General features: G+C 37.7%; 39 protein-coding genes and 9 pseudogenes. 27 read left to right on the top strand and 21 right to left on the bottom strand.

Annotation, left to right across the window (positions count from 1 at the left end; all coding sequences use genetic code 11):
• Positions 1–135: pseudogene (locus NQ782_RS17910) on the top strand (integrase); the annotation flags it as partial.
• 13 nt (positions 136–148) lie between these two features.
• Here the strand turns inward: NQ782_RS17910 and NQ782_RS17905 are convergent.
• Positions 149–861: pseudogene (locus NQ782_RS17905) on the bottom strand (IS5 family transposase).
• A gap of 137 nt (positions 862–998) precedes the next feature.
• Here NQ782_RS17905 and NQ782_RS17900 point away from each other — a divergent pair.
• Together NQ782_RS17900 and NQ782_RS17895 are read left to right on the top strand one after the other, a co-directional pair.
• Positions 999–2054, top strand: coding sequence for a site-specific integrase (locus NQ782_RS17900; protein ID WP_267581285.1), 1056 nt, complete (start codon positions 999–1001; stop codon positions 2052–2054).
• Positions 2044–2424, top strand: a complete 381-nt coding sequence (locus NQ782_RS17895) for a DUF6262 family protein (protein WP_242756974.1) — start codon at positions 2044–2046, stop codon at positions 2422–2424. The genes NQ782_RS17900 and NQ782_RS17895 overlap by 11 nt, the downstream gene beginning before the upstream one ends.
• Positions 2425–2573: 149 nt before the next feature.
• Here NQ782_RS17895 and NQ782_RS17890 read toward each other — a convergent pair whose 3' ends face one another.
• On the bottom strand, positions 2574–2825 hold the full coding sequence (locus NQ782_RS17890) for a hypothetical protein (RefSeq protein WP_005155685.1): 252 nt from the start codon (positions 2823–2825) through the stop codon (positions 2574–2576).
• Positions 2826–3020: 195 nt separating this feature from the next.
• Here NQ782_RS17890 and NQ782_RS17885 point away from each other — a divergent pair, with 195 nt between their 5' ends.
• The 3 genes and pseudogenes from NQ782_RS17885 (at position 3021) to NQ782_RS17875 (ending at position 5782) form a co-directional block, all read left to right on the top strand.
• Positions 3021–3242, top strand: a complete 222-nt coding sequence (locus NQ782_RS17885; protein ID WP_034602463.1) for a helix-turn-helix transcriptional regulator — start codon at positions 3021–3023, stop codon at positions 3240–3242.
• Positions 3243–3372: 130 nt separating this feature from the next.
• A pseudogene (locus NQ782_RS17880) lies at positions 3373–4461 on the top strand (IS4 family transposase).
• A gap of 166 nt (positions 4462–4627) precedes the next feature.
• Entirely contained in the window at positions 4628–5782 is a 1155-nt protein-coding gene (locus NQ782_RS17875) for an IS4 family transposase (RefSeq protein WP_004917043.1), read from the top strand.
• A gap of 38 nt (positions 5783–5820) precedes the next feature.
• On the opposite strand, the gene NQ782_RS17870 is transcribed toward NQ782_RS17875, so the two are convergent.
• Both NQ782_RS17870 and NQ782_RS17865 read right to left on the bottom strand, forming a co-directional pair.
• Positions 5821–6132: a BrnA antitoxin family protein gene (locus NQ782_RS17870; RefSeq protein ID WP_267581284.1), complete on the bottom strand. Its 312-nt coding sequence runs from the start codon at positions 6130–6132 to the stop codon at positions 5821–5823.
• Positions 6119–6406: a BrnT family toxin gene (locus NQ782_RS17865; protein WP_019383542.1), complete on the bottom strand. Its 288-nt coding sequence runs from the start codon at positions 6404–6406 to the stop codon at positions 6119–6121. Before NQ782_RS17865 ends, NQ782_RS17870 begins: the two co-directional genes overlap by 14 nt.
• A 314-nt stretch (positions 6407–6720) precedes the next feature.
• Here NQ782_RS17865 and NQ782_RS17860 point away from each other — a divergent pair.
• A pseudogene (locus NQ782_RS17860) lies at positions 6721–7749 on the top strand (ISNCY family transposase); the annotation flags it as partial.
• Here the strand turns inward: NQ782_RS17860 and NQ782_RS17855 are convergent.
• The 3 genes and pseudogenes from NQ782_RS17855 to NQ782_RS17845 form a co-directional block, all read right to left on the bottom strand.
• Positions 7746–8171, bottom strand: a pseudogene (locus tag NQ782_RS17855) (IS4 family transposase); the annotation flags it as partial. The pseudogenes NQ782_RS17860 and NQ782_RS17855 sit on opposite strands and share 4 nt — an antisense overlap.
• Positions 8172–8299: 128 nt before the next feature.
• Complete coding sequence (locus NQ782_RS17850; RefSeq protein WP_019383546.1) at positions 8300–9199, bottom strand: ParB/RepB/Spo0J family partition protein; 900 nt, start codon at positions 9197–9199, stop codon at positions 8300–8302.
• Between the two features lie 18 nt (positions 9200–9217).
• Positions 9218–9994 carry a ParA family protein gene (locus NQ782_RS17845; protein WP_019383547.1) on the bottom strand — a complete coding sequence of 259 codons (777 nt, stop codon included), beginning with the start codon at positions 9992–9994 and terminating at the stop codon, positions 9218–9220.
• Positions 9995–10907: 913 nt separating this feature from the next.
• Here NQ782_RS17845 and NQ782_RS17840 point away from each other — a divergent pair.
• The 5 genes and pseudogenes from NQ782_RS17840 (at position 10908) to NQ782_RS17820 (ending at position 15825) form a co-directional block, all read left to right on the top strand.
• Positions 10908–12080: a replication initiation protein gene (locus NQ782_RS17840; protein WP_005155758.1), complete on the top strand. Its 1173-nt coding sequence runs from the start codon at positions 10908–10910 to the stop codon at positions 12078–12080.
• A 40-nt stretch (positions 12081–12120) separates the two neighbouring features.
• Positions 12121–12249 (top strand): annotated as a pseudogene (locus NQ782_RS17835) (type II toxin-antitoxin system RelE/ParE family toxin); the annotation flags it as partial.
• Between the two features lie 263 nt (positions 12250–12512).
• Positions 12513–14060 carry a class I SAM-dependent DNA methyltransferase gene (locus tag NQ782_RS17830; protein WP_267581283.1) on the top strand — a complete coding sequence of 516 codons (1548 nt, stop codon included), beginning with the start codon at positions 12513–12515 and terminating at the stop codon, positions 14058–14060.
• Positions 14057–15232, top strand: a complete 1176-nt coding sequence (locus tag NQ782_RS17825; protein ID WP_267581282.1) for a restriction endonuclease subunit S — start codon at positions 14057–14059, stop codon at positions 15230–15232. Before NQ782_RS17830 ends, NQ782_RS17825 begins: the two co-directional genes overlap by 4 nt.
• 53 nt (positions 15233–15285) lie before the next feature.
• On the top strand, positions 15286–15825 hold the full coding sequence (locus tag NQ782_RS17820; protein WP_267581281.1) for a DUF2939 domain-containing protein: 540 nt from the start codon (positions 15286–15288) through the stop codon (positions 15823–15825).
• Positions 15826–15886: 61 nt separating this feature from the next.
• Here NQ782_RS17820 and NQ782_RS17815 read toward each other — a convergent pair whose 3' ends face one another.
• Positions 15887–17167 (bottom strand): hypothetical protein, encoded by a 1281-nt coding sequence (locus NQ782_RS17815; protein WP_267581280.1) that lies wholly within the window; start codon positions 17165–17167, stop codon positions 15887–15889.
• A 146-nt stretch (positions 17168–17313) separates the two neighbouring features.
• Between NQ782_RS17815 and NQ782_RS17810 the strand changes: the two genes are divergently transcribed.
• From NQ782_RS17810 to NQ782_RS17795, 4 genes and pseudogenes are all read left to right on the top strand, one after another.
• The gene (locus NQ782_RS17810; RefSeq protein WP_267581279.1) at positions 17314–20550 is read left to right on the top strand and encodes a type I restriction endonuclease subunit R; all 3237 of its coding nucleotides are present in this window, start codon (positions 17314–17316) and stop codon (positions 20548–20550) included.
• Positions 20551–20600: 50 nt separating this feature from the next.
• Positions 20601–20788 (top strand): annotated as a pseudogene (locus NQ782_RS17805) (hypothetical protein); the annotation flags it as partial.
• A 137-nt stretch (positions 20789–20925) separates the two neighbouring features.
• On the top strand, positions 20926–21597 hold the full coding sequence (locus NQ782_RS17800; protein ID WP_267581278.1) for a hypothetical protein: 672 nt from the start codon (positions 20926–20928) through the stop codon (positions 21595–21597).
• Complete coding sequence (locus tag NQ782_RS17795; RefSeq protein WP_267581277.1) at positions 21594–26645, top strand: site-specific integrase; 5052 nt, start codon at positions 21594–21596, stop codon at positions 26643–26645. Before NQ782_RS17800 ends, NQ782_RS17795 begins: the two co-directional genes overlap by 4 nt.
• Before the next feature lie 359 nt (positions 26646–27004).
• Here NQ782_RS17795 and NQ782_RS17790 read toward each other — a convergent pair.
• Both NQ782_RS17790 and NQ782_RS17785 read right to left on the bottom strand, forming a co-directional pair.
• Positions 27005–27250, bottom strand: a pseudogene (locus NQ782_RS17790) (IS30 family transposase); the annotation flags it as partial.
• Positions 27251–27290: 40 nt separating this feature from the next.
• Positions 27291–28281: pseudogene (locus tag NQ782_RS17785) on the bottom strand (IS5-like element ISAba10 family transposase).
• 103 nt (positions 28282–28384) lie between these two features.
• Between NQ782_RS17785 and NQ782_RS17780 the strand changes: the two are divergent.
• The 7 genes from NQ782_RS17780 (at position 28385) to NQ782_RS17750 (ending at position 37199) form a co-directional block, all read left to right on the top strand.
• Positions 28385–29623 (top strand): efflux RND transporter periplasmic adaptor subunit, encoded by a 1239-nt coding sequence (locus tag NQ782_RS17780; RefSeq protein ID WP_004907155.1) that lies wholly within the window; start codon positions 28385–28387, stop codon positions 29621–29623.
• Positions 29624–29633: 10 nt separating this feature from the next.
• On the top strand, positions 29634–32717 hold the full coding sequence (locus NQ782_RS17775) for an efflux RND transporter permease subunit (protein ID WP_267581276.1): 3084 nt from the start codon (positions 29634–29636) through the stop codon (positions 32715–32717).
• Positions 32710–33036, top strand: coding sequence for a DUF3240 family protein (locus NQ782_RS17770; protein WP_004827107.1), 327 nt, complete (start codon positions 32710–32712; stop codon positions 33034–33036). Before NQ782_RS17775 ends, NQ782_RS17770 begins: the two co-directional genes overlap by 8 nt.
• Positions 33033–34340 (top strand): TolC family protein, encoded by a 1308-nt coding sequence (locus tag NQ782_RS17765; RefSeq protein WP_129264334.1) that lies wholly within the window; start codon positions 33033–33035, stop codon positions 34338–34340. The genes NQ782_RS17770 and NQ782_RS17765 overlap by 4 nt, the downstream gene beginning before the upstream one ends.
• A 144-nt stretch (positions 34341–34484) precedes the next feature.
• Positions 34485–35147, top strand: a complete 663-nt coding sequence (locus NQ782_RS17760; RefSeq protein ID WP_026094014.1) for a response regulator — start codon at positions 34485–34487, stop codon at positions 35145–35147.
• Positions 35147–36493 carry an ATP-binding protein gene (locus tag NQ782_RS17755; RefSeq protein ID WP_019383611.1) on the top strand — a complete coding sequence of 449 codons (1347 nt, stop codon included), beginning with the start codon at positions 35147–35149 and terminating at the stop codon, positions 36491–36493. The genes NQ782_RS17760 and NQ782_RS17755 overlap by 1 nt, the downstream gene beginning before the upstream one ends.
• A 196-nt stretch (positions 36494–36689) precedes the next feature.
• Positions 36690–37199, top strand: a complete 510-nt coding sequence (locus NQ782_RS17750; protein WP_004827098.1) for a cytochrome b — start codon at positions 36690–36692, stop codon at positions 37197–37199.
• A 601-nt stretch (positions 37200–37800) separates the two neighbouring features.
• Here the strand turns inward: NQ782_RS17750 and NQ782_RS17745 are convergent.
• The 5 genes from NQ782_RS17745 to NQ782_RS17725 all read right to left on the bottom strand — a co-directional run bounded on the left by NQ782_RS17745 (position 37801) and on the right by NQ782_RS17725 (position 41674).
• Positions 37801–39066 (bottom strand): type II toxin-antitoxin system HipA family toxin, encoded by a 1266-nt coding sequence (locus tag NQ782_RS17745; protein ID WP_267581275.1) that lies wholly within the window; start codon positions 39064–39066, stop codon positions 37801–37803.
• Positions 39066–39371, bottom strand: coding sequence for a helix-turn-helix domain-containing protein (locus tag NQ782_RS17740; RefSeq protein ID WP_046267491.1), 306 nt, complete (start codon positions 39369–39371; stop codon positions 39066–39068). Before NQ782_RS17740 ends, NQ782_RS17745 begins: the two co-directional genes overlap by 1 nt.
• A 919-nt stretch (positions 39372–40290) precedes the next feature.
• Entirely contained in the window at positions 40291–40548 is a 258-nt protein-coding gene (locus NQ782_RS17735; protein ID WP_000896237.1) for a hypothetical protein, read from the bottom strand.
• A 349-nt stretch (positions 40549–40897) separates the two neighbouring features.
• A complete protein-coding gene (locus tag NQ782_RS17730) occupies positions 40898–41494 on the bottom strand; it encodes a putative adenosine monophosphate-protein transferase Fic (protein WP_004658347.1) in 597 nt (198 codons plus the stop codon).
• Between the two features lie 12 nt (positions 41495–41506).
• Positions 41507–41674: a YhfG family protein gene (locus NQ782_RS17725; RefSeq protein ID WP_002125865.1), complete on the bottom strand. Its 168-nt coding sequence runs from the start codon at positions 41672–41674 to the stop codon at positions 41507–41509.
• A 274-nt stretch (positions 41675–41948) separates the two neighbouring features.
• Between NQ782_RS17725 and NQ782_RS17720 the strand changes: the two genes are divergently transcribed.
• The 3 genes from NQ782_RS17720 to NQ782_RS17710 are packed head-to-tail and all read left to right on the top strand — an operon-like array spanning position 41949 to position 47970.
• A complete protein-coding gene (locus NQ782_RS17720; protein WP_000911011.1) occupies positions 41949–42413 on the top strand; it encodes a hypothetical protein in 465 nt (154 codons plus the stop codon).
• Positions 42414–42425: 12 nt separating this feature from the next.
• A complete protein-coding gene (locus NQ782_RS17715) occupies positions 42426–44765 on the top strand; it encodes a hypothetical protein (RefSeq protein ID WP_005144670.1) in 2340 nt (779 codons plus the stop codon).
• Between the two features lie 4 nt (positions 44766–44769).
• The gene (locus NQ782_RS17710; protein ID WP_267581274.1) at positions 44770–47970 is read left to right on the top strand and encodes a site-specific integrase; all 3201 of its coding nucleotides are present in this window, start codon (positions 44770–44772) and stop codon (positions 47968–47970) included.
• A gap of 327 nt (positions 47971–48297) precedes the next feature.
• Here NQ782_RS17710 and NQ782_RS17705 read toward each other — a convergent pair whose 3' ends face one another.
• From NQ782_RS17705 to NQ782_RS17680, 6 genes are all read right to left on the bottom strand, one after another.
• The gene (locus tag NQ782_RS17705) at positions 48298–48516 is read right to left on the bottom strand and encodes a hypothetical protein (protein WP_000550047.1); all 219 of its coding nucleotides are present in this window, start codon (positions 48514–48516) and stop codon (positions 48298–48300) included.
• A 4-nt stretch (positions 48517–48520) separates the two neighbouring features.
• Entirely contained in the window at positions 48521–49816 is a 1296-nt protein-coding gene (locus NQ782_RS17700; protein WP_267581273.1) for a Y-family DNA polymerase, read from the bottom strand.
• A gap of 14 nt (positions 49817–49830) precedes the next feature.
• The gene (locus NQ782_RS17695) at positions 49831–50457 is read right to left on the bottom strand and encodes a LexA family transcriptional regulator (protein WP_000038641.1); all 627 of its coding nucleotides are present in this window, start codon (positions 50455–50457) and stop codon (positions 49831–49833) included.
• Between the two features lie 111 nt (positions 50458–50568).
• Positions 50569–51210 (bottom strand): SOS response-associated peptidase, encoded by a 642-nt coding sequence (locus NQ782_RS17690; RefSeq protein WP_002046584.1) that lies wholly within the window; start codon positions 51208–51210, stop codon positions 50569–50571.
• A gap of 246 nt (positions 51211–51456) precedes the next feature.
• Positions 51457–52563 carry an ImmA/IrrE family metallo-endopeptidase gene (locus NQ782_RS17685; protein WP_000482094.1) on the bottom strand — a complete coding sequence of 369 codons (1107 nt, stop codon included), beginning with the start codon at positions 52561–52563 and terminating at the stop codon, positions 51457–51459.
• A 12-nt stretch (positions 52564–52575) separates the two neighbouring features.
• Complete coding sequence (locus NQ782_RS17680; protein WP_001052588.1) at positions 52576–53286, bottom strand: hypothetical protein; 711 nt, start codon at positions 53284–53286, stop codon at positions 52576–52578.
• Positions 53287–54143: 857 nt separating this feature from the next.
• Between NQ782_RS17680 and NQ782_RS17675 the strand changes: the two genes are divergently transcribed.
• Positions 54144–54857 (top strand): phosphoribosyltransferase, encoded by a 714-nt coding sequence (locus NQ782_RS17675; protein ID WP_001986287.1) that lies wholly within the window; start codon positions 54144–54146, stop codon positions 54855–54857.
• Positions 54858–55301: the final 444 nt, after the last annotated feature.

The following is a 55301-nucleotide window of genomic DNA, read 5'->3' as shown; positions in this document are numbered from 1 at the left end:
CAAGATAATTGGATTGAGGCACAACTTTCACATATTGATAAGAACCGTACCCGTGCCAGCTATAATCACGCTGACTATTTAGCCCAGCGGACTGAAATGATGCAGTGGTGGGGTGATTATTTAAGTAATGGCTAGGGTCTGTTGAGAATTACCGAGAGTTAATTAAACTCGCGCACAATTGAATCATGGCTTCAAAACTCGTATCTGTTTTACAACTACGCATCGCTATACGTTTAAATTCTTTTAACTTACAGAAATAGTTTTCAATGAGATGACGCCATTTATACATAATCGTATCAAATGCTCTCATTACTTTTCGATTAGATTTAGGTGGGATCACCACTTTCACTTTACGTTCATTGAGTTCTTGGATGAGCCAATCTGCATCAAATGCTTTATCCGCTAGTAATGCCTGAAAATCAACATCTTCGATTAAATGTTTGGTTTCTACTAAATCGTGATATTGACCAGGCATTAATCGAAACTTAATGAGGTTGCCTAGACTATCCACTAAGGCAAGAATTTTACAGGTCATTCCACCTCGAGATTTACCTATAGACTGTTTGAAAGTCCCCCTTTTGCACCTTGCCCATGTCGATGAACTTTAACAATCGTTCCATCAATCATGGCGTATTCCAAATCAACATCTTCATTTACAGATGCAAAAATAGTTTCAAATACACCAGCTTTCACCCAGTCACGGTATCTTTTAAAGACGGTATTCCATTTACCAAAATGAGCAGGTAGATCACGCCATGGACTGCCTGTACGGGCAATCCATAGGACTGCTTCTAAAAATAATCGATTATCTTTTCCACTACGACCTCGATCGGTCACTTTACCTAGGCAAAAAGGTTCCATTTTTGCCCATTGGGCATCAGTAAGTATGTATCTATCCATAGTACTATTATAAATTCATCAGTACCCTTTGTTAATTCTCAACAAACCCTAATGCAACTATAAAAAAACATGTTCTAAATATTAAGCTATTTATCGAGTTGGCAACCCGTGAGTCATGGATAAATATTGAAAATTCCAACATTATTTACTCAGAAGATATACCAAGAGTGCCAAAGTCATTACCAAGATTTATTCCTGAATCAGTAATGACTCAACTAAATCAACATATTAACTTGTTTGAGCCATCTGTAATGCGTCTGCTTCTTGTTCTGCAAGAGTGTGGTATGCGTATTTCAGAATTATTAACTCTCAAATGGAACTGTCTTATAGCTGATAATAATGGTGATTATTTTTTGTATACAAATCAGGAAAAAATGAATAAGGAACATACTATTCCAATTACAGTTGAGACATACAATGTTTTTAAAGAACAAATGGAATATGTAATTTCTATTTATGGAAATTCCTGCGAATGGCTGTTTCCAATGGAGTTAAAGTCTAGCTCAAATAAAAAGAACCTTAGAGCTGGAATGCCATATAAAACACGCACAATCATTGAGCAAATAAACCGTGTAGCGGATAAAGCAAAGATCATAGGTGATAATGGAAAAATATTTCATTTTACCACTCACATGTTCCGCCACACGGTTGGAACGAGAATGATAAATAATGGTGTACCTCAGCATATAATTCAGCGTTATCTAGGACATGAAACCCCTACTATGACGAGTACATACGCTCATATTATGGATTCAACCATGAAGCGAGAGTTCGCAAAGTTTAAAGGGGTTATGGTTGATGTGGCAGGTAATATTGTTGATAGTGAGTCCATAGCTAGGGACATTTCTTTGGGAGCTGATAACGTAGATGCTCAGTGGCTAAAGCGTCATATATCTGCTCAAGCTCTGCCTAATGGTCTTTGTGCTATGCCAGTAGTACAAACATGCGATAAAGCAAACGCTTGCCTTACATGTGGGAATTTTAGGACAGATTCTAGGTATCTTGACCAACATAAGGAGCAATTAGAACGCACATGTTCTATCTTGGACACAGCCAAACAAAAAGGATGGACTCGCCAAATTGAAATGAATGAAAAGCTAAAGCAGAACTTAATCAAAATCATTGAACCATTAGAGGCTCATAATGACGCATAAGCGCAATACAGAGATGGTCACTCAGAAAGCCAAGCAAAAAGCGATTGAGGCAAATAAGAAAGCAGAACTTGCAATATCCGACTTAATCAAAGCAAATGAAAAAATTAGTGTAGCTAAGGTTGCTGAATATGCAGGAGTATCTCGTCAGTGGATTTACAAAAATGAACCTATATTGGAACGGATTAAACTCTTATGTGAAAAGCAATCTGGTAGCCATAAGTCACCACCGAAGAAAAGCCAATCAAGATCAGAGGCATCAAAGGATGCAATAATTACAACTCTACAAGCTAAAATTAAAGCACTTGAAAATGAAAATAAAGAGCTAAAATCTCAGTTAGAAATAGCTTATGGCGAACTCTATGAAAAGTAAAATACCTATACTTTGATTACTGTAATTAAAGTATAGGTATTTGATTATTAGTTGTTATTTAATTTGTGATATAGATAACTTTAGGTCGGGGAGGATGTCAAATTGAGGTGGTTTTTACTTTCGCAAGAGGTCTAATTTTTAAAAACAACTTAGGCTAATTGATAAACACTATCTGGAAAGATTAAAAGAAAATATTTTTTAATTTCTGCTAATTCGTTTAAGGTGGGTTTCCTTTCAAGAAGTTGAAATGTCCAAATAAGTACAGCCTGATGATTATCATAGCAAGTATTTACTCCAAGAAAATTAGCCATTCCGTAACTTCTATTGATGTTCATTTCTTTAATTAATTGGTTTCCTAAGTCACGAGCTTGCTGGCTGATCAATAACTCATTCGGTAGCACGGCGGTCATCTCCACAAAATAATCTAATGCAGGTTCAATCCTTATATTTAAAAAGTTATAATTTAGTTGAAATGGATAAAATATACTTTCTATAAGTTGTAATAACCTGCTGTAGGTTAATTTTAGCAAAGTATTACTCAGGCAACAACTCAAAATAACCCGCAGCAAGTTATTTTTTTGTAATTTAATTTAAATATGATTACTTGTAAGTTATCTAGGCTCATGGGCGATAGAAAAATTTTAAAATTAAGTGAGGTGGTGCATGCAACAGGTATCAATCGCAATACGCTCACAAGTATGTATTATGACCGTGCTGTACGTATTGAATTACCAGTCGCTGATAAGTTATGTAAATACTTTAACTGTACGATGAGTGACTTGTTTGAGTATGTAGATGCTCTTGAAGAGCAGAATTAATGAATACTTCGTTTGATAAGTTTACTCGACTGGTCTCATGCTGAGTTTATAAAATTTATCTTTGTACACGACAAAAAAAGATAACTCATTGAAATAATGACATAATACTTGTTTTCTGACGACGAATATGATGACACATTTCAATGAGTTACATCTCATCTTAAACAAATATCTAAAGTGGAACAAGTCACATGCAAAATGTTTTACACTGATTATGCTTGCATTAATTGTAAAACAGACATGTAATCTTTCTTCTGCATCTAAAGCCTTACCCATCAAGTGCTTACCACAATCATTTTATCGACGTATACAACGCTTCTTTGCAGATCAGTATTTCGATTATCGTCAAATTTCTCAGTTAATTTTCAATATATTTTCATTCGATAAAGTCCAATTAACTTTGGATAGAACCAACTGGAAATGAGGAAAACGAGATATCAATATCTTGATGTTAGCCATCGTCTATCGTGGAATAGCGATACCTATTGTTTGGACATTGCTCAATAAACGTGGCAATTCAGATACAAAAGAGCGTATTGCTTTGATTCAACGCTTTATCTCCATTTTTGGTAAAGATCGTATTGTGAATGTGTTCGCAGACAGAGAATTTATCGGTGAGAAATGGTTTACATGGTGAATTGAAAATGACATTCACTTCTGTATACGTGTTAAAAAACTTTATTGTGAACAATCACTTAGCCAAGAATCATAAAATTAGTGATTTATTTCGTCATCTTCAAGTTGGTCAAACAGAATGTCGTAAACGACGTATTTGGGTTGGTCGAGTGAAACTGTATATTAGTGCGCTACGATTAGAAGATGGAGAACTTTTACTTGTTGTTTCTCCTATGTTTAATGCTTCTGCTATTGGTGATTATGCATTACGCTGGGAAATCGAAACCTTATTTAGTTGTCTCAAAGGACGTGGATTCAATCTTGAAAATACTCGTTTAACAGACCCTAGACGAGTCAAGAAATTGATAGCAGTGCTAGCTATCGGTTTCTGTTGGTGCTATTTAACAGGTGAATGGCAACATGATCGAAAAAAAGCGATAAAAATAAAGAAGCATGGACGACTTTCAATAAGTTTATTTCGCTACGGTTTGGACTATGTTCAAATGGTTATTCTACGCTTGATTGGTTTTGGAAAAAAGAAGAATTTAAGAAAGTGCTCGCAATTTTAAGAAAGAAAAAGCCTGATAGGACAAGGGCCCTATGAAATTTGTCGTTTACAGAGAAAATTAGCATAATACACGTTATACTAAATTAAAAATGGGAGCCTAAGCTCACTACTGTCCCATAGTTTGCTTTAAATAAAAAAACCTGAGTCTAAATAGTTAAAATATGAGTGCAAACAAACACTTTAACTATAAAGGACTCAGGTTTTGTCACATCAGAATACCGTATTTCATCAATTACTCAAACCCATTCTAAGACAAGATTTTGAACGTCTGGCTAAACTGCACCACTCTGGGCAAAAATTAAGATCAGCCACCCGCTGGGATCAGTTTGTTGCCATATTGATGTCCCAACTTTCTTGTCGGCAAAGCTTAAGAGACATTCAATCCAATCTCGAATCCCAGCAGGAAAAGCTCTATCATCTTGGCGCGAAGAGAATTGCGCGAAGCACCTTAGCAAGACTCAACGAAGAACAGCCCGCCAGCCTGTATCAGCAATTGTTCACACAGCTGCTTCAGCGCTGTGAAAACTCTAAAACTGCACATAAATTTAGATTCAAAAATCCGCTGTATTCACTAGATGCCAGTCATATTGATCTTTCACTGTCATTGTGCGCATGGGCAAAAGTGCATGAATCCAAAGCCAGTATTAAACTCAGTGTTGGCTTAAATCACAGCAATACCATTCCTGAATTTGTAGCGCTTGGGGATGGTATTGAAAATGATATGGTGCAAGGCAGAGCATTTAAATTTCCTGCTGGCAGCATTATCGTCTTTGATAAAGGATATGTTGATTATCAATGGTTTGCTCAGTTGACACTTCAGAACGTCAGCTTTGTAACCCGGCTACGCCCAAAGACAGTTTATCAAGTTAAATCAAGCCGCAGCGTATTAGCGACTAAAGGGATTATTGCGGATGAATGTATTGAATTGAGTAGTGCGCATGCCAAGAAAAGAGGCGCACCTGAATTATTAAGACGTATAGAGTTTTATGATACAGATAAGAAAAGAACATTCGAATTTCTGAGCAACAACTTTCATCTGGCAGCATCCACCATTGCTGCAATTTATAAAGATCGCTGGAAGATTGAGTTATTCTTTAAAGCCATCAAGCAGAATTTAAAACTGAAGTCATTTCTAGGTCGAAGCCGCAATGCGATACAAACGCAAATATGGATTGCATTAATTGCCTATTTGCTGGTGAACTTCGCTAAACACATGGCACAAGAAGGATGGAGTGTTCAGCGTTTACTGAGAATTATTCAGGTCAATTTATTTGAAAGGAAACTTTTAAGGTCACTCTTTGTGCCTGATAAAAAATGGCGAAAACAAGAAGAACCTCAATTGAGGTTCTTCTTGTGATATTTGTGGGACAGTAGTGGCCTAAGCTCCCATTTTTATTAATGATTTTTTAAATCTTTTAGCATTGCTTCACGCAGAATTTTATTCATACGTGTTTGATAACCTTTTCCTTGTGCTTTTAACCATGCTAATACATCCGCATCAAGACGAACTGACGTTTGTTGCTTCAATGGACGAAAAAATTGCCCATGACGAATAGCATTACTCCAGTCTGTAATTTCAGGAATATCTGATAGATCTAGCTGATCGTCAGGAATCGTTCCCTTAGCAATCAAGTGTTCAACTTCAGCATCTTGTTTGTTGCTGAAATTTTCATTCAGCTCTTCGCGTGTATATCTAACCATGCTCATATTGATTGCGCTCCGCTTTGGTTACTTGTCTTGCACTAATGATTCGTATGATTTCACAGTCATCTTCATCAAAGATGGTATGAGCGACTAATAACATCAGTACGCCTTTAACCTTACCAATGGTTTGCCAACGCTCTTCCCCATTGGTATGTCTGTCTTGGATTGAGATCCGTAGAGGATCTTCAAAAACAAGGCTTGCAGTTTCAAAAGAGATATCATGCTTTTTCTGATTCTTTCGATTCTTTTCCTCATCCCATTCGAAATACTGTTCCATAAAAAACATTCAAATTTGTATATATAATAATGTATCACATAATTGTATCGCTCAAGCTGAATAGACTTTTTTTTGGTCAATTTTATTGGCTGAAAGTGACAATTTCGCTGAATAAAAAGCCGACTTGTTTCAAAATCGGCCTTTTGCTGTTTTTTAGGGTGGTTGAAAATTTTTAACTATATGAAAAAAAATAATTTTTTAAAGAACTGTAACTCCAAAATAGAAATGTCCGGTTTCTCCAAAGTAAAAATGTCCGCTTTTAGAATATGCACTTCTGCAATTTCCTTAGCGGACGGTTTGATATGTTGGTGTCTATGTCGGATAAAGAACTTAAACGATTGTCGGTCTTGCAGGAAATCTGCGATCAACGCATAACTCAATCCCAGGCTGCTCAGCTACTTCATATTTCAGAACGTCAGATCAGACGCGTACTGCAGAAATACAAAGCCCAAGGTCCAGCTGCATTAGCCCATGCCGGTCGTGGCCAAATCAGCAATTCTAAACTTCCTGAAGAACTCAAACTCAAGTGCCTCAATATTGTTTCTGACCAACTCCATGGTTTCGGACCCACTTTAGCGCATGAAAAGCTCACCACTGTACATGGATTCGATCTTTCAGTAGTAACCCTGCGTTCTTGGATGATTGCAGCTGACTTATGGATGCCTCGATCCAAGCGCCTGAAACGCCCGTATCAGCCTCGTTACAACCGGGATTGCTTTGGTGAACTGATCCAAATTGATGGCTCACACCATGACTGGTTTGAAGGACGCGCTGCTAAATGCTGTCTGCTGGTGTTTATCGATGATGCTACAGGAAAATTGCAGCATTTACGCTTCTGTGAGTCAGAATCAACCTTTGACTATATGATTTCAACACGCTTATATGTCGAACAGCACGGTAAGCCTTTAGCATTTTACAGCGACAAACATTCAGTCTTAAGAGTGAATCAAAGCAGCAAGAAAGACACCCAGATTACCTAGTTTGGACGTGTACTCAGCACCCTGAATATCGATATCATCTTCGCTAATTCACCGCAGGCCAAAGGCCGTGTGGAACGTGCTAACAGAACCCTTCAGGATCGTCTGATCAAGGAGATGCACTTGGAATGTATCTGTTCGATTGAGCAAGCTAATCCCTGGCTACCCTGCTTCATTGAGGAGTTCAATCAGAAGTTCGCCAAGCTGGCTTTTAATCCTAAGAATCTACATCGGCCTATCACTGAAACAGCCGAAGAATTAGATGATATTTTTACTTGGCGTGAACCCCGCAGAGTCACGAATAGCCTGACGATTACTTATGATAAATGCGTATATCTCCTGGAAAACACCGAAGAAAATCAAAAGCGTTGAATCAAAGCAATACGCTCTTTTGTATCTGAATTTCCACGTTTATTGAGCAATGTCCAAACAATAGGTATCGCTATTCCACGATAGACGATGGCTAACATCAAGAGATTGATATCTCGTTTTCCCCATTTCCAGTTGGTTCTATCCAAAGTTAATTGGACTTTATCGAATGAAAATATATTGAAAATTAACTGAGAAATTTGACGATAATCGAAATACTGATCTGCAAAGAAACGTTGTACACGTCGATAAAATGATTGTGGTAAGCACTTGATGGGTAAGGCTTTAGATGCAGAAGAAAGGTTACATGTCTGTTTTACAATTAATGCCAGCATAATCAGTGTAAAACATTTTAGATGTGACTTGTTCCATTTTAGATATTTGTTTAAGATGAGATGTAACTCATTGAAATGTGTCATCATATTCGTCGTCAGAAAACAAGTATTATGTCATTATTTCAATGAGTTATCTTTTTTTGTCATGTACAAAGATAAATTTACTCAATTAAAAAAAATAGTGTAGCAAGTTGCTACACTATTTTTTTACTTTATTTCTTTAACATTCGTTTTAGCAAAGTTTCTAATTCTTGTAAATTTTGATCATCAAATTGTCCGATTTTTAAAGATACCTTTAATGTATTATGGTCAAATTTGATATTACCAGCAACTTTCCCACCATATTCAATTTTATGTACAATTGAGGTTTGAATAACTTCTTTGGTTTCTCTTGACTTAAAGATTTTTTCAGCTAGTGATGCCAATTTTGTCTGTTCAACTTCTTTGTTAAGCAATTTTGACCATGCTTCGAATAATGCTGCTTTAGCATATTCATGGTTTTCTTCATGATCTGATAGAAACTTTTTCACTGCTGTAGCAGCGGTCCTTGCTAATAATGACGGTTGTTTTTCCAAATCTTCAATCAACTCTCCAGGTAGTTTTTCAAAAGATAAATATTTATACATATCTTCACGATTCATACCTAATGACTTTGCTAACTTCTGCTTATTTTTTTTTAATTTTTCATCCAAAGAAGTTAATCCAACATATATTTCATAATCTGTCAGATCTTCTCGCTTTAAATTTTCAGCTAATGTTAATAAAGCAACTTCTTCATCCGATGCATCAATAATGATTACTTCAATGGTGTTCTTATTGAGAAATTGGTGGGCTTTCAATCGTCTTTCACCAGCAATCAACTCATATTTATCATTTATTCTACGAACTGCAATTGGTTGTAATAGCCCAATTTCCTCAATTGATGCTGCTAAATCTTCAATATCTTGTTGATTAAAGAGTTTTCGAGGCTGGTTAGGACTAGCTTGAATATCTGTAATTTGCACATTACGTCTTAACTCTTTGACATCGTTAATATGCTCCTTTTGGGCATGTTGATGCTTTTGAGTATTTTGCTGAAGACGTTTAGCCAATAGCTCTTTATTACTTACCATAATATTTCCAGAATTATATTATCCAATACGCTGAACAATTTCTTGTGCTAAAGTTTCAAAAGCTTTTCGAACTTTTGAGTTTTTATCAACAGATAATAAAGGTTGTTGCAAAATTGCAGCTTGATTAACCTTAGTGCTCATTGGAATTGTGGTATGCAATAATTCTCCAACTTGATTAAATGCTTCATCTTTTATTAATTTACATACATTCTGACGCTCATCATGTTTAATTAATAAAGCACCTAAGAGTTCTAATTCAGGGTTAACTCTTCTAATTTTACTTAAATGATTAATTAAATCAGTAACACCATAGAGACCGTATTGTGAACCAGATTCAATTGGAACAATAACATGTGTCGAAGCGGCTAAAGCATTGCTGGTTAGTAATTTTAAGCTCGGAGGGCAATCAATAAGAATGTAGTCATATAATCCTTCTAGAATTTCCAATTTATTTGAAAGTTCCTCGGATGGTCTTGGTGCATCATCTTTCAATTGATCTTCAGTTTTACCAAGAGTTAATGAGCCATATATTAAGGAAACATTTTTAAATTTTGTTTCTTCTTCTAATGCTTCCGATAATAGACTTATATCACCAATAAGTAATTCAGCTGATGTAGTTTCAACTTCGCTAGGGTGTCTTAATCCTATATGTAAACTTGCATTTGCTTGTGGATCTAGATCAATTACTAAGACCTTATTTCCTAATTCAGCAAGTTCTGAAGCGAGATGTACTACAGTAGTTGTTTTCCCGCAACCACCTTTATGATTAGCTACAGCAATGATTTTAGTTGACATATTTGTCTTAAGGAATTTACTTTGATTTCATTTAATATAAAGATATTTGTAGCAACTTGCTACAGTTCCTTTGTCATATTTTTATCTTTTAAATTCAAAAAATCTAGCAAAAACATTTCTTAACTTTTTTTAAAAATATAGCTAGCTAATTTTAATTAGTATTAATTAGTATTAATTAGTTAATTATAATTAGACAAATTTTATTTGTTTAAAAACAACTAGATAGTATTTTTAAAGTGGAAGGCTTGTCACCGATAAGTGGAAGGCTTGTCACCGATAAGTGGAAGGTTTGTCACCGATAAGTGGAAGGCTTGTCACCGATAGGTGGAAGGTTTGTCACCGATAAGTGGAAGGCTTGTCACTGTGGTGGAAGACTTGTCATTGTGCTTTATTTTAAGGTGGATTTTTTAATTTAAAACAATACAATTCAACTACTTGTGATGTTGATAAGTTTGTTTTTATTGAAATAAAGGTGGAAGACTTGTCATTAGATGTTTTTTATTCTGTGGATAAACTATTTGTATAAAATTTAATTGATAATATGATGTTTGATAATCAAGAATATCGGAATGGTGGAAGGTTTGTCACTTTAATGGTGGAATGCTTGAGTTGTAATTCCACTTTAGTGGTGTTGTAAGCTACTTCTACTTTCAAGTTGATTGCTTTAGCGACACGGATGAACTATTAAAGGTGGAAGGATTGTCACTTAGAGGTGTTTGATTTTATATTTATTCCACCATAAGGCTAAATAGTATCAAAATTGCACTTTAATAATGACACTTTTTCCACTCTTAAGGTGTTTGATGGGCATAAACTGAGTTAATTTAATGTAAGCAAGATAAAATAGTGAGCGGTTTGCATCTTCTTCCACTTTTGTGTATAACATGTAGAAAATATTTTAATCTTTCCACTTATGAGCAATCACAACGAACCAGAAGAATTAGAGCATCTACCTTATTGTATTGGTAATATTCGACATAATGGAGTAGTCAGCACTAGTAACCGTCTGATTAGACCAATTGAATTATCATCTAATGAGTATAAGGCTCTACTTTATGCAATGGCTGTTGCGAATTATGGTGAGAAGAATAATCAAGATCGTGAAATTACAGAGCAAACTTATATTTATTTGCATAAAGATGATTTAGGCGAACTATTAGGATTAGATAAAAAGAATTCCATTAATGTTGCTATTGATCGTATTTATAAAGAATTATCATCACGAGTAGCTCATTTTGTAATTGAAGAGCCCGTGGATGATAATAAGCGTAAAGTAAAAAAAGTACACTCAGTAGTACCAATTATTCGTGAACTCCGTTGGGAAGATGATGCTAAAAATGCTTTGCAGATACGTTTCACCAGTGAAGTACTTCCGTATTTTACTCGTTTAGCAAATGGAAATTTTACGACCTATCAATTGAAAGATTTATTTGCTTTGGACTCTGTAACCAGTATGAGTTTGTATTCATACTTTATCAAAAATGAATTTAAGTATGCTAATCAAGATTCTTATGAGGTTGAACTTTCACTTGAGAATATCAAAGCATTAATTGATATTGGGGAGAAAAAATACGATCGTTGGGTAGATTTTAGACGATACGTTTTAGACAAAATTATTGAAGAAATTAATGAAAGGACTAGTCTTCAATTAGAGTACGATACCATCAAGAAAGGTCGACCTATTGTTGGAGTTCGATTTAAAATTCTTAATAGGCATGCCACTGAAGCTGTTGTATCTAATGCTAATGATAAGACGCAAATCTATTTAGATGTCAATTTTGATGATAATGCGCTTGTTAAAGAATTAGGTGCGAAGTTCGATATGACTGTAAGGTCTTGGTATATCTATGCAAACGACCCAAATTATAAACAATTTAGTAAGTGGTTTAAGACAGAAGGGTGCTTAACTGAATCTCAAGCAAATGTGATAGTGAATGATATTATGTTCCAAATGGATTTTGCTGTAGCTGGCAGTTCAATGAGTGAATTTAAGAAAGAAATGAAATATAAATTAAAAAATAATCCAAATTTTGTAAAAGAAAATAGAAAACGATTGAATGAAATATTTGGAAAAGACGTTATATGACTGTGTAGCAACTTGCTACACTTTTTACTAGTAAATATTGATGACCTATAAGTTAGATTTTTTAGAAGAAGCATTAGCAGAATGGAACAAGCTGAATCCAAGTATTAATCAGCCATTGAAGAAGAAGTTGATCAAGGTTTTGGAGAATCCTCACATTCCCAAAAAAAGGCGAGTTTCAGCAACATACTCATCTTATTTGGTAACGACAGCAAGTTTCCTGTCCAAGCTGAACCAAGTAAGAGTAAAGGTGGAGGCAATCCAAGTATCTCTGATCAATACAAAACCAATCTTTCAAGATTCAAGTACTACGATAAGTTCGGTATCTCAAAGATATACGACAAGTAATGTCATCTACATGCTTACGCACGCACAGATAATTGGTTACTATTCCCTTACTAAAATTAGATAAGCTATTCATTACAGGTTGATTTTATGGCTCGTGCTCCAAAGCAAACCAAACAAGAACCCTTAGAGGTTGTGTTATGGAAGACTGCAGACAAACTTCGCAAGAACATTGATGCTGCTGAGTACAAGCATGTTGTTCTTGGTTTGATCTTCCTCAAATATATCAGCGACACTTTTGAAGCTCACTACAACTTACTCGTAGAAGGTGAGGGAGAGTTTGCAGGAGCTGACCCAGAAGACCGTGATGAATACACTGCATACAACGTCTTTTTTGTTCCAGAGAATGCACGTTGGTCATTCCTGTTAAACCAAGCTAAACAACCTAACATTGGCAAGTTAGTCGATGATGCAATGGAAGCCATCGAGAATGACAACCCTCAATTGAAGGGCGTACTACCGAAAGTTTATGCCCGTCAGAATCTCGATCCTACGAGCCTAGGAGAGCTGATTGACCTGATTGGTAACATTGCACTAGGCGATGCGAAATCTCGCTCTGCCGACGTGCTAGGCCATGTATTCGAGTACTTCCTTGGTGAGTTTGCTTTGGCTGAAGGTAAGCAAGGCGGACAGTTCTACACGCCTAAATCCATTGTGAGCCTATTGGTTGAAATGTTGGAGCCATACAAAGGACGTGTATTCGATCCTTGCTGTGGTTCGGGTGGGATGTTTGTACAGTCTGAGAAGTTTGTAGAGTCGCATCAAGGTTTAGTGGATGACATCTCCATCTATGGACAAGAGAGTAACCAAACCACTTGGCGATTAGCCAAAATGAACTTAGCCATTCGTGGCATTAACTCAGAGCATGTGAAATGGAACTCTGAAGGTTCATTCCTAAACGATGCACACAAAGACCTAAAAGCGGATTACATCATTGCTAACCCACCATTTAACGTCTCTGACTGGAGTGGTGACTTACTTAAAGAAGATGCTCGTTGGTCATTGGGTGTACCACCTGCAGGTAATGCTAACTTCGCATGGATGCAACACTTCCTTTATCACATGAGTCCTAAAGGTCAGGCAGGTGTAGTCCTTGCGAAAGGTGCTTTAACCTCTAAAACCAGTGGTGAGGGTGAAATTCGTAAAGCCTTGGTTTCAGAAGCCAATGTCATTGACTGTATTGTGAACCTACCTGCAAAGCTGTTCCTGAATACACAGATTCCTGCTGCTTTATGGTTTATGCGTCGTGACCGTGTTGGTTCAACCAAGTACAAAGACCGCAGCAATGAGATTCTGTTCATTGATGCGCGTAACTTAGGTCATCTGATTAACCGCAGAACCAAGGTGTTATCTGATGAAGACATCAAGCTAATTACTGACACTTACCACAATTGGAGAAACCAAGAGGGTGAGTATGAAGACGTTGCAGGCTTCTGTGCTTCTGTACCGCTTGAGAAAGTGGCTGAGCTTGATTATGTACTCACCCCAGGTCGTTATGTTGGTTTAGCTGATGATGAAGATGAGTTCGACTTTAAGGAACGCTTCACCAGTCTAAAAGCTGAGTTTGAGGCACAGCTTGCAGAGGAAGCCAGACTGAATCAAGCCATTGCTGAGAACTTGGCGAAGGTGATTGTATGAGCGAGTGGTTAAGTGGGAATCTCGGAGATATTGCTGATATCGTAATGGGACAATCACCAACAGGCGAATCAGTCAATACCAATGGATTAGGGGTACCTTTGTTAAATGGTCCAACTGAATTTACGATTAGGTATCCTAAAGCTGTTCAATTCTCAACTGATCCTAAAAGATTTAGCAAAGTTAATGACATACTGTTTTGCGTTCGTGGTTCAACCACAGGGCGAATGAATTGGGCTGATGAAGACTATGCAATTGGTCGTGGTCTAGCTGCCATTAGGCACAAGCAGGGGGAAGAGTATCGTTACTTTGTAAAAGCTATTCTCGATTACTACCTTGATACTATGTTGGCTTCAGCGTCAGGTTCAACTTTCCCGAATGTCTCAAAAGATCAGTTAAACGAGCTTGAGATAAGCTATCCATCCTTCCCTGAACAAAAAGCCATAGCCTCAGTCCTTTCATCATTAGATGACAAGATTAACTTACTGCATCGTCAGAACAAGACCTTGGAAGCCATGGCTGAAACACTGTTTCGTCAATGGTTTATTGAGGATGCGAAAGAGGATTGGCTTACTGTCCAAGTGAAAGATATTGTTAAACAGATAAAGCCAGGAACGAACTACCAACCTAAAAGACTAGAGAGTGGTATTCCTTTCCTTAATGTCAGAAATTTAAAGAATGGACAAATCGACTTACAAGGAATCTCATTTATCTCTCAGGAAGAGTATGAACGAGTTCATAAAGCTTGGAAGCCTGAAGTAGGTGATGTTCTAATATCTCGCATAGGAACGTTGGGCATAGTGGCTGTCTTAGGTAAAAGGGATATGCCTATGGCTGTACACTATAATATGTTAGTACTTAAACCTAACCTTACTAATACAGCATTCCTATACTTCTTGCTTCGATCACAATATTTTCAAGACCTTTACAGCAGTAAAGCTAGACAGAGCGTCCAAGAATATGTCGCAGTCGAAGATGCCGAAGCGATCGAGCTGAAATTACCTTTAAATGATGCTGATTTTGTTAAGAAGCAAGAACAATTTTCTGACCTGTTTAATAAGATAAGGGCCAATTTAGCGCAAATCCAAACACTAGAAAAACTGCGAGACACGCTTCTACCAAAGCTTATGAGTGGTGAAGTCAGAGTCCAATACCAAACAGAAGAAGTTGCATAACATTGAGGTGAAGTCATTTGATGGCTTCACCTTTTTTACATCCAGGGGGAAACATGAATAAGAAGCTGATAGGGGCAATCATTGCAATCGTAGTCGTGATTTGCGGCTACCTGTATGCCACACCATACCTTGCACTCAATAGCATCAAGAAAGCAGCACAGGCAGGTGATAGCGAAACAGTCTCTAAGTACATCGACTATCCAAGCGTTCGTCAGAGCTTTAAAGATCAGATGAATGCCAAAATGGCTAAAGAGCTGATGAATCAAGACAATGATGGATTTGCAGCATTAGGTGCAATGCTGGCTTCAACCATGGTCGACAAAATGATTGATGGGATTGTCACTCCTGAAGGCATGACCTTGATGCTCAAAGGCAAGGACCTAAAACAATCAGCACAGCAGTCAATGGGTGGTCAAGATTCATCAAACCAAGAAAAAGAAGAACCTAAGCCAGAATATGAAGCAGGCTATACCTCAATGAATGACTTTGAGGTGGTGATTCAAGACCCAAATGATGCTAAAGCTGTCACGGTGAAAATGGTACGTGATGGTTTGAGTTGGAAGATTCACAAGATCGCTGTGCCATTGAACTAGATTTTATTGAATACAGAAAAAAGTAGCCTTAATCAAAAAGGCTACTTAAACCCATACTGGATTAGACTGCGATTTTTTCCCCTGTATTCAAACATAGGAGATGTTGATCATCTAATTTCTGGAAAGCTAGTTTGATTGGAGGTTCTTTTGCCATTAAAGCTTGAATACCTTGTTCCGCTATTTCTTTCGCAAACATACTTTTTTCAGTGAAGTTCGCTGAGAATTTTTCTACTGCCTGTAGTAACTCTTGTTTTCTTTTATCCAAAATACCAGGCTGTTTTTTTGATTTCTGATCCATAGCACTACCAGTCACGGCTGCTGCCGTAGCAGTTACTGCTGCGCTAGCTAGACCTCCCACAGGCCCTAAACCAACTGTTAAGAGTGATGCAGCAATTATCCCCTTATTATCACTAACTGTTTTCTGAGCTTTATTAACCCAAGAATTCATAGAGTTAATTTCACTGGTAATACTCTCTTTTAACTGAGTATTTAACAATGTTAAATTTTCTAGCTCTTGCACAATACGCTGTTGAATCAATTCTTTGATTGAATCCATATCTCCTAAGTGATCCATAAAGTGACAGCAAATTAGACGCAAACTCAAACATAGGAATGCTAGCTCAGCTAGTTCATTTACTTCTTTTACTTTTTTCTCAATATCTACCTTTAGGTCTGCTGTTCCAAACATTTCCTTATGTTCGACTTTTTGTAGGCCATATTTTTCTAAATCAGCTTTAAGGTGTAAGTAGATCTGTTTTAGATCATCATCATATTTCGATAAAATAGAGGCATTAAGAATAGCTTTGCGTTGTTCTGGACTTGCGATAGTTAAAATTTCTATCTTCTCTTTTAAGCTATCAAAGATCGCTTGAATTCTTGTTTTACGTTCAGTTTGCTGGAAGTCACTGATCCGGTTTACACCATCCTGTAAATCTTCCAGCTTTCTATTGATATCTGCTAAATGCTTTTGTGCAACTACCACAGAAGCAATTTGCCAGACAGCAGCAGCATTTACTAAGTTGGATAATGAATCAGCATGATATAAACGAGCATGTTCTGTAAATTCTCCATTTGTAGCCCGAGAGAATGCTCTTAAACCATTTCCATCAGCAGCTTTGGCTAAATCTCCATGAATCACAACTTCCATAATATGTTTATTAGCAACCTCTGCTGCTGTCATTAATGCAGGAGCAGCTTGTGCAGCAACTGAGGCAATATTTGAAAGAGCATCTAAGAAAGGAATTTTCTTATATTCTTTTTCCTGTTTGGAATCTGTAACTGAAATCTCTACTAAAGGGTGTTGTTCATCTTCCCCAATAATAATTGCATTAGAACCCATCATATTATCCTTATTTCAAAGATAGATTAAACCAAAAAATCAACCTAACGAATTGATATAAATAGCCAAAAACACATATTTTATCCACTTTTTGCTATATTAAGTTCATAACTTTTCAAAATTATAATGTGAGGGTCTTAGTGCCAAAGATGACTGAATCAGACATTGAGCTGATGGCGATAGAGCAACTGGAGGGAATGGGCTATACCTATGTGTATGGACCAGAAATTGAATCCAAGGGAAGCAACCCTCTACGAAGCTATAAGCAGGTCATCTTAGAAGCAAAGGTGCTTGAAGCATTACAACGTCTCAATCCTCATTTGAATGAAGACAAGTGCATTGAGGCGCTGAAACAAGTCACTAATATGCATTCCCCAGATATGCTTAGCAACAACCAGGCATTCCACCGCTTACTTACTGAAGGCATCAACATTGAAGTGAGCAAGGAAGGTAACACCCAAGGTGAATATGCCTGGCTCATTGACTTCAATAATCCAAGCAATAACGAATTCCTTGTCGTAAACCAAGTCACCATCAAAGAAGATCGTTGGACAAGACGACCTGACATTATCATCTATGTGAATGGCTTACCATTGGTAGTCATTGAGCTTAAAAATGCCACAGACGAGAATGCCACAGTAGAAGGCGCATATAAGCAGATCCAGACTTATCAAAGCCAAATCCCTAGTCTGTTCACCTACAATGCCTTTAACGTCATCTCTGATGGTTTAGAGGCGAAAGCAGGGACTGTCTCAGCAGACCTGAGTCGTTACATGGCGTGGAAGACTTCTAATGGTCAAACCAAAGCAAAGAATACGCAGGCACAGCTAGAAGTCTTAATTCATGGTTTGCTCAATCCAGTCACCTTACTGGACATGATCAGGCACTTCATTGTGTTTGAATCCAATAAACAAGAAGAAGCCAATGGCTTGATCACCATTAAAACCATCAAAAAGATGGCTGCATATCATCAGTACTATGCAGTGAATGCAGCAGTCCTCTCTACTATTCGTGCATCTGCAATGTCTTCGAACTCGAAATCAGCAGAACTTGCTATGCAACACCAAGGCAGAAGTAAGCTCGAACTTGTGCAACAACAAGCAGTCGGTGACAAGAAAGCAGGTGTTGTGTGGCACACACAAGGCTCAGGCAAGTCTCTGTCCATGGTTTTCTATACAGGTAAGATTGTCTTGGCTTTGGATAATCCAACTGTTGTTGTGATTACAGACCGTAATGATTTGGATGATCAGCTCTTTGGAACCTTTGCAGCATCAAGCCAACTACTACGCCAGACACCAAAGCAAGCAGAAAATCGAGATGAGCTCAAAGAGCTGCTTAAGGTGGGTTCAGGTGGGGTGATCTTCACCACTATCCAGAAGTTCCAACCTGATGATGGTGGCAGTGTCTATGAGCAACTCTCAGATCGAACCAACATTGTCGTGATTGCTGATGAAGCACATCGTTCGCAGTATGGCTTCAATGCCAAGGAAGTCGATGTCAAAGATGATGATGGTAAGGTGGTAGGTAAACGTACAGTCTATGGTTTTGCCAAGTACATGCGTGATGCCTTGCCGAATGCCACTTATCTTGGCTTCACTGGTACACCAATTGAGAAAACGGATGTCAACACACCTGCAGTGTTTGGTAACTATGTGGACATCTATGACATCTCGCAAGCTGTTGAAGATGGTGCCACCGTTCGGATCTTCTATGAAAGCCGACTTGCTAAGATTGCCATCAGTGAGGAAGGCAAAGAGCTGATTGAAGACTTCGACGAACAGTTCAGTGAAGACGACTTAAACCAAACACAAAAAGAGCGTGCGAAGTGGGCAAGGGTCGAAGGGCTGATCGGCAGTAAAGAGCGTATCAAAGCCATTGCCAAAGACATCGTAGAACACTTTGAGCAGCGTCTAAAAGCCAATGCAAACCAAGGTAAAGGCATGATCGTCAGCATGTCTCGTAGGATTGCTGTCGACCTCTACAACGAGATTGTAGCGATCAAACCAGAATGGCATAGCGATGATCTAAACGATGGCGTGATCAAGGTGGTGATGACCTCATCTGCTTCTGATGGTAAGGAGATTGCCAAACACCATACGACCAAGCAACAACGCCAAATCCTGGCCAATCGTATGAAGGACAATGATGACAAGCTGAAGCTTGTGATTGTTCGTGATATGTGGCTGACTGGTTTCGATGCTCCGAGTATGCACACGCTTTACATCGACAAGCCAATGAAAGGCCATAACCTCATGCAAGCGATTGCACGAGTTAACCGAGTCTATAAGGATAAGATTGGTGGCTTAGTTGTCGATTACCTTGGTATCGCATCTGACCTGAAAGAAGCACTTTCATTTTACTCTGAAGCAGGTGGTAAGGGTGACCCTGCATTAGTGCAAGACGAAGCTGCAACCATTCTACAAGAGAAGCTCGAAGTCATTGATGGCATCATGCATGGCTTCAATTACCAAGAATACTTCACAGCCAATACTTCTCGTAAGCTCAACATTATCCTTGAAGCAGAAGAACATATCTTAGGTGTAGACCAAGGAGAAGGTAAGACTCGCTTCCTGACAGCAGTTGCAGCGATGTCACAGGCATTTGCTTTAGCAGTGCCTCATCCTCATGCGATGGAAGCAGCACCAGTGGTTGCCTTCTTCCAAGCAGTGAAAGCGCGACTTGTGAAGTTCAGTGATGGCTCAGGCAACGTCTCAGGCATGAGTAATGCTGAGCTTGAAGCTAAAGTGAAGCAAACCATTGACCAAGCACTTGTTACAGAACAAGTGGTCGACATCTTCGATGCCGCAGGAATCCAGAAGCCAGACATCTCAATTCTCTCAGATGAGTTCTTGCAGGAGATGAAAGGCTATCAGCATAAGAACATTGCACTTGAAACATTGAAGAAGCTCCTTGGTGATGAGATCAAGGTAAGAGAACAGCGGAGTGTCACGCAAGGTAAAAAGCTCATGGATATGCTGAGCTCTGCGATCAAGGGCTATCAGAACAAGGTGCTGACTGCAGCCGAAGTCATTGATGAACTCATCAAGTTGGCTAAGGCAATCCAAGAGTCAGACAAAATGGCAGAGGAACTCAACCTAACTGAATATGAATATGCATTCTACTCAGCAGTCGCAGACAATGAGAGTGCTCGTGAGCTGATGCAAAAGGAAATACTACGTGAACTCGCTGTCGTTCTGACTGATTCTATTCGTAAGAACGTAACCTTGGATTGGACCATCAAAGAGGCTGCTAGGGCGAAGCTCAGAGTCATCGTAAAACGCTTACTGAAAAAGTATGGCTATCCACCTGATATGGCTTTGCTTGCAACAGAGACTGTCTTGGAACAGGCAGAGCAATTGGCTGAAGAATTAGCAACGGCAGCTTAGTTGTCACCACTAAATTACAACTAAAACACAACAAGGGGTGCAGTTTTTAAATGTCATTAGAGGGTCATTTTTACACTGCCGCTAACAAGCTTTTAGATCAGGATAAACTGGTTGAAAATTTCATATCTGGAGCAGATAAAAGAGTTAAGGATCTAGAAGTTTAAAAAAGAAATTCGTTCGTTGTACCTTTTCTTTAAACCAAAAATTAAGTGAATTAATTGATTGGATTGGTATAAAAATAAAGTTAGTAAATAAATTATATAAATCAAATATTTTGTTATTAAATATTAAATTTTTTTGATTTAATTTTATTTATTTTGGGACTATGTTAGTCTATTATTTTAACGATAAAAATAACTCAACTGTTCAGAAAAAATGATGACACCATTGCTCATTGATGCATTAACAATATCTGAAGGTAGGTTTGAAAAACCATGCCCAGCTTTAGTTTTGAAAATGATGTTACTCAATGAGGAAATAAGCAGTGAGTTTTCAGAAAAAATTAAAAATCAAGCATTACTACTGCTCGCGACATATCGTAAGTTACTGCGTGCTGTCGCTAGTGATTTATGTGATGTAAAAACTCTAAAGGACAGTGTGAAAAGAAGACACTGGGGTAAAGTGGATAAAGTGCAGGATAAGATGGTTGTTGCAAAAGAACTTCGACTAAAGCATTTAGATCTAGAAGAAATGCCTTTATTTTTTCATACACAGCATTTTTTAAAAAAACTACCGATTTCCTTTGTTCAAAAATTGGTAGATTGGGCTCCACCAGCGGTGAGTGGTACTTTTTTAATCGAAAATATTTTAGCAGGTTATATCGCACAGAAGCTTTTGCCATTAGAAAAAATTAAAGTAAAAGAGCTTGGCAAGTCTGTGCAACCCTATTTTCATTTGGCTGACTTTTTTGTATTTTTACCTAGACTGGAGGAACTTTATCAAAAATATCAGCAGCGAATTGTTCGCGTGGCTCCAACGGCAGAAGTTGCTTTAGCTTTAACAGACTTTGGGAAAGCATGGATCTATCGTCTTAGGAGTGGGCTATGAATATTTATTTTAAGCAACTGCTAGAATGGATAAACCAGAATTCCCCCATAGAAGAACAAAAACTCCTCCGAGCATTATTTTTATTACGTGCACATTATAGCTTAGCCGGTATCGTTGTCATTTGTCAGCGAATCTTCACATTGATTGGGGATGATGAATTACCAGAATTTCGTGATGAGCTTAATACGTTAAAGATAATTAGTACATTACAGGATTCTGATCAACATTCACATTATTTCTCAGAAACAACAGATAGAAACAAACATAAACTCACGCCATTACGTCCATACACTGGAGACAGTGGAATTTGTGATTTGCTATTGATTCAAGCAGGACTAAGTCGAAATAATGAGCGTTTTGATACTGTAATCATTTGGTTTTTAGAGCAAATATTTCACTTTCAAAAAAATGTACATACTCTAAAGCTTTACAGTCATTATTTAAAGGGTGATGGAAGCATAAAGCTGAAAGATCAAAAAGGATCTCGTGTGTATAACGCCTTTTTAGCGATCAGGCTGTTGGGTGATCCAAGTAATGAGGATATTTTAGAACAAGTCGAAAAATTACTGACTAAAAACGGACCGAAACAACTGATTCATTTGATGTCCGCTGGTTCTGAAGACAAACGATTAAATGAAGTTTTTTATGCATTAAAGCTCTTTTTATCACAAATTTGGCAAAAGAATCGACTAAAAAATAAGAAAAAACGTCGAGAGTTTTTACACCGTATAGGGTTAAAGCATCAAAAACTGATCTTGCAACGATACGGCTCATTAAGTATTGCTATCCAACCTTTAGAGGATGTAGATGAAATTCATCGTGGTCTAGTCTCTGAAGTATTTGAGTATGATGAGATTGAAGAAGATGAAACACCATTGGAGCCATTGTTTACATTTTTTTTGGCCGAACAATCCGATTTAATTCGAGGGCTTTATGCATCTAAGTCTATTTTTCAGCATGTTGAAGCTACAAATGTTGGTTTAGTTTGGACCAAATGGCGATTGTCATTAAATTCGATTCAAGATGTGTTTAGGCTCTGTCAACCATCTAAGGCTGATACCAGCTTAATTTTACGCGCAAAATTAGCTTTGATATTGAGTTTACTCACTGGACGTTCGGTTACTGAATTAACAGCGCCGTGTTTTAGTCAAAATACTGATCAGAATAATATTGCTATTCAGTATGATCATACCTTATCTGCATACGTATTGAGCGTTTTAGCAGGCACACCGACACTCAAAACAAAGCCAGAAGAGTCTAAATTTCATGTGCCATGGACCAAGAAATTACATTTGGTTTTACCAAGTGAGCTCAATGATTTAGTGAATCAAGTCAAAAATCTTGCGATTAAAACCCGTCAACCGGCAGTTGAACGCGAAGTTAGAAGACTTATTAACAGTGTGCCGAAAGAGTTAGAAATCAGCCTCAAAAGCATTAAAGATATTCTTCCACGGTTGTTATATGAGCATAGCCAAGGTGATTTAGCTGTCGTTAAAGCAGTGACGAATGCATCAGGTCGAAATTATGATAACTTGATTCATTATGCCTCTTTTGAACAGAGGCAACTTGAGCAACTCTGGGCTGCTTGTTTAAGAACGATAAAAATTAATATTCCTGAATATATGCACTCTTCTAGTGAACGCGTGGGTAGCCCGACTGGGATAAAGATTGTTGAAATACAAAATGAAATTACACGAATAAAGAAGAGAATAAATCAGGCTGCCGAACAGAAAGATTGGCAGACGCTCTTTGATAACTTAACGTTGTATACAGAATTATGGATGAATCTTGCAACTGCAGGACGGGGGATTAAGCAACCCTTTCCAAAGTGGATAAGTCAGCAAGGCTGGGCATTGATTCAAGATAAACATCATCAAGATGAATCAACCGATCGTTATGTGCCATTGACGGCAGCATTTATCAAACAGATTCAAGTTTTACGTGGTTTGATGAGAATGCTGGGGGATCAAGTTGAACCATGTGTTGATTTATCATCTTATGCGTTGCAACTTTGTAATCCTTATCAGATTGAAGGTTTAGGTAGAAATTGGGCACGGAAGCTGGTTCGCTCTGATAATAATCAGTTACCTGGACGGTTCAAGGATGCTGGACTTGGGCACTGGGTACGCGGTCGTTATCCATGGGATATGTTATCAGTATTTCCTGTATCAACATTTAAACAACAGTGGCTTGATGTACAAGAAAACCTGCAAAAACAGTTAGGTTTCGAATGTCTTGATGTTTTTGATTTTTTTAAAAACCTGAATATTCCAACATTTGTTGTAACCAAAGAGATTAAAACAGTTCAAGCAGAGACGAAGCCGAGAATACAATATTCAGAAAATGATGTAAAAGAATGGCTGGAAAACTCAGAGTATGAGTCCTATTGTCAGTTGATTTTTGAGGAAAATCCTGAGCCAAACGTATCTTTCGAGCTTGGACATGTATTAGCTTCCCATTTAGCTAAAAATACAAACATTGATTTGCCACAAGCGATCAAAGCATATTGTGCTTATATTCGCAATAAAACGAAAATTCCTTTATTCGTTCAACTTCCTCAAAAAGCTCATCGTACATGGCTGACATCTGAAAATAGTTTTAGTACATGGTGTTATATTGAACAAAACTTACTTGATCTTATTCAGAAGGATTTAGAACATTTACCTGAACATCAAAATTGTGAGGTTGAAATAGGACGTTTGCTGGTTGTACTCTCCATGTATTCACAACTGTGCAGGGTAAGCCATTTACAAGCGATGTTGGAGTTTATTGCTTCTGATCAACATATAGTCGCTATGGGGAATAGTCGGCTCGTTGAGCTGACAGTGAATAATGATAGATCTGTGACGAAGATACGCCGTACAGTACTGTTAAGTCCTTATGTCTCGACTTTAATTTTAGTAGACCGACAGTATCTACAGCCCCGATTAAAAGAGATTTTAGCACAGTCAAGAAATCAACAAAGAACGGCTTGGCAAAAGTGTTTTAATACATATTTAAAACAAATAGGGATTAAGTCAACTCTATCATTAGCTCAATGGTTGAAAGCTTTACAGCAAAATGTGATGTTAAATAGCACTCCGTTAATTGCAGGTTATATAGCAGGCCAAGTCCTGACTGAAGATCTTTCAATAAATGAATTATTACGCTTATCCGAATATGAAAAATTAATCACAGGTTTAGACAGCACTGAGCCAGAAAGTCAAATAGAAATAGGCGATGAGCAACTACATTTGTCTGATATTTTAGCGATGATTCAGCAACTAAAAGGTGAGTCTAGATCAAGCATTTGGCTTGAACAGCTTGCCAATAATAAAACGAATCACTACTCAGTCAATTTATTAACATGCTTTGTGCAATGGTTGATTTTACGCTGTGATGCAGAAGAGTTAAGTCTACAGAATCGAAATATGATTCATCTACATTTGGCCATCGTCAGTGCAGGTATATTGGGGTTTTCAGAAGATTTAACAAAAGATAGCCAGATTGATGAAGATGTATTTCAAAAATGGATGGAGTTGACGCAAGAGCATTTTCCACACAGCAAGCATCTCGCTGCGTGGAATCGCTTTAGAGAATTTTTAATTCAATTAAATGATGATCGTATAAAGTTACACAAGCGTACAGCGCATCAAGCAAGTGCTAAGGTTTTTTCAAAAAATGAAGTGCGGCAGATCGTTCAAATATTACAATCTGTAGAGTGTGGGGTAAATGATACTGTTTTACGCCTAGAGATTCAGCGTCATTTTCGTTTATCTGCGGCGATGGGTGTACGCCGTTCAGAGGCGCTTCATTTACGGCCCTTAGATATTGATGAGGATATGCTCAGAATTCGTCCTTATGGTGAGCATCAGTTAAAAACACTTGGATCAGAACGTGTTGTTCCGATGAATTTATTAAGCCAGACGATTCAAAAGGGATTAGATGATATTTATAAGAATAAAAAAGATTCAATATTAATTTCCGATGAGAACAGTGAGCATAGGCCTTTTTTTGATCAAATATCTCAAATATTAAAGAAAGTCACTGGAGATGTTGATCTCAGCTTACATCATTTAAGACATACGTTTGCAAGTGCATATACTTTAAAGTGTTTGCAAACAGTGGTGGATTTTAAAGCGCTGACGATAGAACTGCCATGGCTACAAACTTGGATGCCATCGAATGAGCAATTTAATACACTAGTAGGCAATGAAGGACAGGTTGGGCAGGGGATTAAGGCGATTAGTCGAGTGCTTGGACATTTACATGAATCGACAACATTAAAGCATTATGTTCATATCTTATTTCTGGCTACTTATGCCTATAGCATGCAACAACAGCAACCCAATTTACATACTGCATTTTTTAAGCGAGTCATGAGTCGGAGTAATTTATTCAGGCATTTCCAAGCGATTAACCAACAGAATGGTAATCTAAAATATGAGTTGAGAGATACCATCGAAAAATATGTACTCAAAAAAAGACAAAGTCAGAGGTGGGTAATCTATGCTCAAAAAAGAGGGAATTCGACGGGTAAAGTAATTAAACACGAACTGTTTCAAAAGATTGAAGATATTGAGCGGTATCTTATTTCTGGACAGGGGCAGCCACAATTAGATATTGAGTCCTGGAAGAGAGCTTTAATTACGATGTCAAACATTCCTTCAGGTAAACGTGGTTCAAATATAGGAAGACACGCATTATCGACACAAGGAAAGTTAGCTCGTTTGCCTGAATTACTCAGTGCTGTAGATTTTAATTCTGCACAAGAGATTTTAGAGCGATTTGATTATTTAGAACAAAACCAATCAGAAACTTATAATTGGTTAATAAAAAAATGGTTGTATGAAAGTAATGTAACAAAAGTATTGATGCATTTTACCGCAGAGGATGAACCTATGCTTTCAATCCTAACAGAACATCAATTTTTTCCGATGATGATGAAACATAATAAATATAATTATTTTAGAATTATGTCTCAACAAGCGTCATTAAGCGCCGTGCGATGGGTACTTGCGTGGTTGAGTGTACGATATTTAGCGAGTGGAGATCATATCAGAATCTAAGTATATGACTTACGCACGCTTTGTTACACAAAGGTTTGAAAGACAGCGCTACCCTAATTGAGCTAATTTCAAGTGACAAGTTGGGTATAAGTGCAGCTGGATTCTGTGAATTTGTTAAAGACAGCTATGTGTACATGAATAATATCATTTACCTGACTAGGAAAACTTCTTGCTGCTCATTTATCGCTTAATAATAGAGACTCAGGTATTTTTTATGGATCAACAGAGCCAAAAAAATCACATTATCTATTGCGTTCTGTCTGCTGCTGGAAGCTGTACAACATGATTCCTTATGGAAAATAGCCTAAGCATAAGCGGTAACCGCCCCAAAAAATATTTGAGTTTAAAAGGGGGCGAATTCAAACATGAGGTGCGACAGTTTCAAAAGTCTTATGATAATCAACAAGCTGAGCAAATTTCTTTAATGGTGTAAGCCAATCTAACACTTTTCTAGGACGAGTATTCAGTGACGTGGCTACTTGATTTAAATAATGCTGATCTGCCTGGTTTAAATCAATCTCTTTAGGTAAATATTGCCTAATTAAACCATTCATATTTTCGCATGTGCCTTTTTGCAAGGGTGAATGTGGGTCACAGAAATATATGGTGGTGTTTCAAAAAGTATGCTGACATTAAATGAAGCCATTATTGATGGGCTTTGTTGCACAAATAGACGAAAGGTAGAGTTGTTCTAATCTTCAGATATTTATGCAACAGCCACCGTTTTAACTGTACCAATTGAGTCAATTTATTCAAAATATCGACTCTTATTTGCAAGTCAACCACCTGACGATTAAAGCATCGACTCGATACACCTTGTCCAAGTCGTTTCAAGGCAAACATTTTAGCCTCTATTCGGGATCGTCTATGATAACCAATATCTCGTTTCCACTGCTTTTGACCCTTGTCCCAACAGCCTTGTACTGCATGATTCCTTGCTTTACCAATTTCATTTTCTGCCCATAAAGCAGCATTGGAACGAGGAGGGATAATTACATTTGCTTGCCGTTTCAAAATCGCATCATAACAATTCACTGTGTCATAAGCACCATCAGCCGTGACGGATGCAATGGGTTCATCAATTTGATCTAAAAGAGGTTGGAGCATTTCAGCATCACCATATTGGCAGGTCGTGACTTCAACCGCTTGTATTTCTCCACTGTTTGCATCTGTCGCAAGATGTAATTTCAGCCATTGACGATGTTGGTTTACGCCATGTTTTTTACGCACCCATTCCCCATCACCTGTAACTTTGATCCCTGTGCTATCAACTAAAATATGCAAGTCTTCCTGTGGATTTTTTGCTGATTTATGTAGAAGTGGCTGGAGCTTATCTGCTCGCCGACTCAATGTTGAGAAGTCTGGAACATTCCAGTCGAGGTGAGCCATTTGAAAAAGGCTTTGAATGAAACCTTGTGTTTGGCGTAAAGCCAGTTGGAACAGGTTTCGTATCGTCAGGGCAAATTGAATTGCTATATCAGTGTAGGTAGGTTGACGTCCTTTTTTTCCAGTAGGTGTTGCAGACCATTGCATTTGGGGATCAAACCAAATGGTGAAAGCACCCCCGTTGACGTAAAGCCTGATTGTACTCAGACCAGTTCGTTGTTTTGTATCGGCTTTTTGATTCTGTATTCATCTAACATGTATGGGGATGAAATTTATTTATGCAACAAAGCCAACTTAATAAGATCTTAAGAACTTGATTTTACCCTGAGGAAAATATTTTTGAGGGTAGACCTGTGAATCATCAAGTGGATATATTACGACATAAAAAAGTATTTATTAGTATTTTCACATTTGTCTTGGTGATTTTAGGAATTTGGTGGGGTAGCAGTTTACTACTCAATAAAAATAAAACGAAAAAATCAAAGACACAAAATGTAGTAGCCAATCAAACAGAAACAATAGATGTGTCTGGTAATCAGATTTTAATTTCGCCCACACAGATTCAACAAGCAGGTATTCAATTACAAACTTTAGGACAAGCGACAAGAGATGTACAACTCGCCCTGACTTTGCAGGGGCAAGCGCAGTGGTCACCTCAAAGTAAAGTGGTCTTAACGAGTCCTGTAGCGGGTATAGTGCAACAGGTACTAGTGCAACCTTTAGCCGAAGTTGGTCTCCATAGTCCTGTACTGGCTATTCACAGTCCCGATTTAATTCAGATTCAAAATGAAATTTTACAAATTCGTGCACAACTGCAATTAGCCAGCCAAAATTTGGCACGTGAACGCAGTTTATATGCAGAAGGGATTATTGCTGAAAAACGTGTACAGGAAGCCCAGAATGTAGTGCAACGACTGAATATTGATCTGAATGCCAAGCAACGCATGTTGCAGTTTATGGGCGGAAGTAGCAGTCAGGGATTGAATCCCGTGGTGTATGTCAAAAGTCCAGCCAGAGGCAGTGTAGAAAGTTTACAGGTATCTGCAGGTCAGTATGTAGAAACCGGTGCAGTACTGGGCCAGTTGGTGAATAGTGATCTACCTTTGCAATTAATGCTGCAAGCCCCTTTAGCGGATAGCAAATATATCCAGATTGGCGATTTGGTCAAAGTTGAGGGGTGTGAAATTACCGGGCAGGTACAACAAATTGCACCAGCACTTTCAGGCAATACGCAATCTCAAAATGTTCTAGTCCAAATGCAGGCCAAGGATAACTGTTTAAAAGTACAACAGTTTGTTAAAGCGAATATTCAAAGCCATAACCCGACAACAAAAACCGCATGGGTAATACCGAGTGCTGCCTTAACTTTAAAAGATAACAAGCACTTCATTTTTATCAAGAACCAAAATGGTTTCGTGGCAACGCCTGTGGAACTAGTGGGGGCGAACCAGCAGCAAAGTCATGTGATTGGAAATGCATTAAAACCTGGAATTCAAGTTGCTGTGCGGGGTGTCGAACGTCTAAAAGCCGTTTGGTCAGGTTTCGGTGCAGAGCAGGCACCACCTGCCAGCAGTAGCACTGCGGTGAATTGAGGTTAGGCACATGTTAAAACGTATTATTGCATTTTCACTGAGTCAACGAATCCTAATGCTGTTATTGGGTATGGCAATCAGTGTTGCGGGTTATTTGGCATTTACCAAATTGCCGATTGATGCCTTTCCCGATGTATCAAGCACACAGGTTCAAATTGTGATGAAATCTCCTGGCATGACGCCAGAAGAGGTGGAAAGCCGTATTGTGGTACCGATAGAACAGGAAATGTTGGGAATCCCTCATCAAACTGTACTACGTTCACAATCTAAATATGCTATTGCAATCATTACCCTGGATTTTGCAGAAGGGACAGATCCTTATTGGGCCCGACAACAGGTCAATGAGCGTTTGACTGGAGTCATGTCAGCTTTGCCTGGCAATGCCTCTGGCGGGATTGCGCCTATGACGACGCCATTAGGTGAATCTTTTATGTTCACTTTACATGGTCCTATGAGTGATATGGAAAAACGAACCTTGCTCGATCGGGTCGTCCGTCCACAGCTCAGAAAAATTGAAGGGGTAGCGGATGTCAATGTCCTGGGTGGTTTGGCACGTACCTTTGAAGTGACACCCAACCTGGATGCTCTGGCATCGAGAGGTCTCTCTCTTGATCAGTTAAAACAAGCCATTGAATTAAATAATGCAAGTGACGGTGCGGGGCGTCTGAATGAAAATGGAGAATCATTACTGATTCGTAGCGATAGTCGTGTCACCAATTTACAAGAGCTGGGTGAGATTATTGTTTCCAATCATCAGGGGACGCTGGTGCAAGTGAAGGATGTCGCCGATGTTCATACCGGTGCCCTTACCCGTTACGGAGCGGTAACCGAAAATGGTCAGGGTGAAGCTGTTGAAGGGATTGTCCTCACCTTAAAAGGCGCCAATGCACGTCAGGTTGTGCAAAGTGTGCGTGAACATTTGCATGACATTGAGAAAAACTTACCCCCGGGCGTTACGATCAAGCCTTTTTATGACCGTGGTGAACTGGTGAATCGTGCCATTCATACCGTGAGTAAAACCTTAGTCGAGGCGATTGTACTTGTCCTGATTTTATTGCTGTTGTTTTTAGGCAACTTAAGGGCTGCTTTGGTTGTTGCCGCAATTTTACCTTTATCTGCGTTGAGTACTTTCTTAATGATGCATCAGTTTGGATTAAGTGCCAACCTGATGTCATTGGGTGGTTTAACTATTGCCATTGGTTTGCTGGTCGATGCGGCGGTTGTGGTGGTGGAAAATATCGAAATGCAACTGGCGGATGCACACGAATCTAAACACCGTTCGTTTTTGCCGCCGTTGAACGTTATTTATCGCGCGGTTTGTGAGGTGGCGGTACCTGTGACTGCAGGAATGATCATTATTATGCTGGTCTTCATTCCGTTGATGACTTTGCAAGGATTAGAAGGGAAACTCTTCTCTCCAGTGGCGCTGACCATTGTCTTTGCTTTGTCGAGCTCACTTATTTTTTCATTAACGATTATTCCAGTGCTGTGTTCTTATTTCTTGAAATCTCAAGCACATCACACGCCGTATATTGTTGCCAAGCTGGAACAGGCATATAGCAAGGTGTTAAATGCAAGCTTGGCCCATCCGAAACGTGTTTATGCTTTGGCTGGAGGCGCTTTGGTGGTTGCTGCACTCATTTTTCCACTCATTGGTAAGTCTTTTATGCCAACCATGGATGAAGGTGACACCATATTGCAGCTGGAAAAAATGCCATCGATCAGCCTACAAAATTCAATTGCACTTGATCTAGACATTCAAAGAAGAATTTTAAAACAAGTTCCTGAAGTGACCCGCATTGTGGCAAGAACCGGATCGGATGAACTTGGTTTGGACCCCATGGGCTTAAATGAAACCGATAGCTTTATCATATTGAAACCGCAAGATCAGTGGCACGGACAAAGCAAGGAGCAGATTTTAGCTAAGATTCGCCATGTATTGGCCGATGTTCCTGGGGTCAATCTCACGTTTAGTCAGCCTATAGAAATGCGGACTTCAGAAATGTTATCGGGTGTACGTGGAGATTTGGCCGTCAAAATTTTTGGTACCGATTTAGACCAGCTTAATCAGCTATCTAAGCAAATCTCTACTGTTCTACAAGGGATCAAAGGCAGCGAAGACGTCATGACTTTGGAAAATTCTGGGGTGCAATATCAGGAATTACGTATTCGTCGTGATATGGCTGTCCGCAATCAGCTAGATAGCCAAAGCATACAGGCACAACTCAAAATGCTCATCGAAGGACAGCAGATTAGTTCGATTATTGAACAGGGGCGACCAGTTCCATTGATGATGAAAGGTGATCCGCGTCTGGGACAATCCAGTTTTGCCCTCGCGAACATGAATTTACCTGTTGCAAACTCAGCGGCTGTACCGTTGTCCTCTTTAGCAGAAATGGTCAAGACGGAAGGAGTCGTCAAAATTGACCGGGAAAATGCTTCAAGAATGTCCGTTGTCCGTGCCAATGTGCGTGACCGGGATCTGGTTGGTTTTGTCGAGGAAGCAAAACAGCAGGTTGCCCAGAAAGTTAAATTACCGGCCGGCTATTCATTGAAATGGGGTGGACAGTTTGAAAATCAACAACGTGCAGCAGCGCGTCTGATGCTGGTTGTCCCTGCAGCGTTGACCATGATTTTCTTCTTGCTCTTTACAACTTTAGGGTCTGTTCGTCAGGCAGTACTGGTTTTTGTGAATATCCCCTTTGCTTTAATTGGGGGAGTCGTAGCCTTAGCCATCACTGGTGAATATTTATCGGTGCCTGCTTCTGTTGGATTTATTGCTTTAATGGGGATTGCCGTACTGAATGGTTTGGTGATGATTGGTTATTTTAACCAGCTCATTTCACGTGGCGTTGCAATTGAAGAAGTGGTTCGCGAGGGGGCGATGAGACGTTTACGTCCCGTAATGATGACTGCAAGTATCGCTGCTTTGGGTTTAATTCCGTTGCTCTTTACCACTGGGCCAGGTGCTGAAATTCAGCGTCCATTAGCGATCGTGGTGATTGGTGGGTTAATTTCATGCACTTTACTGACGCTGATTTTACTTCCTAACTTGTTCAAACAATTTGGTTTAGTGCGAGATACTCATGTCTGAAATGTGCCAACTCTCTATCAACATCTCCAGTGATATTGCCGAAGAATTAATGAGCCATTTATGGCTCATTCCCGAGATTGTGACAGGATGTACCTGTATCTCGGCACAAGGTTTCGGTAGCCGCCAACATTATCGCAACATTCAAGAAAAAATTCAGGGTGCAACTGAGCGTAATTTGATTCTATTGATTTTGCCTCTTGAAAATGTACCTCTAGTTTTAGCTCATATTCAAATTAAATTTAAATCAAGTGACTGTTTTTATTGGGTAATACCAACGATAACATCAGGCTATGCCAGTCAAGGAGGCGTGAACGAATGAAACGAGAGATTGAAACTCAACCACATTTTCTGGGTAAAGCCACACGTTTACTATGCCTAGGCTGTTGTATGATAATTACTTCTGTCGTATCTGCGAAATCAGAATTAGATCAAATCTTGCCACCGCTTGATGCGATTAAGCATAGTTTGTCACAGCATCCAACTGTTCGGTCGGCAATCTCTGATCAGGATTATGCCAATTTTTCAGGACAAGGGTTAAAACTAGGACAACCTTGGACCGTGCGCGCGGGTATGCAGCTTCGAAACAGTAACGTCCAAGATAGTCAAACCAAATCCAATAATTATGAGCCGAACTTTGGTGTTGAAAAGCAGATTCGTTTACCTGGCAAATACCAGTTGGATCAGGATTTGGCGCAACGAGGAATGACTATTGCTGAATTAAAATATGAAGATGCCAAACATGAAGTTGCCAAAACTTTGCTGAATCAGTGGTTTGCCTATATGCGCAGTGCTTTGCAATTGACGCGCATTGAGGAACAGCAGGAAAGAATACAGCAATATATGCAAATGACCCAGCAGCGTATCCGTGCTGGAGATGCTTCACGACTAGAACTGATGCTGCTCAGCAATGAATTTCGGCAAATCGAAGAACAATATATGCAAGCTAAAACTGCTTACTACCAAGCACAGCAGTTATTATCACGTGATTATCAGGGAAAAATTCCAGAGCACTGGAGCAGTGATATCATCAAAATTCACCCACTCGAATATACACAGACTGAATGGATACAGCAGGTTTTGTCTGCTAATCATGAGCTTGAGCTGGCCAAAACGCAGGCAGCACAGCAAGATGCATTAGTCAAAAGAGAGCAACTTAATCGGATACCTAATCCTACGGTAGGAGTGGGCTATAGTCGTGAGCAGTCTGGCGTTGAAAATTTGATGAGTGTGAGCGTTTCAATTCCACTCGCCAGTCGGCAAGTACGAATAGCTTCTGGTATGGCAATGGCGGAAGCTCAAAAGGCTAATTTTGAGATTGGACGAGTAGAAAACCGTTTGCGTCAGGAAACTCAATACTGGTTCACGCAGATGGAGTCGGCATCAGTACGGAGTGAGCAGGCTCAACAGAATGTGGCACAGTTACAGCAACAACATGCATTGATGCAAAAAGCATATAAGCTTGGTGAATTAAGTTTAAATGAACTATTACTTCATTCACAGCAATTGGTTGATGCGCGTGGTCGAATTGATCAAGCCAAAATTGATTATGCAGAAAGCTTGAGTTTACTATTGCTAAATTCTCATCAGTTATGGCCTCTACATGAGGATCATCAGGCAGAGTAAAATAGTAGAGTGCTGATATATCAATGTCTTGTATGATCATTATTCGGTTGGTATTTTGTCTTGCTTGGGCCAGAGTACCTGCAGCTTGCACAGAAATAAATATAGGCTGACTTATAAGTAGCAGAATGAGAGGGTAGCTTAGACGTGAGAATATTGTTAGTTGAGGATGATGCCTTACTGGCTAAGGCAACTGCACGGGGCTTAGATCATGCAAATTTTGTGGTCGATATAGCCACCACAGCAGAGCAAGCCTATCATTTTTTGGCGAGTTATGATTATCAGTTTATTCTGCTTGATTTAGGTTTACCAGACAGGAATGGGTTGGAAGTTTTAAAGTCACTGCGCCGTAAAAAGAATAAAGTAGGTGTTATTATTTTGACTGCCCAAGATCAAATTCAGGAACGAATTGCAGGTTTGGATGCAGGTGCAGATGATTTTGTAGTTAAGCCTTATGATTTATACGAAGTTATCGCCAGGGTTCAAGCAGTGTTACGCCGTATATCAGGTCATGTTAGTGATTTGGTTCAGATAGGCAATATTGCTGTCAATCAATCAGCTAAACAAGTATTTATCAATGAGATTGAAGTTGAATTAACCCAAAAAGAATTTCACTTACTTGAACTGCTTATTCTTAATCGTGGTCGAATTATTTCACGAGAGAGTATAGAAAACTCACTCTATGCTTATGATGCGGAAGTGAGTAGTAATGTTATACAGGTATATATTCATAACCTACGCCGCAAACTTGGAAAAAATATCGTGCGAACAGTACAAGGCTTTGGGTATATCATGGATGAGAATTATTGATGCCTAATTTAATACGAAGTTATTCACTGACACGGCGCTTATCATTAATTTTACTGGCGATTACAACTAGTGTCTGGGTGGGTAGCTTGGGATGTATCTATTGGGGGATGCAGCGCGCAGCTAATAATATTTTTGATAAATCATTAGCCGAAACAGCCCATGCTTTACTTTCAACAACATCAAGTACATTAGAAGGGCGAGTCCCTGACCATACTGTAATTGAGAAAGCTCAAGGCGAGCATTATAATCAAATTATATTCCAGATCTGGCATAAAAATGGAAACTTAATCTATCGTTCTGTTGGTGTAGACACACACCCGTTTGTTCAGCAAGCCAAATTTGGTTGGATTAAGATTCACAATCAAACGTATCGTAGCTATTCGATTTGGGACAACACACACACAATACAGGTGCAAATTGCTCAGGTGTGGACGATTCGTCAGGATATTCAGAGTGATATGTTGCTATTTTTGATAGTGGTTTCTGGATTTTTTCTTCCATTATTGTCTTGGTTGATTATAAGAACCATACGTAGTCATCTAGCCACTGTATTTAGTATCAGTCAAAACCTAGAAAAACAGTCGATTGAACATTTAAAACCTATTAACCCTATTGTACCCAAAGAAATAGAACCATTGGTGAATTCATTAAATACACTATTAAGTGAAATAGCAGAAAGCATGCAACGTGAAAAACGTTTTACTTCAAATGCAGCACACGAGTTACGTACTCCTTTGGCTGCTATCCGTATGCATGCACAAGTTTTATTGAGTGCTCGTTCTACAGAAGAGGCGAGAGAATCAGCACAAGACATTATGATTGGAATTGATAAAGCTTCTCGAATGATCACTCAGTTGTTGACTTTGGCTAGGATTGAACATTTAGATGAAAGAAGTGAAGTTTCAGTTGATTTGTGTATTATTATCCAAAAGACACTTACACTTATGGATTTTAAAATCGTTAAAGAAAATATTGATATACAATTAGATTTAAAGCCTGCTCCAATTCTTGCTAAAGCTGAACATCTAGAAATTATATTACGTAATATTATAGAAAATGCAATTATATATCGCAGTCAAAATGGCATTTCAATAATTAAGATAACTTGTGGCAGTATTGAAAATCGTACATTTTTTCAGGTTGAAGATAATGGGATTGGCGTGGAAGAAGAGAAAATGCCATATATCTTGCAAAGATTTTATCGTGCGAACCAGAATAGTAGTGTGATTGGTAGTGGTTTGGGACTGTCGATCGTAAAGCAAATGGTCGATCTATATCATGGAAAAATAGAGGTAAGTCAAGCATCCATAGGTGGTTTTTTAATTAGAATAGAATTTAATAAATAATGGATTTAAAGCTAATGGATTTTCTTATAAAGAAATATTGATTGTATTATAATAGTGGAGGGAATAAATAAAATATGGATAGTATGTTTGAATTTATGATAATGAGTTTTTTAAATAAAGCTATTGAACTTTATAAATTAATCTAATTTTAATTTTGGTTTTGTAATCTTAAAAATAAATTTATGCTGAGGAATATATGAAAAATAAATATCCATTTCCTTTAATGGTTATACATTGGCTTACATTTGTTTTAGTAGTGCTTGCCTATTTCACTGGTGGAGATCCAACAGTGCATCTAAAAAGTGGGGAACTGCATATTTTTGCTGGAGTCTCTGTATTTCTGTTATTTTTTATCAGAATTATAATGATTTCTATTTATAAAAAAGATCTCCCACACAATAAGTCTATGAGTAAATATCAGAAAACTTTATTTTTAATGGTGAAACATACACTTTATTCATTGTTATTTTTAATTCCTGTTTTGGGTTGGTTTACTTTATCTGGATTAACCGAAAATTATCAGTTGTTTGGAGTGAATTTACCTTTAATAAGTAACTCATGGGACGTAGAAATAATTGGTGAAACTCATGAATTTCTTGGAAATTTTTTCATGGTGCTTATAGGTTTACATGCATTAGCTGCCTTAATTCATCATTATGTATTTAACGATAATGTGCTGAAAAGTATGCTTTATTTTAAAAAATGAACCAAGAGCTTAAAAGATTATGATTGAATAACACTAAATATAAAAAAAATGGAAGAATAATTTATTAAGTTATTGTTTTTAAATTGATGCTTGTTTTATTTGTGGATGATAATAACTTTTGATTACTAGTTTTTACCTTAAATATACTGATTGAAAGATTCATTTAAAGGCTATGAATACATGAGTTTTACAGTTTGGCTAGGTCAGCATGAGCACTTTTCACAAGATTTAAGATCGACCATGTACGTGATTAAGTTATAGGGGATTGATGAAATAGTTTTTATGAATTTCTGGCTTTCTGGGCTGATTTTGTCAAATTCATGTCTATGCAAAATTGCGACATATTTCTCGTGTTGGTAGTTATCCAGAGTTTGGTCTGCATCTATCCATAGTGCAGACCTTTTTTTGGTGACAGTTTTTTCTTAGTGATTTTCGATCTGGATGTAGTGATTTCACGTTTGCCGAACATATCTTGACGGTGATCCATCTAACATTCGTGGTTATAAAGCGAGCTAATTCACAGGTTCTACAGATTATGTAGCGACTAACTATATCAAAGTCTATTTGCAGTTGATGGTTGGCGCTTAGTTTATATTTACGCTTAGGTTTTAGTTAAAAAATCAATATTCTGTTGAATCCGTGATTGAATCATCTCTAGGGTAGATGCTCGAATTTGATTGGGATACAGGCGTTGCGCAATTTGACTAAATTGAAGTGCAATTTCTCGCATGACTAGGATGATCTCATCGATTTCTAGAGCGTTCAGATTGGCTTCTGAAGTCCCGAGTTTATGTATGTCATTTCGGGAAATATTGAGCGCTTCTCCCATAATGTCCATTTGATGATAACCACCTGGACCCTCGCAGAAGGTCACATCATAGGCTGGAGCCAATTTCCATTGACCATTTTTCTCCATGAGAAATGAAAAGTTCTTAGTATGGTCATCCCGATTATTGAAAAGCACATTAAACACAGCACGTTTAAAAGCATGCAATCTTTCTCGTACATCTTGCGTACACATCAAGGTTGCCCGGAGAAAATTGCGATAGTCTAGGCTACCTGGAACTTTATAGTCTGCTCCTGTATATGCAGCCAAACTCTGCATTGGAATCCGCATACCATTTTGACGATCGAATCGTTTAGAAGCAAAAGCCGTTAAACCATTGGGCAAATTAAAGAAATGGGTATCTGGAGTCTCAATTGCACAAAGTCGCAAACATTCTGCATAGACGGCTTCAATGGCGCAGACTTCAGGATGCTCTTGCTGAGCAGGAAACTTAATCAGCCAGGCTTCATGTTGATCAGAATCTTGAGTCGAAAACTCTAAATTGACAGGATCTCGGTAAACCAACGCTTTTGGTCTGGCACCTTGAGGGGAGCCACCCATGACCAATAAATGCTGTAGAAATTCACCACCTTCACCTTTGAGTACTTCTTGAACTTCCTGGGCCAGTTGTTGTAAAGGGATATTTTCTGAGGTTTGCATGTCAGCAACACAAGGTTCAAAGGAGAGGGCACCCATTGCGTGACTACTAATATAGGTCAGACGCTCCAAAGGTCCAATTCGTGCTGAATTTAAGCCAATTTTTTTGAAATATCGATCCATCAACATCATGCCCCAACCATCTGGTAAAGCGTCATAGACTGGACCTGGGAGTCCCATTTGATGAGTAGGAAAACCTTGTCTGAATGGTAGACCTTTTAAAGGCAGCAAGTAAGAAGAGAGCTCAACACCTTGCTGTATTGCTTCTGGACTATATTCAAAAGCAATGGTGGGTCTACCTGTCGTGGCTGTTGAACTAATCAGCGTTCCCCATAACCATGATTCGCCCCAACCGTTGTAATAAACATTAAGTCTATTGAGCATTATCCCTTCCTCTTAATACGGTGGCGCTTACTTTGACTCTCATAGCGAAGAATGTCATTCACACTGTTAAGCTGAGGTTTAAATAGTTCCTGAAGTTCGTTTAATCGACCCAAGACCATTGCAATACGGACTAAATTTTCAACAGATACATTTCGTCCCGCTTCAAGATTCGAAACTGTATTCACGCCGACACCAGCGCGTGCTGCTACCTCAGTTTGAGACATCTCCAGAAAGAGTCGTTGCTTACGTAAACGCTCACCTAAAAGAGTCACAACTTCTTCTGGTTTAGTGAAATATAAATCCATTAAATTGGGTCTTAAGAATGAATAATTTAATTAAATCACAAAATAATGGAATTAATCTATAGCTATAGTGTGGCTAAGGAGGGCTTTGTTGCACAGCACATCAGAAGGGTAGGTATAGTCCTTGGGTATCGGTTACAGAAAATCATCAGGATGTACTTTGACTGATTGTTGATACGGAGATTTCAGTATTTTCATTTTTCCTAATAGGTCACATTACTTAGAAAGGGTTCTTCGAAAATTAGTTCATACTTTAAAAATCCTATAAATATTGAGGATATTTTCTTAATGCTTTCAATATAGCATGCGGCTATATGTAACTCGAACGGGCTTAATCTGCCTTTCAGTATAAATTTTTTGGGCGTGAGAGGGGAGAGGTGTGAGGGCAAGCAATTTATATCGTGGATACTTCTAAATTACTTATGTAATAGAAGGTGGTAAACATGGATTTAGAGGTAATAACACTAAATATAAAAAAATTGGAAGAATAATTTATTAAATTATTGTTTTTATGTGGTTATTGGTGATGTTATGAATAATAATAACTTTTTCTTGATGAATTTTACCTAAAAAAATTGATCAGATAATTTTCTTTAAATGTCACGCATACATAAATTTGACAGTTTGAAGGGATCGGTATGTGCATTTTTCACAAGGTTAAAGATCGACCATAAATGTGATAAACGGCAGAGGATCATTGAAAAATGAATGGATTTAAACACTACATGTATGCACGAAAAAGAGTATCGCTGCGGTTCTGCTGACAGGCTGTATTGAGCATTGAATGCAAATGATGTAGTAATTGTCTACAGGCTATAGGACCAGCATGAAGAAGAATGAAATGTAGTTGCCAATTTATAACCTTGGTTGAAAAGCATAGCATTGTTATTCGGAGAAGTGAGGTAAGCCATCCTTCTCTTATTCATTTAAAATGATTCTTACTCAACTGATCTCGACTCATGGGCTGGTTCAAATTAGACGGATAATAACTTCCATCCCCTATCTTTTTCTTACCACATTTCTTGCATTTAATCCCTTCTTTGGAGATTTGATTCAGCATCACTGTTGTCGGTTGAATCAAATCAATGACATAGTTCGTTGGTTCAGGAAAAGCAGAAGAGGCTGCTTTATTGCAAAAGAGAACATTCGGATCAAATGGATTGGATTGCACAAAAGCCATGATACAGCCACAGAGTAATTCACCTGCATGTAATCTGTAACATCCATTCAGGTCATCAGACGAAGATTAATCTGAAATTTAAGCACTAAACGCCATAAATCTATGTATGGGCAGACTTTTTTGAGACATATGTTGATAAACATGCGGCAAGTTACATTGCTTAAAAGTCTATCTAAGTTAACGATCTATTCAATTCTGGATAAGTAATCTGAATATTACGATCCTAAATTACCCGAAGAGTATTGAGATTTCTAAGAATCGTGATTGTTGGTTTATTTGGGAAATTAATCAGTGGATTGAAGCAAAGATGATGGCTCATTAAGGATTGTGGGCTTCGACTACTTAAATTTTAGGTATTTTGAATAAAGCATATTTCAAAAATCTTAATTAATGGATTTAAATTACCATAAAAACCTTCAATATTGGCTTGAATCCATTGTTGTTGAGAGTCAATGCGAGACCAATCAATACCATAACCACAATGAGCAATCAGATGCTCAAAGAAAATCCGTTGTGTACGTCCATTACCTTCACGGAATGGGTGTATGACATTAAGCTCACAATACAAGTCGGCAAGTTGAGGAATCAGTTGTTGTGGTGCTAAGCCTTGAAAGTATTTTTTTTCTTGAAGCGGTTTGAGTAGTTTATTGGTTTCAATTTCAATACGGGAAAAATTACAAAAACGGGTGTCACCTTTGGAAATATCGATTTGTCTTAACTTTCCTGCCCAGTCGTATAAGTCGCCAAAGAGCTGCGCATGAATTGATTTTAAGTATTGTAAGTCGTAAGGTGGTTCAGCATATTCAATTAAGTTACTTGCCAATCCAGACAGTTCTAGTTCAGCTTGTTCTAAAATTTGTTCATCATGAATATTGAGTTTGTTCTTTAGGATATTTGTGCCAGGGTAACAATACAGGCTGTCACCCATTTCCCCATATTTATCCATACATGCACCTGACTAAGTTTCGGGTTGCGAATACTTCTTATATTTTTGCAAGATTTCAGCTTTACTTTGTTGAGTTGTTTGAGCTGTCGTTGTAATGCCTTCAAGCTTTAGGCTGGCTTGATAGTTTTGCGCACGTGTCGCTTGAATATATTTTTTTTTCTGTTCAGTGGTTCTGAGCATTTCGAAACTCCATTGATGCTACACGTGAAGTAAGTATAGCAGAGAATCTTTTTGATCAATGCTGCATACACAGCATTTCAAAATGTAATACAACGGTATTGTTTCATGTAATAACAGAAAACTAAAAAAAAGTGGAAGAATTTTTAAAATTTAGACCACCCATGATAAGTAAACCATATGTATTTGTTGATAATTGTAATTTTGAGAAAATTTAGTTGATAAATTAAATGAATTTTAATATACAAAGATATGCTCATTTTTTATATCGATAAAAATGTTAAAATTTGACTATTTAGTAAAAAATATAGAGATATTTATGGGGCAATTTATCATGCCCTTTTGCTTTGAGCGACAAAATGTTCAATTTAAGATAGTAAAAATTAACTCAGAACTACTGAAAATCAAAAAGATTAAACAGAGCCAGAAAGTAGTAGTACAAGCAAAGTTCAAAATAATCTATGTGAAAATTTGGCAAAAAATATTGCTATTAATGCAAACGGAGCCATGCTTACGTGTACATTCTAATTATGTTGCAATCTTACAGTTGATACATAATCTTGATGATTTTATCGAAAAATCACAGCAACACTTGTGCTTTGAGAGAAAAGCTCAGAAAGAGCTGGATGCTAAATTTTTTGCTAGATTTTTTAAGCTGACAAAGAGTTCAATAAAAGATCAACTTTTACCAAATTGTTCAGATCGTAATGAATTTAACCAATGCAATTTGATAAAAAATTAAGCGAAAGCGAATATGCCAAAGATTGAAACAGAAGAGCAATTCTTAGATTTAGCAGAAAAATTCCAAAAAGATTATTGTTTATTACGCAATCATGTTGTGAATACACAATTTGTCGATCTATCAGATGATTTACGTGAAAAAGCCCATGCTCTATATAAGGAAGCACAACAGATATATGGCTATATATCTAGTTCTAGACAATTAGGTAAATATTATTATCTAGCTTCTTTAAGTTATTTTGCATGCCCGACTACTAGTAATACTCAAGAGCTGTCGTCTGAACGTTATTTGATTCTACAAGCGAGTTTTTTAACATATCGGCAGTATCAAGAATTTGCAAAAATTGATAAAGCTGAGAATAAGCAAAAACATGTTTGTGATCTCTTTCGCTATGTATCACGATATGTTCTGGATTCTAATCATGCTGAATTATTTCAAGAATGCAGTGAGCTACTAAATCGCTATGTCATGTACGAACGTAACTTGAAAAAGGAGGATCGTAATCAACTTTTTAATATTAAAGATTTCAAACAAGTACAAGCCATAGAGTATTTATCGGCTCTATTAATAATTTTTAAAAGACTTGATGATCGTCGTGTTGTTCATCGTCAGCGTAAGTCAAAAAAAAGTAAAGTTTTGCAATGGCCGACGAAAAATGAACTCAAAAAATTTCGTGAAATTAAAACGGGTAAGCAAGTAGATATTGGACATAACGCAAAGATCAGTTTTTATGATGCCGCTCTTCACAAAGATGAAGAGGGTGAAGTTGATCTATTAGATCCTGAAATGGAGTTTTATTCAGAAGATGAAAAGTCTAAAAATTTAAATTATATACTCAGCGATAATGCGACGCATCTAATGCGGCATCGCCAGCGCCGTCATGCTCCTTTTGTTACAAATCCACATTATTTGGCGCCAGATATACTGAAGCAAATTGTTTATGTGTTGAGAACCGAGTTATCCGGGCACTGGAGGGATGCTGCAATCGCTGCAGCATGTTTATTGTCACTTTTGACGGGATTATCACCCGTCGCACTGATGGATTTTAACGAGCTTATTCAAGATGGAATTTTGATCCAGAATGGTTCAAGTAGACGTCGCGAATATTTACTCAAATTAAATCTTAAAATTACAGAGCAGAAGATTAAGAGCTTAAATCATGTGCGGTGGAATGAAGTGATGACACATCAACTACATTTACCTTCTGCTTGGTTTGACTATATAGAACAAGCATCGAATCCACTAATTTCATCAACACACATTAATACGAAACTTAAGAATTGGCTTGATAATCGGTTTGTAGGTTCGATCACTGTAGAAAAACTGCAGGCTCAATTATATTTTCATATATATTATGAAACATATAATGAATATCTTGCTCATGTAATTGCTGGGCGGGATAGTCAGCATCACATGCCTGGTATCTATTATGGCGGGCTACCGAAAACTCAACTCAGTAGCACATATCTAGCCTTTTTAGAAAAAGCACTTACACCACATTCCACACATTTTACTGAAGACACGGCTGAACTAAAAATATTGCAACAACAATTCAAAGTGCAATCTGCATTATCTATAGGAAGGATAGGGAGCCAACTGGCACTTGAACCCAATTTTGTGAAAGAGCAATTCCATATTTTACATAGACATTGTCACGAAAACATCCAAGAAGATAAGCACATTATTAATCAACTTAATGCATATGCGTGTTGGATGTGGCATATCAGTTTGTTGAGTTTGGCAAGTCGGCCTAAAAAAAACCTGTTGGGGAATTTGGATGATTATTGCGTTGAGCTCAAGCTTTTATATGTGAATGATAAAAAAAATAGTAAAGCAAGAAAAGATGGTCGTTTTATCCCTTTATCTGATTTTTTCATAAAAACACTGCAAAATTACACTGCCTTTTTAGAACAAATTATTGAAGCGTACGGTTCATTTTTTAGACAAGTCTTTGCAAAGAAGAAGATAACTGTAAATGATCTTTTTGGTAAGGTCATTTTTAGTAAAGATATCTTGCCGATAACTGTCAAAGAATGGCAGAGCAGGAAAATTAAGTTAATCCCTTTATCGAGAAAATGGGTGAATTCATATATGCAAGGAGTCTTTCCAAAGAATATGTATTCGAATTGGTTACGTCATTTTGACATGAACTTTTTGATGCATGAGCAGCAAGAGGGTAAACCAGCATTAGCTTTTCACTTAATTCAGGCCCTGTATGGTCATGACCAACGTGACCGAGAGGCTTTTCATCCGCATTCTTCACTTATCCCGAATGTCTATGTACAGCAAGCCCGCCAGCAATTGCAAGATAATGTCAAATCTTTATCGATTAAACACTTAGAGCGAAAATAGTTGTATGCAAAAAATCAAAGAACTAATAAAACCACAACTAGATGATCTATTTGTTGATATTCATAAAATGGTGAAAAAGTCGCTAGATAGACAGCCTTCTCCACCTGAAGTATTGACGAAAGAAATGCAGCAAAAACTTGATCAGCAGATCGCTGAAAAATGGCATGACATTAAAGATAGTGTTGATTGTTTGAGTCAAAAGTTGAGCCGAGACGAACAATCAAAACTGATGCAATTTACTGAAGATGAATTTAATAAAAGAAGGAAGCAATTCAACCAGAATGTAGATAAAAAATCATACAGAATTAAGCTAAATCCACATACTAAACGGATCGTACTGCCTAGAAAAATTGAGAGTACAGAGTCACGGTTAGAACAGGGGCATCTACATATCCATGTACTTAAGGAATTAAGGCAGTATTGGCAAGATTCATTTGAATATTGGAATGAACCAAAGTACTTATGGGGAAATTTATGCTTAAGTTTTATATATATTTCAGGCTGTGCAGATGAACAGCATTTGATTGCTATTCAGAAGCAATTGCAGGAGGCCATTGAGCTTGGTACAGATCTGAATTGTTTTCGGTTATACCATTCGGACTACAAAAAAATCACTAATCCATTGTTACTACATTATCGTGTTGAAAACTCTCAATATGGCAACGATGTAGAACAGGGAAAGTTGTACCAATGGAAACATGTTTTTTTTAACCCATATGCGCAGTTCATTTTGCAATATTTAAAAAAGTTGAAAGCTACTCAGAAAGAATTTTGTCTGCAACATTCAGTTGAAGATTGTATTTTAGAAAGCTTGAGTAAGATAGGCAGGAAAAAAAGTCTTGGGGATCTGCAATATCAAATTAAACGCCGTGGATTTCGTGCATTTAATGATGTGCAAATGGTACTCGAATTTAATCCAAACCTCAGCATAGATATATTTTTGAGTAATGTGCTTCAGCAAGAGATTAATACTGTTGCTTTAAGGCCATCCGAATTTAGATTGCTGTGGAATAATGATTACAATCAAGTCACAGAACCAGATAATCGCCCTATTCATTTTGAACAAGAGCAGTTACTTCCTGAAGTTCCGACTGTTCAAAGCAAATTACAAACGATTCCGTATGAGTTGATGTTGTTTGGTCAAAAGAAACGTAAAGGTCAAAAAGTTGAGCGTTTAGATAAAAAGAGGAATAAAGATGAACGCACGCTACGTTTTTGGCAAGAAACTAGAAGGGTGTTAGAGGAGAAGATAGTTGATGCTAATACGGAGGAAAAGTCTTTAATTGATGCTCAACTACGCTTAATTCACTGGTTAATGCATTTAAAAAAACGAGGGCTTCAATTATCAACTATTGAAAGCTACTTAGGATCGTTTGGCAAAGAATTTATATTTGAGATTTGGCTCAATAAATTAGATTTAAAGCAACAATCCATAGATGACTATGAGGATTTATATCGGCAGCTATTGAAATACAGCAGTGAACGTGATGAAAAAGCAGTTCAACGAGATTCGGTGAAAGGAAAAACCTCTCGTAAGATGCACCAAAGCGCAGAATACCGTTTTGGTCGCCTAAAAGATTTTCATCAATTCTGTATAGAGAATTATGATGCTCCAGGGGTATTGGTGTTACAGAATTCAAGTTTTAAGCATTTACAAATTTGCAATGCACGGCTAGTGAGTCCTTTGCTATTTGGCAAATTATTGGAAAAACTAGAAAATTTAAGTCAAGAGCCAACGGCATCAGAGTGGGTCGATCATCTGAGTTGTTTAAAGCTGATGTATTTACTAAGTTATAGAACTGGACTTCGATTAAATGAAGTTCGTTGTCTTAAAATACAAGATATTATTTGCCCAGAGCTACTTTATAAAGAAAAAGAAAATACAGTTTTTAATAATATCACGCTTCATATCCAAGACAATTCATATCGCCGTCTGAAAACGCGAAGTGCGAATCGTCAAATACCATTGAAAATTGCATTGTCAGAACATGAGTTTTTAGTAGTACAACGTTACATACAACATCGTTATGAGCAATATTTGGTTAATCAGCAGGATGATCTACTTTTTAGTGTGAATCATCGTGTATTAACTGATCAATGTATCAGCAAAATTACAGTAGATTTGTTTAGTCAAATATTAGGTATGCATCATGGCTTTAGTTTTCATACATTACGCCACAGTGCTGCTAACTATCTAGCAATAACTTTGCTCGGTTCAAAAGAAATGATCAAGACCTACACAGATTGTCCTTGGGTAAAAGCAAAAAAGATGAGGGATTTATTGTTTGGTATGAAAGCACGTGCTCAAGAAGAGATTATTCAACATAAATGGCAGGTGCTCGCCTCTTGGATGGGGCATAGCAGTATTGAGCAAACGGCTTCAAATTACCTTCATGTTTTGGATTTATTAGCAGTCGATCGAATTTATAATTCGCCGTGTATCATTTCAAAAAAAGTATTAGAACAGTGTTTTAGTCCAGTGAAGTCAAGTACAGACTACATAAACCTAAATCGTTATACTCAGCAGCAGAAATGGTTTAATTCTTATCAGCAAACACAGCCAGTTACGATGGCTGGCCGACAAGAAAAGAAGTTTAGTATAGAGAAGAGTACTCTGACACCTTTTCAACGTTTGATAAGTTTTAGAGAAGGTCGTTTAAGCGAAGATACCCAAGCTCAAGAATGGATGCAACGATGTCAATGGATGAGCACTAAATGGATGGATCGCCAAAAATTTAATTTAAAAACGAATTATGTTTATAGTAAGAATTTAGAAGAGAGTTGGTTTGATGAACTTTACGAAAAGGCTAAAAAACTGACTCGTCCAGATGAAATAATTCCTCTCCTTGATTTTCATTATAAAGATGATAGGCAGCAAGATGCACTGAAAGAAAAGAACATGGTTAAGGCGCTTAAAATATTATTATTATTTGGAAAACTGCGTAAGAATTTTCTACATTTTCAATGCCGAATGAAAGGTGATGAGCAACAAATTGTTAATTTTATTACTGGTATAGAGCCAATGTTAGGAGATCATCTGTATTTAGAAAAACAAAACTACCCAGTTAATTTGGATGCTCCTGAGCGAACCGTTAAATTTAGTTTTCAAAGAGTTGTCGGCTCTAACAAAAAAAATGTTACTCCGCTGGTTATATTTAATTTAATGTTAAAAATGATGCAAAAAGATGAACTCTGGATCAAATAGCCTAAGCAAACTGAAAAGGGGGAATTGTTTAAAAATCTCTCTGGTTATAAGTACACTGTCTTTATGAAAAGCATCATACTAACTTTGATTCATAATAAAGGGAATTTAAAAGCTTTAGCATCACAATTTGGTCACTGGATTTTAGACAATAGTGTAAAGATTAGCACTTTGGTAAATCGATGAGCTAAAGTGTTGTAGTCCAAACTCGATCTGACAATTACCCATTTTTTAGTGTGCCCGTCAGGTTAAATTTGAACTGAATTTTTCTCAGCCCAAATTCATTTCCAATCAAGTTATGTTTCAAGTGGCGTGCGAACACTGCACAATTTAATTCACGGTGCCTAAGACAGGTATCAACTTCGGACCAGCCATTCTAGCTTTGCTAATGATTTCCACCAGCTCATCATAAGTCAGTTCAAACTTATCCTCACTATCAAATACATAGACCATATTCTTGCCTTCATGTTCAGGTGGAGTAGGTGGTACAAATCGTTTCGGGATAAGAATTTGTGCGAGTTGTTCGTCAGTTAATTTAAATAAGTGCATGTTTTTATCCTACTCTTGGTAAGTCAGACCATTTGGTTAAATACGAAGGTGATCTAAGGTTTTGATTCATGTGCCATGTGGCTTCTTTATTGTTGGCAATGCCTAGCGTGACGAGATTCTTCCCAAACCGTTCACTGATGGCTTCGATGGCATCTGAAAGCCTTTCTCGCTCTTGCTTATGTGAATAGTCCGTGAATAGATCGGGCACAAACTTGGATTGATCTGTAATTTCGAGCAGCACGATTCCCGCCTTTTTATACTTAAAGCCTTTCTTAAATATCTGATCGATGCCTTTCATCGCGGCCTTGGTGATGAGCAGTAGATCATCCGTATGCTCATGCATTTGAACGACGATGTAAGGCGAGTAGCGCTCTGTCTTATCAAAGCGACCGGTTTGGATATACACGCCGATCATCTTGCAGATTGAGCCATCTTCCCGCATTCGTTTCACGGCTCTGGCCACATAAAGCCGAACCGAAGCTTTAATGTCATCCATTTCATACACTGGGTTGCCATATGAACGGCTGCTGATGATTTGCTTCTTCGCTACAGTATCATCACTAAGGTCAATACAAGAAAGGCCCTGTAGCTCAAGCACCGTCTTTTCCATCACGATACTAAACTGCTTTTTGATTTCTTTAGGATTGGCATTGATCAGATCCAGCACAGATTGAACACCCATAGTATTGAGCTTCTTACAGTTCTGTCTGCCTACGCCCCAAACCTCAGACACATCAACCTGCGCGAGTAGCGTTTCTGTAGAGCATGGGTCCATATGGGCCAGATTACAGACCCCATTGAAGAACTTGTTTTTCTTGGCGAGATGATTGACAATCTTGGCTTCGGTTTTAGAGCGACCAATTCCAATACAGCAGGGTAGGCCTAACCAACGCCAAGCCTTAGCCCTCATGTCTTGAGCATATACAGTCAGGTCAAATAGATGCTCGTAAGCTGTGAGCTTCAGAAAGCATTCATCAATGGAATAGACCTCTTGATCTCCTGGTGCAACATAGTCCCCAAGCAGCTCCATAAAGCGCTTGGACATTTCGCCATATAAGGAGAAATTACTGGATAGCACCTGAATGTTATGTTGTTTGATCAGCTCTTTAATTTGGAATACAGGAACACCCATCTTGATGCCTAAGTCTTTCGCTTCCTGGCTTCTGGCCACGGCACAGCCGTCATTGTTGCTGAGCACAATGGTTGGGCGATCATTCAAGGCAGGATTAAACACACGCTCACACGAGACGTAGCAATTATTCACGTCGACTAACGCGAATATTTCATTTTCACTTTGCATGGTTATTCTTCTTTTTATGAGCGGTGATAAATACGCTTTAAATTAAAAGTCACCACACCCCAGATTGATATGGTCTGACTATCATCAGGAATGATGTGATTGTAATTCGAATTTTCAGCCTTCAACCAAAGTTCTGGAAGCGGATAATCTTCATCTCCAAATATTTCTTTGATTTCAGACTTGGACATCTTATTGGTGATCATCAGCCGCTTAATGGTCGAGGCATTGTCATCAATCAGGGCAACCACGATATCGTAATGCTTGGCTTCAATACTGCGATCAATAATGATTGGATCATTAATCTCTAGGCCAGCATCGAGCATGGATTCACTGTCTACATAGGCAATAAAAGTAGAAATAGGGTTGTGAATCAGGAACTCATTCAGATCGAGTGCTTTGTCTTGCTCATCCTTGGTGCTGAAGGCCGGACCTGCAGGAATACGCTCTAAAGAGACGGGAATAGATACTTTGGATTTGGGTAGGACAGCAGTAAGCCCTAATTTTTCAACAAGCTCATTTTGAACAGCGATTTGTTCAAGCACGGTGTTGATGGTAGGACTTGGTTTACCCTCTGGACCCATGAGCTCTTGTAAAGATGACCATGCGTCGTCAGAGAAGTAAATAGGCAACTTCTTAGACATGAGATACTCCTACGCTACGAGGCGTGTTTGGAAGTAGAATTTGTTTAAATAGGATATTACTAACAGCGTTTAAAATTCAAATTTAAAAAGTTGTGGATAAACAAGGATGCGTCAGAATAAGACGTTTTGTTTCTGCTCATCGCGTGGAAATGTGACGAATTCATCGGGCATTTGAAAGAAATATTCATGCGCATGTTCATGATCGGCTGTTAGCCAGTCTTTTCTGTACTGTTCTGGAATAACGATAATGGATCGCTTCTCATCCTTCGGTGCATGGAATTGTTTCATAAAAGGGTGATGGTCCGAATTGATGGTCAACATTGAAAAGGAACGTACCTTATTGCCATTAATCACTGCATCATCATAGATCCCTGCAACAGTAAAAGGCTGATCATCTTTACGCTTGATGGTGTACCAGTGTGGCTTGCCATTGATGTATTTCGGCTCATAAAATTCTTGTACTGGGACTAGGCAGAACTTGCTGTACTTCCAAGCATGTCGAAAGCTAGGCTTATCTGCTACAGACTCAGTTCTGGCGTTATAAGTATGACTGCTGAACTTCAATTCTTTCGCCCAGCTCGGTAGTAATCCAAACTTTGCAATATCAAGCTCTAAGTGATCTGAGCCGTTCAGAATGATTGGAGCATGATAGGAAGGGAATACATGATCCTTAAGCTCAAGATCAAACTGGCTTGTATCGACACCTAAGAGTGTCAAATTTCTTTTATTTGGAAATAGGTAATTTGAGCACATAGCCTGATCACATAACTAAAGAATTTATCTGAAATTGTATACGATGCTTTATGGAACACATGGGATTTATGGTGTCAGTTCAAGTAGGCTATATGAAAAAAGTCATGATGGGGCAAGTTACATTTTCAGTTAAAGTATGACTTATGGGATGCAAAACTACGTTGGGCGTGAAGTCATAAAAAAATTAATCAGGATTTTGCATAAATAGTGCGCCGTAAGGCGCATTATTTTTAAGGAAGGTTTGTATTACTCGACAATATATAACTTATGTTTTTTCTTCGGGGGCTCAACTTTAGCTAAAGCATCAAATGTTAATTGATTAAAATCTTCTTCAGAGATTCCAATTTCATCAAGCATTTTATTTTTATCAAAAGATGGTTGTGAGGCTAAAACAGAGATAATTTTGGGCAACATCAAACTCTCATCTCGATGAGTTTCTTCAGGTTCATTAATGTTGTAGCCCAACGAATTGATCTTTATAGAGTTACTACGATTAACCCAATCACTAACTAATCCCAGCTTGTGAGCTTTATAGTTAATAGCCTTCAGGGATGTTCGCCAAATCTTTTTATACTCAATCATATTTTCTAGTGAAAAATAGCGTGGAGCAGTAGAAAGAAATGCATCTGTTGGCATTAAAAATTCAGATGAAAATTGATCCGCTTCAGTTTCGAGAACACGATTATCTTTCTCGACACGAATTTTTTTGTTATGCGTATGCATAACGATATGACCAAGTTCGTGTGCACAATCGAAGCGGGCTCTTTCGGCAGACTTAAATGTATTTAGAAATATGAAAGGGCTACCACTTTCATCATCAAAAAAAGATAGTGCATCAATTTCTCGAATTTCAGTCGGTAATCTAAAGACACGGATTCCCTTTAGCTCACACAACGAAACAATGTTATTAATCGGTTGATTACCTAAAGCCCATAAACCTCTCAACTCTGACGCTAGGTGATCGGCATACTTAGATTCACCCAAAAACTCAGTAATATCTAAATCAGGACGGTGAAAAGTAGGTAACTTTACTTTCTGATTTAAGTACTTGTTAATATTTATTGCTAAAAGAGTATATGCCTCATTAGCTTTTCTATGCTGTGCTTTAATACGAGCAACCGATCTATAGAAGATTTGGTCTGTTTCATGTGGTTGTGTGTCATTACCTGCAAAGAATGACTTGGGTAAATTTAATACACGGCATATATCATCTTGATCATTTTCATTGATTTCTTTATCCACGTCTAAAAGTTGCTTTACCTTAGAGATAGAGCAACTCAATTTTTCTGCGAAATCGGTATTGCTAAGTCCTCGTAATTCTTTAGCAATACGTAAACGATCTTTATTAAACACATTAACCTCAGATTAAACTACAAGCTGAATATCAAAATCATCTGGTTTAATTTCATTAGATGGTTCCAATACTGGCTTAGGATCAGTTTTTACAGGAACTGTATTATCTATTTCAAATGCAATTCTGCAAGTATGGTCACTTGGTAAAATTGAAATTTTTTTTGCTTTTAAGTCCTGTACGAAGCTAGTTGGGTATGCAAATTCAAAAGGAATATTTGGGATATCAATGTCTTTATAGGCTGGATGTGATGCTGAAGGAAAGTATAAAATCCATGTTCTCAATTTTGTCTCATCATCATAAGCAGACTGATTCTCCTTAATATTATTTAATGTCATTAATCCTTTTTCACAGTGTGCTGATACAACTTGATCAGCTAACCCCAATGCAATATTCCCGCTCATAAAGATAATTTGTATTTTCTTTACTGTATTCTCAATTCTTGGCTGGCTGTCATTGTGGAATATCCAAGCAGGATCAGATTGTCGAAGCAGTAAAGCAATCTGTTCTCCAATTTTTCCCCATCGTGCAATAAAGCGTGCACGGTTATAGTGAGTATTTGTTCTATAGTCAGCATCACCGATCATAATTGCGTTTCTGACTAACTCGAGATCAGGTAATCCTAACTGTTTAGCTTTTTTGATAGCATTTTCACCTTTGAAAAAATCACATGGCGTGGGTTCAGAAGGTTGGATTGATTCTTCATCAAGGAGATTTAAATTCATCTTAAAAGTTATCCTAAAGTAGCGAATGTCTTTTTTATAACATCTTTTGATGTTTTAAAAAAGACATTTTTATAAATGTGTGCTATCTTCACTTACAACTTGATAATAAGAATTTTGGAGAAGAGACGTTGAGTAACTTATTCATTAATCATAAAAATTGTCCTGAATGCGGTGGCCGTATCAAAGGCTATTATTACTACTGTGGGCAGTGTGGTAGTCAAAATGTTGTAAACTGGAAGCACACGGGGATATTTTTGTTGATTGCTGGAAAGATTTTTCTGGTTGCTATGCTTTTTTTGCTAAAAAATTTTGTTCAAATCCATTTTTTTCACAAGTTTCATTGTGCTAATTTTTTAAATAATTCATAGAGGTTGATAGTAAAATGAAAGTTAAAGATTTAATTAAATAATTAGAAGAGTTTGATCTGGAATTAGATGTTTTAATTGCTAATGAAGAGAACAAAATCATTGGCATAAAAACCCTAGCCCGATTCTTTGAAATAAGCTATGTTTCTTTTGTTCATCCAGAGACACAAAGAAATGATATGGAAAGAAATGTTGAATTTACCTTTTTAGGAATGTCGACTAAAGACTCTAGAGTTATTGTTTTTATTGACGTTGTTCCATAATTTTCAAGTAGTCAAAATGAGTATACAATATTCATGTGATGCAAGAAGATACAACTGGATAGGATGGGCCCATAAGTATTTGAAGCTGCCTCGTGTATGATCATGGGGACTGTCCAAACAAACGGCTTTTGAGAGTGCTGCCTGATACGAAAAATAATATCCAAGAGATGCTAGCGGTAAATTTAGTGTAAAATTTAATGCTAGCCATCATTAAAACTTATTTAAAAATATGAAGTTATATCGCACAGATTGGAATATGTTTCCTAAAACGGTTATTGACCGTGGTCTTGGAGATGCAACCTCTCATTACATGTATGAAGCTGCTAAAGCAGGGGATGTTGAAAGTGCGTATATTTTAGCTAAAGATTTAGTTTCGGATGAGGCGATTGCTGAACTAGAAAGAATTATCGATGGTCGGGAAACTATTATAGTACCTGTACATGCTGAGGAAGCAGTCGGTCGTAATATGATTCCTTTAGCTACTTCAGCAGTTATAGCAAAGAAACTTGGGCTTGAAGTTGATACGAATATAGTTCAAGCTATAAAAGTATCAAGAACTGGCGGTGATGGGTGGCATAGATTAGCCAACCCACCAGCATTTGATGGGACAATAAACAATGATAAATGTGTTATTATTGTTGATGATACCCAGACCCAAGGTGGTACTTTTGCAGCATTAAAAGGTCATATTGAAACAACTGGGACGAATAAAGTTATTGGAGCATATGCACTGACGGGTAAACAATACTCATCACAATTAGCTCTAAGTAAAGAAACTCTTCAGCAATTGAGGGATGTATATGGTAATCTTGAAGCATGGTGGAAATCGATTTACGGGTACGATTTCGAAAGGCTCACAGAGTGGGAAGCAAAGTATATCCTCAACTCTCGTAAAACAGCTGACGAAGTCCGAGATAGAATCATTGCGTCAAAACAAACGTGATGCTTATGCACTTATGATGAAAATGAATTAATTATTATTTAATTAAGTTAAAAGACTGCTATATAGCGGTCTTTTTTGTTTTTGAGCTCTACAAATTTTAATGAGTACATATAGTTACTTTTATAAAAATGATAATAAAGGGTAGAGGAGGTCATCTAAGAATTTAAAGCACAAGACTTATTTAACATTGATGACAGAAAAAGTGAGTTGTTGGGAACTTAAAGAAGAGGTGGTACTTATAATGGTTACTAAAATACAAATACTTAAAATATTAAATATATAAAACAATATATTACAAATATATATGATGCGTAGTGTACGCATCATATATAAAGCGTTCTATTTTGATATAATTGATCCAATCAACCACTTATTAGGTTTCATTTAAATTCCATGAGTCTTACTGAAATTAAAGTTCGCCAAGCTCATTGCAAGGAAAAAACC

Source organism: Acinetobacter sp. BD54 (assembly GCF_044778325.1).
In the GTDB taxonomy this organism is placed as follows: domain Bacteria; phylum Pseudomonadota; class Gammaproteobacteria; order Pseudomonadales; family Moraxellaceae; genus Acinetobacter; species Acinetobacter baumannii.
The sequence above is the reverse complement of the archived record's forward strand: the minus strand, read 5'-3'. Positions and strand labels throughout refer to the sequence as shown.

Excerpts from the sequence above, each read along its gene's own strand:
- NQ782_RS17895 (WP_242756974.1), top strand. The coding sequence starts at position 2,044 with ATGACGCATAAGCGCAATACAGAGATGGTCACTCAGAAAGCCAAGCAA.
- NQ782_RS17885 (WP_034602463.1), top strand. The coding sequence starts at position 3,021 with ATGATTACTTGTAAGTTATCTAGGCTCATGGGCGATAGAAAAATTTTA.
- NQ782_RS17870 (WP_267581284.1), bottom strand. The coding sequence starts at position 6,132 with ATGAGCATGGTTAGATATACACGCGAAGAGCTGAATGAAAATTTCAGC.
- NQ782_RS17865 (WP_019383542.1), bottom strand. The coding sequence starts at position 6,406 with ATGGAACAGTATTTCGAATGGGATGAGGAAAAGAATCGAAAGAATCAG.
- NQ782_RS17850 (WP_019383546.1), bottom strand. The coding sequence starts at position 9,199 with ATGGTAAGTAATAAAGAGCTATTGGCTAAACGTCTTCAGCAAAATACT.
- NQ782_RS17845 (WP_019383547.1), bottom strand. The coding sequence starts at position 9,994 with ATGTCAACTAAAATCATTGCTGTAGCTAATCATAAAGGTGGTTGCGGG.
- NQ782_RS17840 (WP_005155758.1), top strand. The coding sequence starts at position 10,908 with ATGAGCAATCACAACGAACCAGAAGAATTAGAGCATCTACCTTATTGT.
- NQ782_RS17830 (WP_267581283.1), top strand. The coding sequence starts at position 12,513 with ATGGCTCGTGCTCCAAAGCAAACCAAACAAGAACCCTTAGAGGTTGTG.
- NQ782_RS17825 (WP_267581282.1), top strand. The coding sequence starts at position 14,057 with ATGAGCGAGTGGTTAAGTGGGAATCTCGGAGATATTGCTGATATCGTA.
- NQ782_RS17820 (WP_267581281.1), top strand. The coding sequence starts at position 15,286 with ATGAATAAGAAGCTGATAGGGGCAATCATTGCAATCGTAGTCGTGATT.
- NQ782_RS17815 (WP_267581280.1), bottom strand. The coding sequence starts at position 17,167 with ATGATGGGTTCTAATGCAATTATTATTGGGGAAGATGAACAACACCCT.
- NQ782_RS17810 (WP_267581279.1), top strand. The coding sequence starts at position 17,314 with ATGACTGAATCAGACATTGAGCTGATGGCGATAGAGCAACTGGAGGGA.
- NQ782_RS17800 (WP_267581278.1), top strand. The coding sequence starts at position 20,926 with ATGATGACACCATTGCTCATTGATGCATTAACAATATCTGAAGGTAGG.
- NQ782_RS17795 (WP_267581277.1), top strand. The coding sequence starts at position 21,594 with ATGAATATTTATTTTAAGCAACTGCTAGAATGGATAAACCAGAATTCC.
- NQ782_RS17775 (WP_267581276.1), top strand. The coding sequence starts at position 29,634 with ATGTTAAAACGTATTATTGCATTTTCACTGAGTCAACGAATCCTAATG.
- NQ782_RS17770 (WP_004827107.1), top strand. The coding sequence starts at position 32,710 with ATGTCTGAAATGTGCCAACTCTCTATCAACATCTCCAGTGATATTGCC.
- NQ782_RS17765 (WP_129264334.1), top strand. The coding sequence starts at position 33,033 with ATGAAACGAGAGATTGAAACTCAACCACATTTTCTGGGTAAAGCCACA.
- NQ782_RS17755 (WP_019383611.1), top strand. The coding sequence starts at position 35,147 with ATGCCTAATTTAATACGAAGTTATTCACTGACACGGCGCTTATCATTA.
- NQ782_RS17750 (WP_004827098.1), top strand. The coding sequence starts at position 36,690 with ATGAAAAATAAATATCCATTTCCTTTAATGGTTATACATTGGCTTACA.
- NQ782_RS17745 (WP_267581275.1), bottom strand. The coding sequence starts at position 39,066 with ATGCTCAATAGACTTAATGTTTATTACAACGGTTGGGGCGAATCATGG.
- NQ782_RS17740 (WP_046267491.1), bottom strand. The coding sequence starts at position 39,371 with ATGGATTTATATTTCACTAAACCAGAAGAAGTTGTGACTCTTTTAGGT.
- NQ782_RS17735 (WP_000896237.1), bottom strand. The coding sequence starts at position 40,548 with ATGGCTTTTGTGCAATCCAATCCATTTGATCCGAATGTTCTCTTTTGC.
- NQ782_RS17730 (WP_004658347.1), bottom strand. The coding sequence starts at position 41,494 with ATGGATAAATATGGGGAAATGGGTGACAGCCTGTATTGTTACCCTGGC.
- NQ782_RS17725 (WP_002125865.1), bottom strand. The coding sequence starts at position 41,674 with ATGCTCAGAACCACTGAACAGAAAAAAAAATATATTCAAGCGACACGT.
- NQ782_RS17720 (WP_000911011.1), top strand. The coding sequence starts at position 41,949 with ATGTTAAAATTTGACTATTTAGTAAAAAATATAGAGATATTTATGGGG.
- NQ782_RS17715 (WP_005144670.1), top strand. The coding sequence starts at position 42,426 with ATGCCAAAGATTGAAACAGAAGAGCAATTCTTAGATTTAGCAGAAAAA.
- NQ782_RS17710 (WP_267581274.1), top strand. The coding sequence starts at position 44,770 with ATGCAAAAAATCAAAGAACTAATAAAACCACAACTAGATGATCTATTT.
- NQ782_RS17705 (WP_000550047.1), bottom strand. The coding sequence starts at position 48,516 with ATGCACTTATTTAAATTAACTGACGAACAACTCGCACAAATTCTTATC.
- NQ782_RS17700 (WP_267581273.1), bottom strand. The coding sequence starts at position 49,816 with ATGCAAAGTGAAAATGAAATATTCGCGTTAGTCGACGTGAATAATTGC.
- NQ782_RS17695 (WP_000038641.1), bottom strand. The coding sequence starts at position 50,457 with ATGTCTAAGAAGTTGCCTATTTACTTCTCTGACGACGCATGGTCATCT.
- NQ782_RS17690 (WP_002046584.1), bottom strand. The coding sequence starts at position 51,210 with ATGTGCTCAAATTACCTATTTCCAAATAAAAGAAATTTGACACTCTTA.
- NQ782_RS17680 (WP_001052588.1), bottom strand. The coding sequence starts at position 53,286 with ATGAATTTAAATCTCCTTGATGAAGAATCAATCCAACCTTCTGAACCC.
- NQ782_RS17675 (WP_001986287.1), top strand. The coding sequence starts at position 54,144 with ATGAAGTTATATCGCACAGATTGGAATATGTTTCCTAAAACGGTTATT.